At 41.2% G+C, this 51,220-nt stretch carries 49 protein-coding genes, 2 tRNA genes and 1 pseudogene; 7 read left to right on the top strand and 45 right to left on the bottom strand.

From position 1 onward, the window contains the following. Positions 1-96 precede the first annotated feature (96 nt). Positions 97-651: a D-glycero-beta-D-manno-heptose 1,7-bisphosphate 7-phosphatase gene (gene gmhB, locus Q0O89_RS04725; RefSeq protein WP_293730537.1), complete on the bottom strand. Its 555-nt coding sequence runs from the start codon at positions 649-651 to the stop codon at positions 97-99. Positions 652-826: 175 nt separating this feature from the next. Between gmhB and metN the strand changes: the two genes are divergently transcribed. From metN to Q0O89_RS04710, 3 genes are read left to right on the top strand one after another with little or no spacing between them, the layout of a single operon-like run. Then, a complete protein-coding gene (gene metN / locus Q0O89_RS04720; protein ID WP_293730536.1) occupies positions 827-1,864 on the top strand; it encodes a methionine ABC transporter ATP-binding protein MetN in 1,038 nt (345 codons plus the stop codon). Beyond that, entirely contained in the window at positions 1,854-2,543 is a 690-nt protein-coding gene (locus tag Q0O89_RS04715) for a methionine ABC transporter permease (protein WP_293730535.1), read from the top strand. Before metN ends, Q0O89_RS04715 begins: the two co-directional genes overlap by 11 nt. Before the next feature lie 28 nt (positions 2,544-2,571). Further along, positions 2,572-3,399: a MetQ/NlpA family lipoprotein gene (locus tag Q0O89_RS04710; RefSeq protein WP_293730534.1), complete on the top strand. Its 828-nt coding sequence runs from the start codon at positions 2,572-2,574 to the stop codon at positions 3,397-3,399. A gap of 78 nt (positions 3,400-3,477) precedes the next feature. Here Q0O89_RS04710 and Q0O89_RS04705 read toward each other — a convergent pair whose 3' ends face one another. The 17 genes from Q0O89_RS04705 to Q0O89_RS04625 all read right to left on the bottom strand — a co-directional run bounded on the left by Q0O89_RS04705 (position 3,478) and on the right by Q0O89_RS04625 (position 18,298). Continuing rightward, on the bottom strand, positions 3,478-4,200 hold the full coding sequence (locus Q0O89_RS04705) for an ABC transporter ATP-binding protein (protein WP_293730533.1): 723 nt from the start codon (positions 4,198-4,200) through the stop codon (positions 3,478-3,480). Continuing rightward, positions 4,201-4,878: a DUF4276 family protein gene (locus Q0O89_RS04700; RefSeq protein WP_293730532.1), complete on the bottom strand. Its 678-nt coding sequence runs from the start codon at positions 4,876-4,878 to the stop codon at positions 4,201-4,203. It abuts the gene before it with no gap. Then, positions 4,878-5,954: an AAA family ATPase gene (locus tag Q0O89_RS04695; protein ID WP_293730531.1), complete on the bottom strand. Its 1,077-nt coding sequence runs from the start codon at positions 5,952-5,954 to the stop codon at positions 4,878-4,880. Before Q0O89_RS04695 ends, Q0O89_RS04700 begins: the two co-directional genes overlap by 1 nt. A gap of 45 nt (positions 5,955-5,999) precedes the next feature. Next, positions 6,000-6,989 carry a BtrH N-terminal domain-containing protein gene (locus tag Q0O89_RS04690; protein WP_293730530.1) on the bottom strand — a complete coding sequence of 330 codons (990 nt, stop codon included), beginning with the start codon at positions 6,987-6,989 and terminating at the stop codon, positions 6,000-6,002. 113 nt (positions 6,990-7,102) lie between these two features. Continuing rightward, positions 7,103-7,528 (bottom strand): hypothetical protein, encoded by a 426-nt coding sequence (locus Q0O89_RS04685; protein ID WP_293730529.1) that lies wholly within the window; start codon positions 7,526-7,528, stop codon positions 7,103-7,105. 26 nt (positions 7,529-7,554) lie between these two features. After that, positions 7,555-7,938 (bottom strand): hypothetical protein, encoded by a 384-nt coding sequence (locus Q0O89_RS04680; RefSeq protein ID WP_293730528.1) that lies wholly within the window; start codon positions 7,936-7,938, stop codon positions 7,555-7,557. 81 nt (positions 7,939-8,019) lie between these two features. Further along, complete coding sequence (locus Q0O89_RS04675) at positions 8,020-9,159, bottom strand: beta-ketoacyl-ACP synthase III (RefSeq protein WP_293730527.1); 1,140 nt, start codon at positions 9,157-9,159, stop codon at positions 8,020-8,022. Positions 9,160-9,220: 61 nt separating this feature from the next. Then, on the bottom strand, positions 9,221-10,132 hold the full coding sequence (locus Q0O89_RS04670; protein ID WP_293730526.1) for a dialkylrecorsinol condensing enzyme: 912 nt from the start codon (positions 10,130-10,132) through the stop codon (positions 9,221-9,223). After that, positions 10,132-11,379, bottom strand: coding sequence for a beta-ketoacyl-ACP synthase (locus Q0O89_RS04665; protein ID WP_293730525.1), 1,248 nt, complete (start codon positions 11,377-11,379; stop codon positions 10,132-10,134). The genes Q0O89_RS04670 and Q0O89_RS04665 overlap by 1 nt, the downstream gene beginning before the upstream one ends. A 62-nt stretch (positions 11,380-11,441) precedes the next feature. Next, positions 11,442-12,176: a 3-oxoacyl-ACP reductase FabG gene (gene fabG / locus Q0O89_RS04660; RefSeq protein WP_293730524.1), complete on the bottom strand. Its 735-nt coding sequence runs from the start codon at positions 12,174-12,176 to the stop codon at positions 11,442-11,444. Between the two features lie 153 nt (positions 12,177-12,329). Continuing rightward, positions 12,330-12,791, bottom strand: coding sequence for a dehydratase (locus Q0O89_RS04655; RefSeq protein ID WP_293730523.1), 462 nt, complete (start codon positions 12,789-12,791; stop codon positions 12,330-12,332). After that, positions 12,791-14,008 carry a beta-ketoacyl-ACP synthase gene (locus tag Q0O89_RS04650; RefSeq protein ID WP_293730522.1) on the bottom strand — a complete coding sequence of 406 codons (1,218 nt, stop codon included), beginning with the start codon at positions 14,006-14,008 and terminating at the stop codon, positions 12,791-12,793. Before Q0O89_RS04650 ends, Q0O89_RS04655 begins: the two co-directional genes overlap by 1 nt. Then, a complete protein-coding gene (locus tag Q0O89_RS04645; protein ID WP_293730521.1) occupies positions 14,009-14,428 on the bottom strand; it encodes a hypothetical protein in 420 nt (139 codons plus the stop codon). A 34-nt stretch (positions 14,429-14,462) separates the two neighbouring features. Next, complete coding sequence (locus Q0O89_RS04640) at positions 14,463-16,721, bottom strand: hypothetical protein (RefSeq protein ID WP_293730520.1); 2,259 nt, start codon at positions 16,719-16,721, stop codon at positions 14,463-14,465. Continuing rightward, positions 16,721-17,308: an outer membrane lipoprotein carrier protein LolA gene (locus tag Q0O89_RS04635; protein ID WP_293730519.1), complete on the bottom strand. Its 588-nt coding sequence runs from the start codon at positions 17,306-17,308 to the stop codon at positions 16,721-16,723. The genes Q0O89_RS04640 and Q0O89_RS04635 overlap by 1 nt, the downstream gene beginning before the upstream one ends. A 76-nt stretch (positions 17,309-17,384) precedes the next feature. Beyond that, positions 17,385-17,822, bottom strand: a complete 438-nt coding sequence (locus Q0O89_RS04630; protein ID WP_293730518.1) for an acyl-CoA thioesterase — start codon at positions 17,820-17,822, stop codon at positions 17,385-17,387. A 50-nt stretch (positions 17,823-17,872) separates the two neighbouring features. Further along, positions 17,873-18,298 (bottom strand): excinuclease ABC subunit A, encoded by a 426-nt coding sequence (locus tag Q0O89_RS04625; RefSeq protein ID WP_293730517.1) that lies wholly within the window; start codon positions 18,296-18,298, stop codon positions 17,873-17,875. A 100-nt stretch (positions 18,299-18,398) separates the two neighbouring features. Between Q0O89_RS04625 and Q0O89_RS04620 the strand changes: the two genes are divergently transcribed. Further along, positions 18,399-18,737, top strand: coding sequence for a hypothetical protein (locus tag Q0O89_RS04620; protein WP_293730516.1), 339 nt, complete (start codon positions 18,399-18,401; stop codon positions 18,735-18,737). 34 nt (positions 18,738-18,771) lie between these two features. Here the strand turns inward: Q0O89_RS04620 and Q0O89_RS04615 are convergent, their stop codons facing one another. From Q0O89_RS04615 to rho, 11 genes are all read right to left on the bottom strand, one after another. Continuing rightward, positions 18,772-19,713 (bottom strand): glycosyl transferase family 2, encoded by a 942-nt coding sequence (locus Q0O89_RS04615; RefSeq protein WP_293730515.1) that lies wholly within the window; start codon positions 19,711-19,713, stop codon positions 18,772-18,774. Next, on the bottom strand, positions 19,710-20,435 hold the full coding sequence (locus Q0O89_RS04610; RefSeq protein ID WP_293730514.1) for a glycosyltransferase family 2 protein: 726 nt from the start codon (positions 20,433-20,435) through the stop codon (positions 19,710-19,712). Before Q0O89_RS04610 ends, Q0O89_RS04615 begins: the two co-directional genes overlap by 4 nt. A gap of 57 nt (positions 20,436-20,492) precedes the next feature. After that, on the bottom strand, positions 20,493-22,148 hold the full coding sequence (locus Q0O89_RS04605) for an AMP-binding protein (RefSeq protein WP_293730513.1): 1,656 nt from the start codon (positions 22,146-22,148) through the stop codon (positions 20,493-20,495). A 5-nt stretch (positions 22,149-22,153) separates the two neighbouring features. After that, positions 22,154-22,687, bottom strand: coding sequence for a hypothetical protein (locus Q0O89_RS04600; protein WP_293730512.1), 534 nt, complete (start codon positions 22,685-22,687; stop codon positions 22,154-22,156). Next, a complete protein-coding gene (locus Q0O89_RS04595; protein ID WP_293730511.1) occupies positions 22,684-24,000 on the bottom strand; it encodes a class I adenylate-forming enzyme family protein in 1,317 nt (438 codons plus the stop codon). Before Q0O89_RS04595 ends, Q0O89_RS04600 begins: the two co-directional genes overlap by 4 nt. A 3-nt stretch (positions 24,001-24,003) precedes the next feature. Next, the gene (locus Q0O89_RS04590; protein WP_293730510.1) at positions 24,004-24,249 is read right to left on the bottom strand and encodes an acyl carrier protein; all 246 of its coding nucleotides are present in this window, start codon (positions 24,247-24,249) and stop codon (positions 24,004-24,006) included. 9 nt (positions 24,250-24,258) lie between these two features. Beyond that, on the bottom strand, positions 24,259-24,516 hold the full coding sequence (locus tag Q0O89_RS04585; protein WP_293730509.1) for a phosphopantetheine-binding protein: 258 nt from the start codon (positions 24,514-24,516) through the stop codon (positions 24,259-24,261). Positions 24,517-24,525: 9 nt separating this feature from the next. Further along, positions 24,526-25,290: a lysophospholipid acyltransferase family protein gene (locus Q0O89_RS04580; protein WP_293730508.1), complete on the bottom strand. Its 765-nt coding sequence runs from the start codon at positions 25,288-25,290 to the stop codon at positions 24,526-24,528. Beyond that, a complete protein-coding gene (locus Q0O89_RS04575; RefSeq protein WP_293730507.1) occupies positions 25,275-26,024 on the bottom strand; it encodes a beta-ketoacyl synthase chain length factor in 750 nt (249 codons plus the stop codon). Before Q0O89_RS04575 ends, Q0O89_RS04580 begins: the two co-directional genes overlap by 16 nt. Positions 26,025-26,030: 6 nt before the next feature. Beyond that, the gene (locus Q0O89_RS04570) at positions 26,031-26,465 is read right to left on the bottom strand and encodes a hypothetical protein (protein ID WP_293730506.1); all 435 of its coding nucleotides are present in this window, start codon (positions 26,463-26,465) and stop codon (positions 26,031-26,033) included. A gap of 161 nt (positions 26,466-26,626) precedes the next feature. Further along, positions 26,627-27,889: a transcription termination factor Rho gene (rho, locus tag Q0O89_RS04565; RefSeq protein WP_115636640.1), complete on the bottom strand. Its 1,263-nt coding sequence runs from the start codon at positions 27,887-27,889 to the stop codon at positions 26,627-26,629. A gap of 203 nt (positions 27,890-28,092) precedes the next feature. Here rho and rhlB point away from each other — a divergent pair. After that, positions 28,093-29,295, top strand: a pseudogene (rhlB, locus tag Q0O89_RS04560) (ATP-dependent RNA helicase RhlB); the annotation flags it as partial. A 52-nt stretch (positions 29,296-29,347) separates the two neighbouring features. Here rhlB and Q0O89_RS04555 read toward each other — a convergent pair. The 4 genes from Q0O89_RS04555 to rpsU all read right to left on the bottom strand — a co-directional run bounded on the left by Q0O89_RS04555 (position 29,348) and on the right by rpsU (position 33,622). Continuing rightward, positions 29,348-29,423: transfer RNA gene (locus tag Q0O89_RS04555), tRNA-Ile, on the bottom strand. 141 nt (positions 29,424-29,564) lie between these two features. Then, positions 29,565-31,430: an RNA polymerase sigma factor RpoD gene (gene rpoD / locus Q0O89_RS04550; RefSeq protein WP_293730504.1), complete on the bottom strand. Its 1,866-nt coding sequence runs from the start codon at positions 31,428-31,430 to the stop codon at positions 29,565-29,567. An 81-nt stretch (positions 31,431-31,511) separates the two neighbouring features. Further along, positions 31,512-33,296, bottom strand: a complete 1,785-nt coding sequence (gene dnaG, locus Q0O89_RS04545) for a DNA primase (RefSeq protein WP_293730503.1) — start codon at positions 33,294-33,296, stop codon at positions 31,512-31,514. Between the two features lie 110 nt (positions 33,297-33,406). After that, positions 33,407-33,622, bottom strand: a complete 216-nt coding sequence (gene rpsU, locus Q0O89_RS04540) for a 30S ribosomal protein S21 (RefSeq protein WP_005701713.1) — start codon at positions 33,620-33,622, stop codon at positions 33,407-33,409. Between the two features lie 282 nt (positions 33,623-33,904). Between rpsU and tsaD the strand changes: the two genes are divergently transcribed. Further along, complete coding sequence (tsaD, locus tag Q0O89_RS04535) at positions 33,905-34,939, top strand: tRNA (adenosine(37)-N6)-threonylcarbamoyltransferase complex transferase subunit TsaD (RefSeq protein ID WP_293730501.1); 1,035 nt, start codon at positions 33,905-33,907, stop codon at positions 34,937-34,939. Between the two features lie 94 nt (positions 34,940-35,033). Here the strand turns inward: tsaD and Q0O89_RS04530 are convergent, their stop codons facing one another. The 8 genes from Q0O89_RS04530 to Q0O89_RS04495 are packed head-to-tail and all read right to left on the bottom strand — an operon-like array spanning position 35,034 to position 43,491. Further along, positions 35,034-35,672: a bifunctional 4-hydroxy-2-oxoglutarate aldolase/2-dehydro-3-deoxy-phosphogluconate aldolase gene (locus Q0O89_RS04530; protein ID WP_293730500.1), complete on the bottom strand. Its 639-nt coding sequence runs from the start codon at positions 35,670-35,672 to the stop codon at positions 35,034-35,036. A 17-nt stretch (positions 35,673-35,689) separates the two neighbouring features. Continuing rightward, complete coding sequence (locus Q0O89_RS04525; RefSeq protein ID WP_293730499.1) at positions 35,690-36,634, bottom strand: sugar kinase; 945 nt, start codon at positions 36,632-36,634, stop codon at positions 35,690-35,692. Positions 36,635-36,643: 9 nt separating this feature from the next. Then, complete coding sequence (locus tag Q0O89_RS04520; protein WP_366516017.1) at positions 36,644-38,131, bottom strand: altronate dehydratase family protein; 1,488 nt, start codon at positions 38,129-38,131, stop codon at positions 36,644-36,646. A 14-nt stretch (positions 38,132-38,145) separates the two neighbouring features. Then, the gene (locus Q0O89_RS04515) at positions 38,146-39,603 is read right to left on the bottom strand and encodes a tagaturonate reductase (RefSeq protein WP_293730497.1); all 1,458 of its coding nucleotides are present in this window, start codon (positions 39,601-39,603) and stop codon (positions 38,146-38,148) included. Positions 39,604-39,617: 14 nt separating this feature from the next. Beyond that, positions 39,618-40,910, bottom strand: coding sequence for a TRAP transporter large permease (locus tag Q0O89_RS04510; protein WP_293730496.1), 1,293 nt, complete (start codon positions 40,908-40,910; stop codon positions 39,618-39,620). Positions 40,911-40,913: 3 nt separating this feature from the next. Beyond that, the gene (locus Q0O89_RS04505) at positions 40,914-41,402 is read right to left on the bottom strand and encodes a TRAP transporter small permease (RefSeq protein WP_273392708.1); all 489 of its coding nucleotides are present in this window, start codon (positions 41,400-41,402) and stop codon (positions 40,914-40,916) included. A gap of 60 nt (positions 41,403-41,462) precedes the next feature. Next, a complete protein-coding gene (locus Q0O89_RS04500) occupies positions 41,463-42,449 on the bottom strand; it encodes a C4-dicarboxylate TRAP transporter substrate-binding protein (protein WP_293730495.1) in 987 nt (328 codons plus the stop codon). A 34-nt stretch (positions 42,450-42,483) separates the two neighbouring features. Further along, on the bottom strand, positions 42,484-43,491 hold the full coding sequence (locus Q0O89_RS04495; protein WP_293730494.1) for a zinc-binding alcohol dehydrogenase family protein: 1,008 nt from the start codon (positions 43,489-43,491) through the stop codon (positions 42,484-42,486). Between the two features lie 143 nt (positions 43,492-43,634). Here Q0O89_RS04495 and Q0O89_RS04490 point away from each other — a divergent pair, with 143 nt between their 5' ends. After that, on the top strand, positions 43,635-44,540 hold the full coding sequence (locus tag Q0O89_RS04490; RefSeq protein WP_273392698.1) for a GntR family transcriptional regulator: 906 nt from the start codon (positions 43,635-43,637) through the stop codon (positions 44,538-44,540). Positions 44,541-44,598: 58 nt separating this feature from the next. Here Q0O89_RS04490 and lpcA read toward each other — a convergent pair whose 3' ends face one another. From lpcA to Q0O89_RS04470, 4 genes are all read right to left on the bottom strand, one after another. Beyond that, positions 44,599-45,183, bottom strand: coding sequence for a D-sedoheptulose 7-phosphate isomerase (gene lpcA, locus Q0O89_RS04485; RefSeq protein WP_135708927.1), 585 nt, complete (start codon positions 45,181-45,183; stop codon positions 44,599-44,601). A 310-nt stretch (positions 45,184-45,493) separates the two neighbouring features. Then, positions 45,494-48,943: a transcription-repair coupling factor gene (gene mfd, locus Q0O89_RS04480; RefSeq protein ID WP_293730493.1), complete on the bottom strand. Its 3,450-nt coding sequence runs from the start codon at positions 48,941-48,943 to the stop codon at positions 45,494-45,496. Beyond that, positions 48,944-50,932 (bottom strand): LTA synthase family protein, encoded by a 1,989-nt coding sequence (locus Q0O89_RS04475; RefSeq protein WP_293730492.1) that lies wholly within the window; start codon positions 50,930-50,932, stop codon positions 48,944-48,946. It abuts the gene before it with no gap. An 83-nt stretch (positions 50,933-51,015) separates the two neighbouring features. Then, positions 51,016-51,091, bottom strand: a tRNA-Val gene (locus Q0O89_RS04470). Positions 51,092-51,220 lie beyond the last annotated feature (129 nt).

Raw genomic sequence — 51,220 nt, 5'->3', positions numbered from 1 at the left:
GTCGTTGTGTGGGGCGTATTATAGGGATTTAAAAATCCTTTGCAAGTACTTTTTTGAAAATTTTTAAAAAAAGATCTTATTTGCCGATCTTTTAAACTATTTTGCTACTTTACATACAATTCTGGGCAGTTCTGCTATGCTTTCAAGGACAAAATCAGCTAATTCTTCCCCTTCTTGTGTGATAGTTTTACCTGTTTTCACTAAAACTTTTGACCGCACTTTTGCGGCAAAACCTGCTTGCAAATCTTCAATTTTGTCACCAACCATAAATGATCGTTCGGGATCAATATTTAATTCTTTTATCGCTTGTAACAGCATGCCCGCTTTGGGCTTGCGACAGTCACAGTCTTGTTTAAATTCCCCCTGACCCTCGGGATGATGTGGACAATAATAGATACCATCTAAATCCACACCGCGATCTGCTAAAGACCAATCCATCCATTCAGTCAAACTTAAAAATTGCTCTTCTGAAAAATAACCACGAGCAATTCCCGATTGATTCGTCACCAATACCAATAAATACCCCATATTTTTCAATTCTTGCAGTGCCTCAATACTTCCTTCTATAAATTGAAAATCATCAATTTGATGCACATACCCATGATCCACATTTAATGTGCCATCACGATCTAAAAAAATTGCTTTATTCACTTTATTTATCCTTTCAAAAACAAACTGTACTATTATCACTTTTCTGCTACTTATACGCAAATTGCTTCTATGAAATAACTAAGAGATCTAAAAATAGACGGAATAAAGGTTGACACTACCGCGCTGCTGTCTAAAATACGACAGAATTATAACTATATATAAAGAAAGGGCTTATATGATTAAGCTAACGAATATTAGCAAAATTTTTGATGTTTCAGGACAAAAACTAACCGCACTTGATAACGTCACTCTACACGTACCACAAGGACAAATTTGTGGTGTTATTGGTGCCTCTGGTGCAGGCAAAAGCACACTTATTCGTTGTGTGAATTTACTCGAAAAACCGACCATTGGTAGCGTTTTTGTTGACAACGAAGAACTAACCGAATTAGAGGATTCGCGCCTTTTATTAGCTCGTCGCAAAATCGGTATGATTTTCCAACATTTCAACCTACTTAGTTCGCGTACCGTATTTGGCAATATAGCTTTACCTTTAGAATTAGAACATTTGCCTAAAGAACAAATCCAAAAACGTGTAACTGAATTATTGGCTCTCGTAGGCTTATCAGATAAAAAAGATGCTTATCCAGCCAACTTATCTGGTGGACAAAAGCAACGTGTCGCCATAGCTCGTGCCTTAGCGACAGAACCTAAGGTCTTACTTTGTGATGAGGCGACCAGCGCACTTGATCCTGCTACTACGCAGTCTATCTTAAAATTATTAAAAGAAATTAACCGCACTTTAGGCATTACTATCTTGCTTATTACACATGAAATGGAAGTCGTAAAACGCATTTGCGATCAAGTGGCAGTGATAGATAAAGGTCGCTTAGTGGAACAGGGGACAGTCAGTGAAATCTTTTCTAATCCCAAAACTGAATTAGCACAAGAATTCATTAGCTCAACTTTCCATTATCAATTACCGGATGAATATCTTGAATTACTTTCAGATACGCCACGTTCAGAACATTCTCGTCCTGTGATTCGTTTTGAGTTTACAGGAAGAACAGTCGATGCGCCTGTATTATCTCAAGCCTCACGTAAATTTGATGTCAGTTTAAGTATTCTCATGTCACAAATTGACTACGCTGGCGGAACAAAATTCGGTTTCACCATTGCAGAAATGGAAGGCAATGAAGATGCTATTACACAAGCAAAAGTCTATTTAATGGAAAATAACGTCCGCGTGGAGGTATTAGGTTATGTGGGATAATTTAATAACAGAATTTAATCGCCAACTTACACCACAAGTATGGGAATTACTCGGTTCAAGCACAATTGAAACTATTTATATGACGCTTGCTGCAACGATTTTTGCTATCCTGTTCGGGTCACCATTAGGGATATTAACTTTCTTAACGCGGCAAGGTGAAGTTCTTGAAAACCCGAAATTAAACCGACTATTAGAATTACTCATTAATATTGGTCGTTCTGTACCCTTTATTATTTTATTACTTGTGTTAATGCCCATAACACGTATTTTAACAGGTAGCACCTTAGGAACCACCGCGTCTATTATCCCATTGGGGATGGCTGCGATGCCTTTCTTTGCACGCTTAACTGCTAACGCACTCGGCGATATCCCAAGCGGATTAACAGAAACAGCAAAAGCCATGGGAACAACCGTTTGGCAATTAGTGACCAAATTCTATTTGCCTGAAGCAATGCCAATGTTAATCAAAGCGGCTACCCTAACCTTTGTCACATTAATTGGTTACTCTGCAATGGCTGGGGCCGTTGGCGGTGGCGGTTTGGGCAATACGGCAATTTCTTATGGCTTACACCGTAATATGCCTTTTGTTCTTTGGATTGCAACGATTATCATCGTATTAATCGTTATGATCTGTGAACGATACGGCAACAAATTGGCTGATCATTTTGATCGCCGTTAATTTCAATCATCTCATATAGGAAGTTTCTATGAACTTAAAAAAACTCTTAACTGTCACCGCACTTGCTTCTGTTTTTGCATTAACCGCTTGTAAAGAAGACAAAAAAGCTGAAACCGCTGCACCACAAGCGGCGCAAACCATTACCGTTGGCGTAATGTCTGGACCTGAACACCAAGTCGCTGAAATTGCAGCCAAAGTAGCAAAAGAAAAATATAACTTAGATGTTAAATTCGTAGAATTTAACGACTATGCCTTACCAAACACAGCGGTAAGCAAAGGCGACCTTGATATTAATGCAATGCAGCATAAACCATATTTAGATTCAGACAGCAAAGCCAATAATCTCACTAACTTAGTGATTGTAGGCAACACCTTTGTTTACCCACTAGCTGGTTATTCAAAAACTATCAAAAAATTAGATGAATTAAAAAATGGTGCCAAAGTTGCCGTGCCTAACGATCCGTCTAACCAAGGTCGCGCATTAATCTTGCTAGAGAAACAAGGCTTAATCAAATTAAAAGACAACACAAACTTAAATGCAACACCGCTGGATATCGTTGAAAATCCAAAAAATCTCCAAATTACACCTGTAGATACCGCTGTTGCAGCACGCGCTTTAGATGATGTGGATTTAGCTGTTGTTAACAATACTTACGCAGGCCAAGTTGGCTTAAATGCTGCTGAACACGGCGTATTCGTAGAAGACAAAGACAGCCCATATGTCAACATTATCGTGGCTCGCCAAGATAACAAAGACAGCGAAGCCGTGAAAAACTTTGTGAAAGCATACCAAACTGAAGAAGTGTATCAAGAAGCAGTAAAACACTTTAAAGATGGTGTGGTGAAAGGTTGGTAAAATAAGCGATTCCCAAATAGTTAGATAATAACCAACTCATTAAACTGGTGTAATAGCTCAATTTGCTCTATTACACCTTTATTTTATCCTATGCTCACTATTCAAAAAATCCAAATAAAACCGTTCAAGGCTCTGTCCTTCTGACAAAATCCCTTGCACCGAACCTTGATAAATCAGTCTGCCTTCATTCAATAACACCAATTTATCGCACAACTGCTCAATTTCCTGCAAATAATGGGAGGTATAAATCACCGTGACACCTTGCTTGGTTAAATCCGCGACCGAATCCAAAATAAACTGGCGAGATTGTGGGTCAATGCCCACAGTAATCTCATCAAGAAAAATCACTTTCGGGCGATTAATCAGCCCAATCGCAAAATTCAAACGGCGTTTCAAACCGCCCGATAAATGTTTAGCAAGTTTGGATTGATGTGCCGTTAGCCCTGTTTTTTCCAGCAATGCCACCAACCATTTTTTATCACTGACATCATAAAGTGCGGCGAAAAATTTTAGATTTTCCCACACCGTCAAAAGCGGATAAAACGCAAAATCTTGCGGCACAAGAGAAATTTGATGCCGTTGAGCCTTAGTCAGTTTCTCAAACGGCACACCATCAAACAAAATCTGCCCCGATTGCACCGCTTGTAACCCCGTTAGCAAGGACATCAAAGTCGTTTTCCCAGCCCCGTTCGGGCCAAGCAAACCAACCGCCGAGCCTTGTTCAATATGCAGATTAATGTTTTGCAAGGCAGGGATTGAGGCGTTGGGGTAGTGGTGGTTTAATTGATAGATAGTTAGCATTTATAAATCCTTTAATGCTCGTAATTTATCCATCCATTCTTTAAAATGTGGACATTCTCGCTCAATAACTTCTAAAGTAATTTCTTGAGCAAGTAACGGACCATGCCTGGTTTTACGATATTTAGGGACTAATAAACTTTCTAACCGCTTAGATGGTGCTGTTTCAAAACTATTATTAATATACTCAGGGTTTTCATATTGCCCACGCACTTTCTCTAATTCAGAAACACAATTTATCCAATCAGGCTCTACATCAGAAAATTTGGAAACATCAGAGAATACTAGAGCCTCAAATTCATGTGGCTGAATATGTGGAATAAAACGCTCAGGACGACAACCTATTTCTTGAGTTAATTGAGCATGCAATGATGTTTCTAAATGGGCTATTTTATTATAAATACCATTTTTCGTTTTAAGTTGATCAAATCCAGGAAAAGAACTATCTAATTGGTAATAATCCAAAAAAGTTGTGACATACGTATTATTTTGTTGTGCTAATAAATTTTTTGCGTTTCTTACCAATCTTTGATGAGAAATTGCACCGCCTTTTCCTGAGCTGGAAGTAGACATAAGTTTTGGCGTTAAATATATTTCCGAATATGAGAGTGATGGAGCAACAACATTTTTAATAAAACTTTCTTCTGTTTGCCCTTCAGCAAGTACATAAACAATTACCATTATGGACGTCCTCCAAAGACATTATTTTTCCATAATTCTCCTAATGTATATTCCTCTAACCAATTTGATAAATTGTCACTATCCAAACGCTCAAAAATAGATTCATCATTTTTTTGATTCACCACAATAACATCTTCTGGTTCTAATTCATTAACTAATTCAACAGATTGAGTAGAAACTATAATTTGTTTTTTTTCCGATACTTGCTTAAGAATATCCGCTAACACCGTTATTGCATAAGGGTGTAAACCTAATTCAGGCTCATCAATAAGAACTGTATCAGGTAATAGGTGTATTGGTTGCAATAATAGAGTACTTAAACAAATAAAACGCAAACTACCATCAGATAACATATGAGCTTTTAATGGTGTATCTGATTTTCCTTTTTGAACCCATTCCAGTTCAATATTTTCAACATTCTTGCGATGAACAAAATCATCAAAGAATGGCAAGACTAAACGGATAGTCGCAACAATTCTATTGTATTCTTTTTCATAAGAATCTTTTAACATTCGTAAGTATGCTGCTAAATTGGCTGCATCAGATTTCAAATTTAAATTATCATTTATAGAGTGAATTTGTTTTACTTTTGCAGAATCACTCGTGTCATGAAAATGATATACTTTCCAGTTGCGGATACCATCACGGACATATTCAGAAATAGCGGTTCTATCATCTTTCAATTTAGCCTCTGCATGACCATGTCCTAGAATAGTTTTCTTATTAGCAACATATTGCCCATGGAAAATAGTTTCTTCTAGTTCAAAAATCATTCTATTATCATTTGTTGGTACTAAATGGAATAAATACCCATTAACACCAAACTCCACATGAATTTTGATATTATCAGTTTCTTTTCTACCAAACCTTAATAAAGAATCAGGACCACCTTGTTTCTGAACATATAACTGTAATCGTTGCTCATAGATCTCATTTAATAATCGAAATAAATTAATAAAATTACTTTTACCTGCACCATTAGCACCAATAAGAACATTAAGATTATTGAGTTCAAAATTCTTTAACTCTCGGATAGACTTAAATCCCTCAACACTGAGCGAACTTACTTTTGACATACAATTTCCCCAATAATTATGAATTTACTTTCATTATTGTATCAATCAAACTAGATTTTTCCACAACCTCTCTTCCCTCTCCGCAATCCCTCGCAAAAACTCTGCTATTTCCCGATACCCTTCTGTATTCGGCTTACGACACTGTTTTACACAAAGGCTGGCGAATTGTCGCCATTGGTCGCCGATTTCGGTCATTTGCTCTGATGCCTGTTTAAACTTCGGTTCTTGGCAAATATTGGCGGCTTGTTCAAGGAAATAGGCATAAAGGTAGCGGAAACCTGCACCACCTGTACCGATTTCTTCTTGCATACGCACAATATGCCCGAGATACAAGCGGTTATATTTTTCGCCTTTTTTGCCAGTTGCCAGCTTTTCAATGCTGTTCGCCACAGTATGAATGCCTTTTACCCCCACAAAAAACAGTGGTGCAAGCATCTGTTTTGCCTGCTTGCGAATGGCTTTACGGATTAACTTCGGCAAATCAATCTGCGACATATCGGGTTGATTGTCGAAATAGTACATCAACCCTTTTGCCGCCAATGCCCCTTTGGCAAACCTTGCCCGTTGCAAATCGTCCGCCTTGCAACGTTGCACCGTTTCAAAAACAGGGTCGCTAATCAAATAGTCGTTGCCTTCTTTGCCATACACCAACAAATTATGTGCATTAAAATGAAACCGCATTTCAGGCGGAAAATAGGGCAACCAAAACACCGAAGTTTGCAAGCCTACCAATTTATTTTGTGCCAACGCCTCATCAAGTGCCGTCTGCCCCTGTTCAGCCGAGCGAAACTTCTGCATTTTTAACCGCACTTTAAGCGATTTAGCCAAAGATTGAATAATCGAACGCGGTGGCATACGATAAGAAATCAAAGGCATTCCGCTCACTTTAATCAGCGGAATATAAACAAAGGTCAAAGCTGACGACAGCCCGAAAACCATCGCTTCGTTAAAATCAACACCCTGCGATTTCAACAAGGTAGACATCACGCCACTTTCACAATGGGCGGTGTGTTGGTGTTGGAAGTTGTTGTTCATTGGCAAAATTTTTATAAAAAATGACCGCTTGTAAAATTGTTCCAGTTGTCAATTTTAAGTTTACAACTGGAACAGCATAACAATTATTTTTGACAATTGGATATTATATCAACTTACATAGGTAATAAGCGGGGTCTTCTCCAAGCTCCCAAACTAATTCTAAATAAGTTTTCCTGATTTTTTCTAATATGTTGAGTTTCAAAGACAGGGTTAAGATCATCTGCTCCACATAAAAGATTGCCATCAGGATCGCGAGTAACAGCAAATTTCCAATCTCCTTCTGGCAAATAGAAAATACCTTTTTCAGATGTATCAAATCTAGCTAATATAGTTTGTCGATACATTACAGCAAAATAGCAACCAGAGCCTAAAGCACCAGAGTCTCGAATAATTTGAACTTTGGCATAATCAGGATTTGGTTCTGTAAATGCAAGCATTCGTTCTTTCGGAACAGGTGTTGCACGCTCTGATGATACAGGACTTGTTGTACATCCAACAGCTCCTAAAGCAGCTAAAGCTATAATCAATAGTTTTTTCATATTAATCCTCCTCAGTAATAAAAAACTCAAATTAAATCTTTTATGTCCACCCCAAACACCCCCGCATATTTCTCCAACTTCTTCTCCGACAATTTTGCCCAAACTTCGGGCTTGCAATGCCGTCTGATTTGCCATTGCCAAAATCCTGTGGCTTGGGCGAGGGATTGTTCATCGAAACGGTATTTGTACATCAAATAATAAAGTGGGGATTTTTCGCCGTTTTTGACCGCTTGTAAGGCTTGTTCGGTTTGTTGCTTGAGTTCTTCTACGGCTTGTTGCGTAGCAAATTCTTCATCGTCCCAACCCGATGTGGTGCCGCTTTCGTAGTTCCCGTTACGGGTGGCGTAGATGACTTTTTTCTGTCCACGAAAGATTTTGCTGTTGTCTTGGGGAATATCGTTGATGTCCATAATACATTCTTGTAGGGGTGGGTCCTGTGCCCACCCGTAAACCTATTGATATTCGGGCAGGCACAGGACCTGCCCCTACGGTTATGGTTTTACAACCTCTAACAACATAAAACAAGACGAGAACCGTCCGCTTTCGGGAATGTAGCACAAGACTTTTTGCCCCGATTTAAGATCAAACGTACGGCTAAATTCGTCCAAAATAATGTAAATCGATGCCGAGCCAGTGTTGCCTTTGCTGGTTAGGTTGGTGAACCATTTTTCCTGCGGAATATCGAAATTGATATTGCGTAAACCTTCCGATAGCTTATCACGGAAGAAACCCGAAGAATAATGGGGCAATAAATAGTCAATCTCGTCCGCTTGCAAATGATGTTTTTCAATCAATCGAGCTAAGGCTTTTTCCACCGTGTATTTGACGATATTTTCGTTAAGCAATTTCACATCTTGCTTGATTGCCATAAAACTTTTGGCGTCTCGTTCCGCCTGCGAAACCGATTTCCAACTGATAAATTTGCCCTCTTGCACTTCGCCACCTGCGTACATACAAACAGGCATTTCATTGGCATAGGAAATCAGCTCAATCCAGTGAATTTGAAAGCTGATACCGTCTGCATTAGGTTGATGGGAAAGCTGCACGGCCCCTGCCCCATCGGACAACATCCAACGCAAGAAATCTTTTTCAAAACCGATTTCAGGCTTGGCATTATCAAGCTGTTTCTGTGCTACTTCGCTTTTGAAATTTTCGCTACGCATAATGGCTGAGGCACATTCCGATGCCACGGCGACTGCACTTTGATGTTCGCCCGTGCGTACCGCATTGTAAGCGTGTTTCATTGCCGCCATTCCAGCCACGCACACGCCCGACATCGACATCACTTCCATTGGTAGTGCATTGTCGAGCAAGCCGTGCACCATCACCCCTTGCCCCGGCATAATTTGGTCAGGATAAGAGGTGCCAACCGCAAGGCTGGTAAATTCGTTGGCAGAAATGCCCAAATTTTTCACCGCTTGCACGGCAAGTTCCGTGCTACTGTGTGTGGCTTGACGAGTGGTAGGGTCAATGGCGTAATAACGTTGCTCAATGGCATTTGAACGCAAAATCATTTTACGCACACGAGAAGGCACATCGCCCACCATTCCCAATATCGTTTCCATTTGGTCGTTGGAAACAGGGGCGTTAGGTAAGAAAGCGGAAATTTTATTGATATAGACGTTTTGCATTTTTTATTATTTCGTTGTTGTTCATTGATATTCGGGCGAGCACTGGACTTGCCCCTACATATTATTCCCCACTCGGCTCGGCAAAATACCTTTTTTGCTCATCTAGTTTTTTCTGTAACACAGGCTTTAACGCCCATTTTATCAGAGCTGAAATCGGTACAACCGTTAAAATCATTGCAATTAAAAAAGCGATATAGACACAGAGCATGACTTTTCTAAATTGTGGTGAAATCTGACCGCACTTGATAAGCAATTTGCCCCAAATATAAAAACTTCGGCTACCTACTTTTTCGCTCATCATCAGCTTTTCATCAATCTTTACCGCATTCATATTGCGGAAAATGCTTGTATCAAGCGGTCGGTTTTCGCTAAAAATTTGCAACAGTTTTTCACCAAATCGGCTGGCATCTTGAATTTCACTTTCTGCAATGCCTGCACTAGGCAAGTTGCCGACTTTTTTCTTGCCTGTTAGCATCCAAAGCGGTGTGGTGATAAAACTCGCCCAGTCGTTTGACTGATCAACCTTAACCACGTTGCCAATCAGCTTTGCACCACAATCCGCCAGCAATTTTTTCATTTTCTCTTGGGCTTGTAGCCACATATTGCGACAGCCGATAAGGGTAATCACGGGCGTATCTTTTAAAATCTGTTTGGCTTGTTCACTTTGCAAAAAAGCAGTAATCGGCTGTGATGGTGATAAGAACCAAACGGTGTAGGCAATAATCACCAAGTCGTATTTTCCCCTGTTTAATTCGGGTTGCTTAATCGGGGCTGGTTGTAAATGCACGCTTTCAGGAAAAGCGTTAAAAAACGGCAAAAACCGCCACGGAAATTCATAGGCGGTTTGCGGTTGAAGTTGGCAATGTTCGACCATAATGTCCGATTGCGTCTTCAATGGCGCAACAAAACTTTCGGCAAGTCGAGTGAGCTGCCCAGTTTGAGAATAGGAAACAATCAAAATATGTTTTGTCATTATTGCCCAGTCCAACGCTTAAAAATCAACGAGGTATTCACACCGCCAAAGGCGAAATTGTTGTTCATCACATAATCCGTTTGGATTTCTCGCCCATCGCCTTGGATATAATCGACTTTACCACAACGTTCATCAACATTTTCAAGGTTAATTGTCGGGGCAAACCAACCATCACGCATCATTTCAATGCTGAACCAACTTTCTAGCGCACCACAAGCACCGAGAGTGTGTCCGAGATAGCTTTTTTGTGAACTGAGCGGAACATAACCAAAAACGGCTTCTGTGGCTTGGGTTTCGGCAATATCGCCTTTTTCCGTTGCGGTGCCGTGTCCGTTTACATAGCCGATTTGGGTTGGTGAAATACCTGCATCTTTTAAAGCCAATTCCATACAGCGTTGCATTGTGCTTGCTTGCGGTTGGGTAACGTGACTGCCATCACTGTTCGCCCCATAACCCACCACTTCAGCAATAATATTCGCACCACGAGCAAGGGCGTGTTCTAACTCTTCTAACACAAACATTCCGGCCCCTTCACCAATCACCAAACCATCACGGTTTTGATCGTAAGGACGTGGAGTTTTATGCGGATTATCATTGTTACGGCTTGCCGCATAAAGGCTGTCAAACACATAGACTTCAGATGGACAAAATTCCTCGCCACCACCAGCCAACATCATTGGAATCATTCCGTATTTAATCGCTTCATAGGCATATCCGATACCTTGTGAGCCTGATGAACAAGCACTAGATGTCGGGATAATTCGCCCTTGTAAGCCAAAGAAAATGCCCACATTAGCTGCGGTGGTATGCGGCATTGCACGCACATAGGTTGAAGCGTTGAACGTGTCGGATTTGCCTGTCATCAACAGCTCCGCCATATCACGCACATCAGCGGTCGAACCGGTGCTAGAACCACTCGCCACGCCCATTTTGCCCTCTTTGACAAGCGGCGATAATTCGCCATCAACTAGCAAACCCGCATTCGTCAAAGCCTGTTCTGCGGCATCCACACAAAGCTGAGAAACTCGTCCCATACTGCGTAACTGCTTACGGCTCCAATGGCTTGGCGGTGCATAATTGGGTAATGGCGCACCAAGTTGAGCCTCTAACTCTGGGTATTTATCTTGCCAGCCCATATTTTTCACGGCATTTTGTTTACGTTGGAAGGCAGCTTTTACTTCCGCCCATTCACGCCCAAAAGCAGTAATTGCGCCAATGCCTGTGATGACTACTCGTTTTGTTTGCATAGTTTATCTCGTTTCTTTCGGTCGGGCACAGGACCCGTCCCTACAATTTATATTCGTGTGTTCTAACACAATCCACCATTTACGCCAATCACTTGACGTGTGATGTAATTCGCTTTTTCATCCATCAGAAAATCTACGGCGTGTGCAACATCTTCAGGGTTGCCCATTCGCTCCATTGGAATAGCTTTTAAGATCTGATCAAGCGGTAGATTTTCGTCTAAAATTTCCGTATCAATCAAACCTGGTGCCACGCAGTTTACGGTAATTTTACGTTTAGCCAGCTCTACGGCTAATGCTTTCGCTGCACCGATTAAGCCTGCTTTTGACGCACTGTAATTCACTTGTCCACGATTGCCGATGATGCCTGAAACAGAGGTAATACAGACAATTCGCCCTGCTTTACGGCGGCGGATCATTGGCATCATAATCGGGTGTAATACGTTATAAAAACCGTCTAAATTGGTGCGAAGTACGCTATCCCAATCGTCATCGGTTAAGGCTGGGAAAGCATTATCACGGGTTAAACCTGCGTTTAATACTATGCCGTAATAAGCACCATTTGCTTCTACGTCCGCTTCAAGAATGCTTTTCACTTGTTCACGGTGGCTTACGTCAAATTGCAATACTCTTGCATTTTGCCCTAGATTTCTTACCGCTTGTGCGACTTCTTCTGCTTCTTCAATCCGGCTGCGGCAATGCACCACAATATCAAAGCCTGATTGTGCAAGTTTCAATGCAATGGCTTTACCGATACCACGGCTAGAGCCTGTAATAAGAACCGTTTTACTGTCTGACATTTCTATTTCCGTAGGGGTGGGTCCTGTGCCCACCCGTCAAATATCGTTTCTATTCGGGCAGGCACAGGACCCACCCCTACAATAAATACTTAAATTTTATGCAACTATCACATAATATTGATTTTTTAGCAGTGCGTTTACACGCTCCTACCATTATTTTTGGATTTTGCCATCTTTCGGGCTAAAAACATTCAATGCCCCTTCAAGCAATACTTTTTGAGACTGTTTATCAATGAGTTGGCAATCAAACACACCAAATCCAGTGGCATCTTGAATCGACATTTTTACCCGAATTTCAAGCGCTGTGCCTACCGCAATATCTGGTTGATGAATATAGAGTTTACGAGTGCCAAGTAAATAACCTAAACGGATTGGCTCATTGCGCTGCTTTGCCATAATGCCAGCCCAAGCCGCAATGCCTTGTGCCATAATTTCGACACCTGAATAAGTCGCCAATTTGCCATTTTGTAGCAAAATATGTTGCTGTCCAATACTTGCTTCGGCAACTAAAAAGTCTTCGCCAAAATCCGTAATACGATCAAGCAGTGCCATTTCACTACTTTGTGGGATAAAGGGCGAAGCAGGTTCAATGGGTAAAGTCACAGAGAATGCCATTATGCCGCTTCTCCGATAACCAAAACTGCATTGTTACCGCCAAAGGCAAAAGAGCTGCTTGCGCCAATACGCTGACCTTCAGGCCAACAGCTATTTTTATTGGTAATCGCAATTGGTGGCAAGGTTTCATCACGTACCCCATCCCATAATTGAGGTGGTAAAATACCTTCAGGGTTGTAAGTACGGTGCGTAATAATCCATAAAATAGCCGCCTCCAATGCACCGGCTGCTCCAAGCGTGTGTCCTGTATAGGCTTTTGTTGTTGTGCAAGCGGTCGCATTTCCAAACACTTTTGCCACGGCAAGGCTTTCCATTTGATCATTATGCACCGTACCTGTGCCGTGCAAGTTGATCCAGCCAATTTGGGCTGCTGAAAGTGCGGTAGATTTTAACGCTGTTTCAAATGCGGCAATCGCCCCCAAACCTTCAGGGTGGGGTGAGGACATATGATAAGCATCGGAACTTGCACCATAACCAAAAAGTTGCAAATCCCCCTCTGCCATTGGTTCTTTGGTCATCACAAAGACAGCCGCAGCTTCGCCAATATTGATACCGTTACGATTTGCTGAAAGGGGATTGGTGCGCGCTTGCGAAAGCACAGAAAGAGAATTGAAACCACAAATAGTTAAAGGCGATAGAGTATCCACTCCGCCACAGATCACGGCATCCGCTAATCCGGCTTTCAAAATACGAGCGGCGGACATCAACGCTCTTGCGCCTGAGGTACAAGCTGTTGAAATACCATAGCTCACATTATTCACACCATATTGATAAGCGACAAAATCTGCCGGTGCAGAAAAATATTGTTGTTGCTGATGAAACGGCTTTCCCGACCAATCATTATGTTCTGCTGCATATTTAAACACAGGAATATTTTCGTCCACACCCGTGGTTGAAGTCCCCATAACTACCGCAACACGAGCCGCACCAAAACGTGAAATCGCCTGTTCAATTTGAGGCTCAATTTGCGCCAAAGCGTGCCATAAAAGTTGATTATTACGGCTACGATGTTCTTCAGGTAAATCCGCCGGAAACGGGCGTAATTCTGACCGCACTTCACCAAGCATTCGAGCCTCGCCTGCAATACCGTGAGCAGAAAAAGGAATATCTGTTAATGCTAACGGCGAGGCTTTCGCATTTAATAAAACATCAAGATGCGCTGAAATGCCCTCTCCAATTGGACTAATCATTGCAGGTTGCGACAAAAATAAATGCATTTATTGCTCCAGTTCATCAATTTGCCATTGGGTTTTATCTGGCAAGGTTATCGTAAAGTGCGGTGGATTTTGGCTTATTTTCCAGTCATCAGTTAATTTAAATGGCGGATTTTTTGGATTTAACGCCACTGCCAACGCTGTAAAAAGTTGGCGAGCTTGGCCATTCGGCATCACAAATCCATCATTCGCCCAACCTTTTTTACTCAACACAACCCGAGCAATCGGCGCACCCAAAGGATCAGTTTGTACCCAACGCCATTGTTCTTTTTCAAATTGGATAGAGAGCAAACTTGCTTGCCCTGCTTGTTCCACCTTAAATAAACGGTTTGTCTGTGCTTGCTCAGGCAGCTGCTCAACTTTTGGTAAAGTCGTACAGGCGGTTAGAAAAAAAGCAAAAATAATTAAGCCGAATTTTAGCATTTTTAGTACCAGAAAACAAAAGAGATAACTAATGCTAGTTTACTCCATAACGATAAGTCAAAACCACCGCAATCGCTACACCAACCATAACACTCAGTCCAAAGCTAGCAACGGCCGGGGTTGAACTAAGCGCCAATAAGCCGAAAGAAATCATTGTGGTGAGTGCAGCGAGGCTAATTGCGGTGCGTTTGGCGGAAAGGGGTTCTTGCACGGAATACATATAAGCCGTGTAATCAATGCCAATAGCAGAAACGAGCAATAAACCAAACATAGCAAAAAGAGTAATCGGCAAACCAAACCAGCCAAATAACGCAATCGTGGTGATAATGGCAACAAGTGGAATGGCTAAAATTTTAGTGGTCTGTTTTAGCCCGAACAACCGCCATAGCAAAATGCCTGCGAGGGCAAAAGATAGCACTTTCAGCCACGCTGCTTGGTTGCGAGTTTGCTCAAAAGCAGCATTTAAATAAGCACGTTTATCTTGCCAGAAAATGCTCTGATTATCCGCTAACTGCTGCAAACTTGCGGTATTTTTTACCTGAGACACTTTAGTAATCGCAGCCACATCGCCATTGTGTATTTTGCCAAGATACAAACTTCGCCAGCCTTTACCCAGCAACGTTTGCGTTGCGGTAGCTAATGAAATCGGTGTTATTTTCGCTTGTAACGCCTGTGTAATCTGCTCTATTGGCACGCCAATTTCTGCCAATACGGCATAATCTTGTGGCGTAATCCTTTGCAACTGTTTCATCAAGGATTGCTGCTCAGCTTCCGACATTATCCATTGGCTCAAGGCTTGATGAGGCTGTGAAAGAGCGGTCAATTTTTCTGATAAATTTTCTGTTTTAGCCAACAACTCATCATCATTCTTAGCTGTAACTAAAAAATACTGACTACCTAAATCAATGCCCGTAAGTTCGCCGATTTGTTGTGCTTCACGGAGCATTTCTTTTGGCATTGCAACCCATTGACGAATATCATCTTTCCATTGCGAACGATAAATCCCCACCGCAATAAACACCAACAAAGGCAATAGCCACCAACGTGAAATTTTCATCTCAACCAAGCGGTCAAATTTGCGCTTTTCTTTGCTTATCGCTGAACGTAAATTTGCGCCTTTAAATAGTAAGGGTAAAAATAACATTGTGCATAAAATTGCTGACACCAGCGCAACAGCAGAGAAAAGTGCGGTCTGTTTAAGAATGGGTAAATCTGTAAACCAAAGTAATCCATAGCCCAATAAGGTAATGCCTAACGTCAATAAAAAAGTAGATTGATGCGCTGTCATTGCCTTTTCTGCCTGCCAATTTGGGTTAGCCAAGGACGAAGCCAGCCAATGCAACGGAAAATCAATTAACACCCCAACTAAACTTGTGCCAATCACTAAGGTTAGAATATGAATTTGCCCAAGTAACGCCACCGTCACGGTTACACCGCACAACATTCCCAGCGCAATCGGCAAAAATAGCCACAAAACCCGAAGGCGACGAAATACCGATAACAACAAAGCTAAAGTCAAAATAATGCCTAATACACTCATTAGCGTGCTTTCGCTTTCCGCCTGTGTTTTCGCAACTGCGGCAAACAGTGCTGCACCCGTGCTTAAAAAATGCGTTTTAGTCTCTGCTGCCAACGATTTACTCTCCGCCATTAAAGCTAAAAGCCCTTGCTGAGCATTCATCATATCCCCTTGTTTCAACTGCCCATTCAACAATACCCAAGTTACGCCATCTTGCTCCGTATAAACAAAACCACTTTCAGCATTCCAATGCATTTTGCTTAATTGCTGAGATTGAGGCAAAGTAAAACGCCCCAAGCCGAGCCAGTCTTGCTCTAGCGAAAGCAAATTTGCCTGCAAAAAAGGATTAGCGATTTGTTCTGCATAATGCTGAAAATAACCTTTCGGGTTTTCTAAGAGTTGTGAGCGAATATTTTTAGGTAAGGTCGCCCATTTTAATTGCTGGATTTCGGCAGAAAGTGCGGTCAAATCGGGCTGAATTTTGCTATTTATTTGCGAAAAAAGACCACTTGTTTGCCAGCGAGAGGCTATTTTTTCTGCGCTGTCAAAGGCAATTTGTGGGTTTTCATTGCCAATTAAGGCAACCACTTGCTGATTAAGCTGATTTTCAAGTTGGCGATCGGCTTCAATTTGCACCGCACGCCAACGGGTTTCTTGGGGCAAAAGCGCACGTAAATCCGTTTCCAGCCATTGCCCTTGCTTAACAAAAAAGCCAAATAAAAGGGCTATGCCCACCAACAAAACCGCATAGCCAAGACGAAAGAGGTTGCTCATTAGTTTTCCAATGCCTGTTGCACAAATTCTGCCAATGCCTGATCGGTTTTCAACCCTGAAAATTGAATTTGGGTACGGTCGCCTTGGGTTTCCGATAATTCAATTTCCTGCACAAGCGCATTACCTTTCAGCTGAATTTGCGTAAAAATTTGCTTCATCAGCAGAGTTTTAGGCGTTAAAGTCAATTGCCATTGCGTTTTCACACCCGATACGGCAATGTCAAACTGCTCCGAAAGTGCGGAAATATCGCCACTCAACAATCCTAAAAAAAGTCTAATTTGATCTGATTGCCCGAATTTTTGGCTACTTACCCACGTTGAACCATTCCATTGTTGAATACCTGAAGGGGTAACTTTGAGCTGGGTCGCAAAAGGTTTCTCCATTTGCCACAATAACCCTTTGCTTTTTACCAATGCAAATTGACCGCTTGTCGTAATCGGCTTCGCCAAAGATTTTAAGTAGCGAAGCTGAGTAAAATGACCTTGCACGTTTTGCGGCTGCTGAAGCTGGTTCATTAATTCCTGTTGGGAAAAGGCGAAGGTTTGGGTTGAGAATAAAGTTAAAAATAAAAAGAGGATTTTTTTCATTATTCGTAGGGTGCGTGTAAACGCACCATTCTCCAAGTAATTTAAAACAAAATGGTGCGTTTACACGCACCCTACATTATAAAGGCTTAAAACTTAAATGCGCTTCCACTGCTTTGCGTAAACTTTCGGGGAGCATAAATTGGGTTTCACGGCTTTTGACTTCTACTGCCATTTGTGTGGTAGAACCTTGTGTCAGTTTCTCGCCGGTGGCTAAATCTGTAATGCTGTAATCAAAACGCAAGCAAGTCTCATATTCCACCAACTTTAAGTGCACCCGAATTTTTTGGCGAAACAGAGCAGGTTTGACGTATTTTAAATTCAGTTGCACAATCGGGTAAGCAAAACCTGACTGCTTCATTACATCATAAGTATAAGCAATCTCTTCTAAAAATGCACAACGTGCCAATTCTAAATATTTCACATAATGCCCATGCCACATAATATTCATTGAGTCCACATCAAAAAATGGGATTTCATAATCGGAAAAATGTTCGCAATAGACGTGTTTTTTCATTTTCATCATAAAAAAAGCGGTAAACTCAGTTACCGCTTATTCTACAAAATTTATTTCACAATGTCGCCTTTTAACGCGACACCACTCATTAAGTTGCCGGCATGGCATTCATATTGGGTGGCACTTTTGAATTCATTTTTCTTATAGTAACTCACAATGTTACCCACTTTTTTCGCGCCCATTGAAACCGCTCGCTCTTGGAATTGTTTCACAGCAGATAAAAACGCCCATTGGCAAGAAGCCTGATCGCTCTTATTCGCTGCGTTGGTTTTCTTATTGCTCACCAAGCCGGCTTTCACTGTTTTACCCGGTGCAGGTTTCGCAAAATAAAGTTTTACGGTTGGATCAAGCACTTCTTTCGCTTCAGGCGAATTTAACGCTTCTTGAATAGAAAAATGATGGGTGGTATCACGTGGTGCACAAGCTGAAATCACGATTGCCGCAGCAGTAATGCCTAAGATTTTAGATAATTTCATAGGGAATTTCCTTATTTGTTAAGAATTACATTTTAGGGCTTGACAATACCATTTTTTTTTTACAATTAGCAAGTTTATTTTGAGAAAACAGGAGTTCCCGATGAAGAAATTTTTAATTGCATTAATGGCTGTTGTTTTTGTGGCAGGCTGTTCAAACAGTGGCGATAGACAACAAAAACGCATTGCAAAACGTGAAGCTCGCTTAGCACAAGAAGCGGCATTTACATTAGGCGTAGATCCAAGTGCGGTGAGTATTTCTAATGTTTCAGGTAATGCTTACGGCTATCGTTGGCAAGCCACTACAGGTGGTCGCTCTTACAACTGTTCTATGATGGGCGGCAACTTTTTCAGTATGGGAATGTCTCTTGGCAGTGCACAATGCCACGCTATTGCAGGCGGAGCTTCAGCAACCAAATCTAAAAAATCAAAAAGAAAATAACATTAGCTTTATGCCCCTCTCAAAAACGGCGACCCTAATCGCCGTTTTTTTGTTGCCAAAAATCATAAAAATTGAACCATTGATATGGGTTTTCAGCACATTCTCTGGCGAGCAGATCGGCGTAATCTTGCATTGCTTGTTGGATATTTTGTTGGCGTTGTGTGCCTCGTCCGTTGATGCCGTCAGAAAAATGGCGGAGTTTGAAGCGGTATCTGCCTTGTTCTTTCACGCAAAAAATGGTGTTGATTTTGGTTTTGAGCAAACTTGCCAAAAACCACGCTCCTTCGGGAAATTCTGCAGATTTTCCTAAAAAATTGACCGCTTGTGTTTTATCGCCACGCACAGGTATGCGATCGGCAGCAATGGCAATCCATTCACCTCGTTCAATACATTCACTCAATTCCAGCATTTTCGCCACATCAAGTTGTTCCACTTGAATAATCGGCATCGCCGCAGCACCGGCTTGCTCTAAGGCTTGGTTAAAGGCTTCGGCGTGTTTGCTATGCACTAAAGCGTTCAATTTGAAATTCGGGTGATGACCACTGTTTGACAACGCACGACAAATTTCAATATTGCCAAAATGCGAGCAAACTAAAATCTGCCCCCGTCCGCCGCCATCAATGGCACCATAAACATCATCGGGGTCATCGTGAATTAAATCATCATAATGAATTTGTTGTTGCCACACGGCAAAGCGATCCGTGATGGCTTCGCCGAAGGCAAGAAATTGGCGGAAAATAGCGCCTTTTTTTAACCGCACTTGAGGGAAAGTTGCCTGCAAATTGCGTTGATATTCGGCAATATAACCGCGAACTTTCCGAGATGTGAGATAAAAATAGCCGACTACCCAAAAGGTAACAAAACGAATTAACCACAAAGGGCAATATTTTACCAGCCAACGGGTGAGCGTCAGAAAAAACAGCGTGCCACGCTCCTGTTGCGCCGCCCAATGTTTGTTTTCGCCTTGCTTGCTCATCGCATTTTCCCTGTTAATAAACGCCCAAGCATCGTAAAAAATAGCCGAGCGTGCATTTTGCTAATCAGCCAATTATCTGCCCAACCTCGAAAATGCGATACGCCGTTTGGTTCATAACGCACCGGGGTTTCTACCCAGATCATCGGGATTTTTCGCCAATGGCAATGCACTAAAAGTTCAATGTCGAAATCCATTCGATCGCCCAAGTTTTCACGTTGCAAAATCGGCACAACGCTCTTTAGCGGATACAAGCGAAAGCCACACATTCCATCATCAATATCCAGCGAAAGCGTGTTAATCGCAATCCAAAAGTTGGTAATTTTGCGCCCATAAAGACGTGATTTGGGTGCATCATCGCTGTAAATTGGCTTACCACAAATAAGCGCGGTCGGATTTTGACGAGATTTTGCCAACATCGTCTCAATGTCGGCAAGGTTGTGCTGCCCATCGGCATCCACCTGTACGGCGTGGCTAAATCCTTGCTCTAAGGCAAGTTGCAATCCTGTTTTTACCGCCGCACCTTTACCGCCGTTTTCGGCTCGATAATGCAAAATCACATTCGCTTTCTGCTCAAGGTAACGTAATCTTTGTTGTTGCGCCGGTGTTGAACCATCGTCCACCACCAACACAGGCAACCCCAACGCCAGCAAGTCTTCAACCACCTTGCCAACCGTTTCAGCGTGATTGTAATGAGGAATTAAAGCGATAGGATTGTAGTTCATTATTGACTCACTTTTCGATATTTTGTGGGTGGACACAGGATCCGCCCCTACGGAACATTATTGCGTAAAAATAACCAAACCGCTTGCACAAGGTTCGTTGTTGCTTTTGAGTTGAAATTTAACTCGTTTTTTAGCTTCATCCCAAGTTAAAGTCAGTTCCACTTCATCATTCGGGCGCAAAAATTGCTGATATTTCAAATTATCAATACGTTCAATTTCAATACTCCGACCTAATAATTCTGGTATTTTGGCGATTGCCCATTGTAATTCTACTACCCCCGGAACCAGCGGGAAATTGGTAAAATGTCCTTTAAAATAGATCAAATCTAACGGCACAATGCCTTTAAAAACCAGTGTATTTTTGACCGCACTATCTGTTGAGCTTTGTAAATGCCACTGCGGTTCACAAATGTCGTTGTGGAATACTGCCTCAAAATCGCTACGTAAAATTTTTGATTGCGCATTACGTGGTAAAGCGGTGGCTAAACGCCAATAACGAGGGTGAGCAAAAGCTTCGTGTAAAGGCAGTAAATATTTTTTCAACGCCTCAATTAAGGCTTTCCGCCCATTTTCACGCAAAAATTCAATCCCCGCGTCATTTAATGCCAACCACGCTGCCACACGCTGTTTTTTAGAATGGAGAGCCACGTAAGCATCCGCCACCCAATGATGACGTTGCAAATCCTGCTCTATTGCCACCAGCGAAATACGCTTATCACCCAATTTGACAATGCGGTCGATACGCCCGAGCAACTCAAAACCATCATCAAACAATTCCACCGCATCGGCAGTTTGCTCTCGTCCATTGGTACGGCTTGATTGCACCCAAAGTGCTCCCTGTTCATTGACACCAAGCTCAATATCTAATAATGGTCGCCAATGTTCTGTCGGTTGGCGAAAAGCAATGCAACCTGTTTCTGTGCTGCCATAACCTTCCAACACAGGGGCATTAGCTACCTCTTGCAACGCTAAGCCAAGACGCTGATCAAGTGCGCCCCCCGAAGAAATAATCCCGGCTAATTGACAATTTGGTAGTTGCGGATCGGCCAACTGCAAGCGACTTAATAACGCAGGACTGGTAATCCAAAGGCTTGGCTTAACTTGTAAACTTTCCGCCACCAAATAATCCGGATAGGTTTGTTGTATACGCCCAATCGTCCAATGTCGTCCGAGACTACGATGCCAAAGGGGAATTAACACACGATAAGTCAGCCCATAAAAATGCTGCACACTCACCGTACCGGCAACATGTAATTTCGCCATTTGAAGGGGTAAAAATTTGCCCACCTCCATTGCTTCACGCCATAATTGTTCGGCGGTTTTAATCAAGATTTTGGCGTTACCACTGCTCCCCGAGGTTTTCATCCAAACTTGGGATTGCCCTTGATATTGGCTAATCAGCTCTGCAAGCGGTTGAATTTGGGTAATTTTTTGCACTAAACCGTAAGTTGCAAAATGGTCATCATCTAGCAATAAATCCGCATTTTCTGCAATCCATTGGCGGTTTTCTTCCAATAAATTCGGGGGCAACAAGACGTTTACCCCTGCTCGGAAACAAGCGAGTAAAACACAAGCAAATTGCGCCGCATCTTCAAACCACAGCCCAACAGCACGGACTTGTTCTTGTTCAAATTGTTGCGTAATTTGCTGCACTCGCTGTGCAAATTCTTCCGCCGACCACGCTGGCGACAAAGCAATCAGATTTTCTTTCATTTTCATCATTTATGTTTAGGGCGCACAAGCCATTCCCCCGCCATTACCACGCCGATAATGACATAGGCAATCACGCCGGTATAAAGTGCCCAAAGATCAATTTCATTCAACCAAACCAACGTGCTTGAAATCACAATATTCAAAATAAATACGCCGCACCAAAGTTGCGTAACTTTGCGTGTATAAGCAACGGCTTCGGGCGGCAAATTAGGATCTTGCAAACGGGCTAAACGCTCTACAGCACTTTGCTTTGCCCAAAGGGAACTGCCAAATAACGCCAACAACATTCCGTTAATTAACACAGGATACCAATACATCACGTTAAATGCCGTGCGAGAAATACCGCTGAGAAGCAAAAGTGCGGTCATAAAAATAGCAAAATAGCGGTGAAATCTCACCGCTTGCCAAGCTTTCAACGCCCATAACAACGCCAACCCAAAAGGAAATACGCCCAGCCATTGCCAATGCCAATCCAGCAAAATGCCGACTGGATAAGCAACCGAAAGCAGCGTAAGCAGAGCGTTAATCAAGGCTTTCATAGATGATCTCGCTGTGCGCTACGGCAAATTTGTTCAAAATCCGCTTTACTGATTTTCGATTGCGGATTACGCGGTAAGCTGTGGCTAAATCGCCAAAAACGAGGTAATGCAATGCGATCTTGGCTTAAGGCTAAATGTTGTTTGAGCTTGCCGACTAAATTCTTGCGGTCTTCTTGATAATGGATTTTACCTAAATCAGACAACGCAACCCACGCCACTAACCGCCCAAAATCGGGGTGTTTGCCAATGTAACAATCGGCGACACAATCGTGTTGCAGCAAGGCGTGTTCAATACTGACCAGCGAAATACGTTTATCGCCCAACTTCAAAATACGATCCGCTCGCCCGTGCATTTCAAAACGGTTGCCGCTTAGCGTAACCATATCTTCGGTCTGCTCTCGCCCTTTAAACCAAGGGGCTTCAATCCAAAGTGCACCACGCTCGTCTGTCCCGATCTGTGCTTGCGGCATTGCCGTCCATTCTTTTTCGCCACGGCGCATTGCGATGGCACCGGCTTCGGTTGTGCCGTAAAAATCCGTTACCGGCAATTGAAGTGCGGTAAAAATTTGCTGAGAAATGTCCGGTGCAAGCATTCCACCTGCGGAAACAATGCCTTGTAAATTCGGGAATTGTAACCGCTGCCAATCAATACTCGCCAACATTGTCGGGCTGCTGATCAACACCGCTTTTTGTGCCCGCTTACAGGCTTGTTCCACATATTCAGGATAAAATTGCTGCTTACGTTCAACTTGCCAGCCTAACACCAACGGCATCATCACTTGGCAAATTAAACCGTAGAGATGTTGAATACTCACCGTGCAAATCGCCGTTGTCTCGTTGCCTTGCTCAAAACCAAAGGCGTTGGCACACACCTGTGCATTCAGCCAAAGTTGCCCTGAAGTTTGTGTGATCGTTTTCGGCGTGCCTGTGCTGCCGGAAGTTTTCAGTAAAAATTCCACATTCGGATCAAAGGCAAAGAGCGGTGGATTTTGAACGACTTTTTGCAATGTTTGCGTTTGGGCGAACCGGTCAAATTGCTTAGCGGAAACACCTTCAAGTGCCGTATCCGCCAGCCAAATATCCGCCAGGGAATTTGCCCAGTTAATGCTTTCTTGAGTGGCGTTGGGAAGAAAAAGAGTACGAACTTGAGCGTGCCAGCAGGCAAGCAAAGTGCAAGCCAATTTAGCACTGTCTTCAAACCAAAGCGCAACGGTATGAATGCGTTGCGCTTTTAGCTCTTCGGCAATTTGCCAAACTCGCTGTTCGAAATCAGCGTAAGTCCACGCTGGAGATTGGGCGATAAAGGTCTGCATCGGTTATTTCTGGCTAATTTTCATTACCGCTTGTACCACATCAGCAACGGTACGCACATTACGGAAATCTTCTGCTTGAAGTTTATGCCCTGTTTCACGCTTGATATGATCGATTAAATCAATGGCATCAATGCTGTCAATTTCCAAATCTTCGTACAGATTGGTTTCCGGCGTAATCGTTGCCGGATCTACTTCAAACAATGTCTCCAACGCATTTACCAATAATGTTTGAATTTCTTGTTCAGTCATCATCAATCCTTACGCTTTTTGCGAACGAATGAAAGCGGCAAGGGTTGCCACGCTTTCAAAGTGATCACGAATGCTTTGTTTTTCGCTATCTAACTGCAAACCAAAGGTTTTTTGTACGGCTAAACCAAGCTCAAGGGCATCTACGGAGTCTAAGCCTAAACCGTCATCACCAAACAATGCCGCATCGGTATCGATGTCTTCGACACTCATATCTTCAAGACCAAGACTGTCAATAATCAATTGTTTTAATTGTTGTTCTAATTCCATTGTGTATCCTTAATTTGATGATTGAGGTTGATTAAATAATTCTTCTAATTGCTTTTTCAAACGGCGTGAGGCTATCGGCAACGGTTTTTCCGCCAATAACGCTTGCGGATCAATATCTTCACAAACGGTTAATTCATAACGGATTTTTTGGCTTGGGATTTTATACCAAGGTTGCCCTTTTTTCAGGCTCGGCGGTGTCATTTTGATTATCACCGGCGTAATCACTTCCGCACTACGCAAGCCAATAGAAAGTGCACCACGATGCAAATTTACCACGCCGTCCCAGCCTGTTCTTGTTCCTTCCGGGAAGAGCAACAACGCCTCTTTTTGCAACGCTGCGTGGCATTTTTCCAACACTTCTTCACTTTCCGTATTGGGAATAAAGCCACAAGCAATAATCGAACTCGACATTGCCGGATTGTTCAATAAATCTTGCTTACAAATGCAATTCATACTTGGCTCACGGCTGAACATCAGCACAACATCAAGTAATGAAGGGTGGTTGGCAACAATAAGCTGACCTTTGCGCCCCAAGCGTTCAAAACCGTGATATTTCACTTCAATTGCACCCACAAACACGAGGTAACGTACAAAAAGCCGCCAAATCTGCCCGATAAGCCGTCTTGCCTGCATTTGTTGAGAACTGTCGCCCTGCTTTGCTCGCTTAACATAAGGGAACAAAATGACCTTATAAATTATTCCCAACACGCCAAACAGCATAAAGCCGGACATCGTGCCAAGCAATCGGCGTAAATAATCTAATTTTTCTGCCATTGCCAAATACCCCCGGCACTACTTGCGGTTTGCCATTGCGTTTCGCCTGTGTGCTGATGTTGTACCCAAGTTAAAGCGTTATCCTGCGGTAAAAGAGCGGTCAAATTTTCAGGATTTTTTGCAGATAAACTCAAATGATACTGCTCGCCTTTTTCCACCACCATTGCCAACGCATAAGCGAAAGGTTGGCGTTTAACCGGCTCAACATTATAGTTTGCCAACAACGGACTTTCCGCCACCACCACCAACACCTTGTCATAACCATCATTAAGCAATAAATAGGCTTCAAATAAAGCTGCTTCTAAATTATCTTGACGAGCGGTAATCGCAATAGTCTCCGTAGTAACTTGGCGGAATTCTGACCACTGCCCCACCAACGCATTATGCACTGACAAACTAAAGGAGGTTGGCGACACATCGCCTTCTGTCAAAAGCTGATGCCACAAGCCAAAACTGCGGTTAATCTCGCTATTGTTTGAAGCATAAACAACCGGCACATTACTTTCGCTTTCAGGTAGCAATTCCCACGCTGCTTCAAAAAACAAACGTGCAGGCTCACTTAAACGGCGGCGTTTCATCGCCGGTAAAAAGGCTAATTTGGGTGCAAAATCTGCCCAATTTGCACTATTCTCCGCCCAATACTGCTCACCTGCCTTCCAATCATCAACAGAAAGCGTCTTATTAGTGACCACATTCCAAGCGGAAATATTTAAAGAAAATTCACAAGCGTTCATTATAAATTAGTAATTCTTAAATAGCTCTGCCACAATACGATCAGTTTGGCCTTGAACACCTTGAGATTTAGATGCAGCTTGTTCATCTTGCGAACGTTGTTTATAAACCACTTCGCCGATTTCATCATAACTAGAACCATCAAGTTTATGCACACGAACTGTTGCTCGTAATACCAAATCATTGCGTGCATTTATCGCATAAGTCAGCATATATGGACAAGTTTCCGGTACTTTTTCGATATGCACTTCGCCCGTAATACCTTTCGCTTTTAAACTGTTCACTAAACTCGGCACAAAAGTTGCCAAACGTGGCGTTTTTGCTTCTTTAATACAAATACGCGTAAGATCTGCCTGTTTTTCCACAGGATCATTGGTAGGAAAGTTATTTGTACAAGCGGCTAAACCTAATGCAGCAAAAGAAATTAGTGCAAAACGTTTCATCAGTCATCCTTTTGTTTATAAACATAATTGTTGGTAGTTTACATGAAATTTGCTTTTGCTCCAACTCAAGAACCCAGAGAAAAATCAAAAAAATAACCGCACTTTAAACCCATTTCTCTCAAAGTGCGGTTATTTCCAACGTAATTTTGGCATTAAACGTTTTATGAGCGTTTCATTATTTCAAAAAACTCTTCGTTAGTTTTCGCGACCATTAATTTATCAATCAAGAATTCCATCGCTTCCACTTCACCCATAGGATTAAGAATTTTTCGTAAAATCCACATTTTTTGTAATTCATCTGGTGTGGTGAGTAAGTCTTCTTTACGCGTACCTGAACGGTTGAAATCAATGGCTGGGAATACACGTTTTTCTGCAATTTTGCGTGATAAGTGTAATTCCATATTCCCCGTTCCCTTGAACTCTTCGAAAATTACTTCATCCATTTTCGAACCTGTATCCACAAGTGCGGTCGCAATAATGGTTAAACTGCCGCCTTCTTCTACATTACGTGCTGCACCAAAGAAACGTTTTGGACGATGTAATGCATTGGCGTCCACACCACCAGAAAGAATTTTGCCTGAAGCCGGCGTAACGGTATTGTAAGCGCGAGCTAAACGTGTAATAGAGTCTAGCAAGATGACAACGTCTTTTTTATGTTCAACAGAACGTTTCGCTTTTTCGATAACCATTTCTGCCACTTGAACATGACGCGCAGCAGGCTCATCAAAGGTTGATGCAATCACTTCACCACGTACCGTGCGTTGCATTTCTGTTACTTCTTCCGGACGTTCATCAATTAATAGCACAATCAACTCACATTCAGGGTAGTTATGGGTAATGCTTTGCGCAATATTTTGCAGTAAAACCGTTTTACCCGCTTTTGGCGGAGCAACAATCAGACCACGCTGACCTTTACCGATTGGTGAAGCTAAATCTAAAATACGTGCAGTTAAATCTTCTGTGGAGCCATTACCACGTTCCATACGTAAACGTGAATTGGCGTGTAATGGGGTTAAGTTCTCAAATAAAATTTTACTACGTGAGACTTCAGGTTTGTCATCATTAACTTGATCCACTTTCAACAAGGCAAAATAACGTTCGCCTTCTTTCGGTGGACGAATTTTTCCTTCGACTTTATCCCCTGTTTGCAAGTTAAAGCGGCGGATTTGACTTGGACTAACATAAATATCATCAGGACCGGCTAAATATGAGCTATCTGCTGAACGCAAAAAACCAAAGCCATCGGGTAAAATTTCTAAAACACCGCCGCCAAAAATATCTTCACCGCTTTTCGCGTGTTGTTTTAAAATAGCAAAAACAATGTCTTGTTTACGTAAACGAGCTAAATTTTCTAAGCCCATTTGCCCCTCGCCAAGTTCAACCAAAGTTGATACAGGCGTATTTTTCAGTTCTGTTAAATGCATAATTGAAATGTTGAATTAATTTGATTGGACACTTTGACCAGCATTTTTCTTTAATATGCTGTTTTAGAATAGGCGTAAAGGTATCACTAAATAAGTGTCCTGTCTAGCTTTTCCACGTATTTTCAGCAAAAAGTGCGGTTAAATTTAGGGATATTTTGCATATCATGCTATGCTAGCAGTAATTTTTATTCATACTGAACATTATGACAACAGAACATCTCTCTCAACAACGTTTTGCAGATTTACCTTTAAACTCTCAAGTTCTTTCTGCACTAAAAAATAATGGCTTTGAATATTGCACGCCAATTCAAGCTTTATCCTTACCGATCACCCTACAAGGTAAAGATGTCGCCGGACAAGCTCAAACAGGTACAGGTAAAACGATGGCATTCTTAACGGCCACGTTCCACCACTTACTTGAACACCAGCCCGAATTTATTTCAAACCAACCACGCGCATTAATTCTTGCGCCAACACGTGAACTGGCTGTACAAATTGCTAAGGATGCCGACTTGTTGGTTAAAACAACGCAATTACGCACCGCACTTGCTTATGGCGGTGAGGGTTATGATAAACAACTCAAAGCTATTGAACGAGGTGTAGATATCTTAATCGGTACGACAGGTCGCATCATTGATTACGTGAAGCAAGGAATTATTAGCCTGAACCACATTCAAGTGGTGGTGTTGGATGAAGCTGACCGCATGTTTGACCTAGGATTTATCAAAGATATCCGTTACTTATTACGTAAATGCCCAAGTCCACAACATCGTTTAACCATGCTTTTTTCTGCCACGCTCTCTTACAAAGTACGTGAATTGGCATTTGAAGATATGAATAACCCTGAATATGTGGAAATTGAGCCACTGCAACGCACCGGACACCGTATCAAGGAAGAACTCTTCTACCCATCCAATGAAGATAAAATACCATTGTTGATGACCCTGCTTGAAGAAGAATGGCCGGAACGCTGCATTATTTTCGCCAATACCAAACATGAGTGCGAAAAAATTTGGGGCTATCTTGCAGCAGATGGACACCGTGTGGGGTTGCTAACCGGCGATATTGTCCAGAAAAAACGGTTAAGCTTACTCAAACAATTTACAGAAGGGGAACTCGATATTCTCGTAGCGACAGACGTAGCCGCGCGAGGACTGCATATTCCCGATGTCACCCACGTTTTTAACTACGATCTACCTGATGACCGTGAAGACTATGTTCATCGCATTGGACGAACGGGGCGCGCGGGTGAAAGTGGCGTTTCAATTAGCTTTGCCTGTGAGCAATATGCCATGAACTTGCCGGCGATTGAAGATTACATTGGACATCATATTCCTGTGAGCCAATATGATCCTGATTCATTGATCGAGGATTTACCAAAACCATTACGGATTCCGCGTGGTGAGCAAATAAATACGGGAAGTTTGAAACGCTTTAAGAATAAATAAGAAGTCAATTTGGTGCCCCCAACTGGGATTGAACCAGTGACCAAGCGATTATGAGTCGCCTGCTCTGACCGCTGAGCTATGGGGGCGGAAGAGATTTCGCGAATGCGAAGTGCGGTCGATTATATTGAAATATTGACGTAAAGTCTAGGACAGCGCATAAAATATCAAGAAAAAAGGTCTAGTTTTTGCTAGACCTTTGTTTTATCTGAATGTTATTTGTTCAATTACTATTCATCCAAGAAGCTACGCAAGGTTTCTGAACGACTTGGATGACGTAATTTACGCAATGCTTTGGCTTCAATTTGACGGATACGTTCACGCGTTACATCAAATTGTTTACCCACTTCTTCAAGCGTGTGGTCTGTATTCATATCAATACCAAAACGCATACGTAATACTTTCGCTTCTCTTGGGGTTAAGCCTTCAAGCACTTCGTGAGTTGCGGCGCGTAAACTTTGTGCTGTTGCACTATCCAATGGTAATTCGAGCGTGTTATCCTCGATAAAATCACCTAAATGTGAATCATCGTCATCACCAATTGGTGTTTCCATGGAAATCGGCTCTTTTGCAATCTTCAATACTTTGCGGATTTTATCTTCCGGCATCCCCATGCGTTCAGCCAATTCTTCTGGTGTTGCCTCACGTCCCATTTCTTGTAAACATTGACGTGAAATACGATTTAATTTATTAATCGTTTCAATCATATGCACCGGAATACGAATTGTGCGCGCTTGATCTGCGATTGAACGCGTAATCGCTTGACGAATCCACCAGGTCGCATAGGTTGAGAATTTATAACCACGGCGGTATTCAAATTTATCTACCGCTTTCATCAAACCAATGTTACCTTCTTGAATTAAATCAAGGAATTGTAAACCACGGTTGGTATATTTCTTCGCAATCGAGATCACAAGACGCAAGTTTGCTTCCACCATCTCTTTTTTCGCACGGCGAGCTTTTAATTCCCCTTGTGCCACGCGATCACCAATATCGCGGATTTGCGCAATCGTTAAATTAGTTTCAGTTTCAATATGTTGCAATTTCGCAATGGCTACACGAATATCCTCAGCGTATTTTTCCAGTTTCTCCGCATAAGGTTTATTGCTGTCTAATGCTTTCACTAACCAAGCATCATCTGTTTCTTTTGTCGCATTAAATGCTTTCGAGAAATCCTCTTTTGGCATTTTTGCATAATCCACAACCCAACGCTGAATTTGACGCTCTTCTGCACGAATACGTTTCATGAGGTCACGCATTGGGATCACTAAACTATCGAATTGGCGCGGAACTAAACGGAATTGTGTGAAGATATCCGATAATAACTTCATTTCATCTTTTGCCTTTTTACTTGAACGACCATGTTTTTCGATCATTGCAAGCGTTCTCGCATGTTGCTCTTTAAGTGCAGTAAATTTCTCATGAGCCACTTCAGGATCAATAGAGTTATCACTATCATCACTAGAGCTATCGTTATCATCGCCCTCTTCTTCATCATCAGTATCCGATGAAGCAAGATCGCTGCTTTCTTCCTCATCCCCCAGTTCATCATCTAATTCCGGAGCCACTTCGTCAGTCACTTCATTCGGGTCAACAAACCCCGTAATCAAATCCCCCAAACGTACCGAACCTTCTTCAACTAAAGCATATTGCTCTAGCAAGAAAGACAAGGCTTCCGGGTATTCAGCAACAGTGCTTTGTACTTCATTGATACCATCTTCAATTCGTTTAGCAATATCAATTTCACCTTCACGGTCCAATAACTCAACACTCCCCATTTCACGCATATACATACGCACGGGATCGGTCGTACGACCAAGTTCTGCTTCCACACTAGAAAGCACTTGTGTCGCTTCTTCCACTGCATCATCATCTGTGTCAGTGATATTTTCATTTAAAATTAAATCATCGGCATCAGGTGCAGTTTCTAGCACTTGAATACCCATATCATTAATCATCTGAATAATGTCTTCAATTTGATCGGTATCTACCAATTCTTCAGGAAGATGATCGTTCACTTCTGCAAAGGTTAAATACCCCTGCTCCTTCCCTTGGGCGATTAACAATTTCAGTTGTGATTGTGGATTTTGATCCATAAGAATCCGCCTTTGATTAATTTATGATGTTGACGTTAGAAATAGCAGTAATTTTACCACTAAATCTATGCTTTCTCTAATTTATTTTCTACAGGTCAATAACTGCACAAGTTCTTGTTTTTCTTGGGCGTCTAAACCGCCACTGCGATCCTTGGCAATTAATTCTTCAATTCGTTGCTCTGTTAATTGATTTGCATAGTAAGCCAAAGTATCCACAAAAGTAGTCTCAACTTGTTCATCTTCAATGAGATGATCCCAAATGGCCAGCATTTCAAGAGGCTTTGCAAAATTTGTATCACGATAATGCTCTAAAATCTGCCCCATGGAAATACCCACATTCTCACGGCAAAGCACCGTTAAACTTTCGAGTAAATCTAAACCTGCCACATCGCCTTTTAAGGCTTTAAAAAGACCTAAATCATAAGGTAATTGTGCTAATTGTGGATTTTGTAACAACAATGCCACCATCACTCGCATCGGTGTTCGCTTAATTTCAGTGGGCTTTTTCACCGCACTTTTAGCATAAACTACTGCAGAATGCTCACCTTTAGGGTGCCGTGTAAAAAGTTTCTCCAGTTGACTAGGATTAATAATCCCCAACTTCTGTCCCAAAGCATTTTGCAAATATAAGCGCAAGGTTTCACCAGACACACGATTAATTAAAGGCACAGCCAACGCCGCTAACTTACTTTTTCCCTCTTTCGTTGCCAAATCAATCTGTTGTTTCAACAAATGTTCAAACAAAAATGCTTCCAAACTCTGCGCCTGTTGAATATATTGTTCAAATCCCTCTTTACCGTATTGACGAATATAGGTATCAGGATCCTCCCCATCAGGCAAGAAAATAAATTTCAACTGACGACCATCTTCCAAATAAGGTAACGCATTTTCCAACGCGCGCCACGCCGCATCACGTCCCGCACGGTCACCATCATAACAACAAACAATCTGCTCGGTTGAGCGAAACGCTAATTGAATTTGTTCAGGTGTGGTGGCAGTTCCCAATGAAGCAACAGCATAATTAACCCCAAATTGCGCCAATGCCACCACATCCATGTACCCTTCCACCACCAACAACATGTCAGGACTATCATTCACTTGCAAAGCTTCAAATAAACCATAAAGCTCATTGCCTTTATGATAGGTAAGGGTTTCCGATGAATTCAAATATTTCGGGCGTTCATCCCCCAACACACGTCCACCAAAAGCAATGGTACGCCCACGGCGGTCACGAATAGGAAACATCACACGATGACGGAAAGTATCATAAACCTTACCACGTTCGCTACGCTTTAACATGCCCAAATCAAATAAGCGCGCTTGGTCATCTTTCGTTTGCCCAAACTTATTCAATACAAAATCAAACACATCAGGCACAAAACCGATACCAAAACGTTGAATAACCTCGGCCGACAGACCCCGTTGCTGTAAATAAGCCAATGCACTATCATGTTTAGGCAATTCCGCTTGATAAGTCTGTGCAATCTCTTGCATCAGTTCATAAAGATCTTTTTTCGCTTTGTAGCTAACTTGTGATTTAACAGATTTTTTATCCGCACTTTGCTCGCGAGGAACATCCAATCCAAGCATACTTGCCAATTCTTCTACCGCTTCTACGAATTCTAATTTATCGTAATCCATTAAAAAACCAATGGCATTACCATGGGCACCACACCCAAAACAATGATAGAACTGCTTATTTTTGCTAACGGTAAAAGATGGGGTCTTTTCATGATGGAAAGGACAGCAAGCTTGATAATTGTTCGAACCTGCTTTTTTTAGTTTAACGCGAGAACCCACCACATCAACAATATCCGCCTTCGCAATAATATCATTAATAAAATCGCGTGGAATAAGACCTGCCATAGTGAATCCTCTTGCACCTAAAAAATAAAACTACCTAAAGAAAACAAAACCGCGATCCCACTGGCACCACGGTTTGTTTAACTCGAGTTTTAATTCGTTAACGTGACGAATTAGTATAAACGTGTATTACGTGCATTCTCGCGAGCTACGCGTTTAGCGTGACGTTTTGCACGAGTTGCGTTTTCACGTTTACGAATAGTCGTTGGTTTTTCATAGAATTCACGAGCGCGAACTTCTGCTAAAATACCTGCTTTTTCGCAAGAGCGTTTGAAACGACGTAATGCAACGTCAAATGATTCGTTTTCACGTACTTTAATTACTGGCATATGCCATCACCTCTAATAAAATTTGATAATAAGTTTAAGTTAATTTTGCAAAATTACTGAGCAACTTACTCAATAAGGGTCGCAATTCTACTCTAGTTTAGTAGTAAAAGTAAAGTTTAAATTTAGATCTTAAAGGATCTTTCCTCAAAAATTCACAATCCGGTCACGTTCCATCGCAAGTTAAATGGGATTTTTTTATTTTCTCAAACTTTACCTGATAGAGCGACAATCACACAAAAGTGCGGTAAAATTTCCATTAATTTTGAATACATCGAGAATAAAATGAAAGTCTTAGGCATTGAAACTTCTTGCGATGAAACAGGTGTCGCGATTTATGACACCGAACAAGGCTTAATCGCAAACCAACTTTATACCCAAATTGCATTGCATGCCGATTACGGTGGTGTCGTCCCCGAGTTGGCGTCGCGCGATCATATTCGTAAAACAACGCCATTAATTCAAGCGGCACTTAAAGAAGCGAATCTGGCTGCGGACGAAATTGATGGTATTGCTTACACTGCAGGCCCTGGGCTTGTGGGCGCATTATTAGTGGGTTCTACTATTGCGCGTTCGCTCGCTTATGCTTGGAATATCCCTGCAGTTGGCGTTCATCACATGGAAGGGCATCTACTTGCACCGATGTTAGAACAACCTGAAAATCGACCGCACTTTCCTTTTATTGCCTTACTGGTTTCAGGCGGGCATACTCAATTAGTAAAAGTCGATGGCGTAGGAAAATATGAAGTGATGGGCGAAAGTATTGATGACGCAGCAGGTGAAGCTTTTGATAAAACAGCAAAATTGCTCGGGTTAGATTACCCCGGTGGTGCGGCACTTTCGCGCTTAGCAGAAAAAGGCACAGCAGGGCGTTTTATCTTTCCTAAACCCATGACAGATCGCCCCGGACTAGATTTCAGCTTTTCAGGTTTAAAAACCGCCGCGGCCAATACCATTAATCAAGCCATCAAAGCAGAAGGCGAACTAACTGAACAAACTAAAGCAGACATTGCGCACGCATTCCAAACGGCCGTCGTAGAAACCCTTGCCATAAAATGCAAACGCGCACTCAAAGAAACAGGTTATAAAAGTTTAGTGATTGCAGGCGGCGTCAGTGCCAATAAACAATTACGCCAAGGCTTAGCGGAACTAATGTCAGAACTTGGTGGGCGCGTCTTCTACCCTGCGCCCCAATTTTGCACAGATAATGGTGCAATGATCGCCTATATCGGCGCACTTCGCTTACAAAATGGTGAACACAACGACTTAGCCATTGATGTTAAACCGCGCTGGGCAATGACAGACTTACCGGCAATTTAACGCTCAACAACAAAAAAGCCAGTTTAATTTAAGATAGCATCCTAAATTAAACTGACTTTTAATTTCTTTTTTACTTAGCTATAAGCCCTTTTACTTATCTCACTAGCGCCACAACGTCTCTCACCAAGCGTCCAATTTCATCCCAATTCTTCGCCTTAATCAACGCTTTATCCACAAACCAAGAACCACCACAGGCCACTACATTAGGGATGGCTAAATAGTCTTTGATATTGGCAGGGGAAATGCCGCCTGTCGGCATAATTTGCAAGTGGCTGTAAGGGCCTAGTAAGGCTTTAATCATTTTTACGCCGCCACTGGCTTCCGCCGGGAAAAACTTCACAGCTTGAATCCCTAACTCCAACGCCGCTTCAATCGCCATCGGGTTGTTTACCCCAGGGGTAATAGGCAATTCAAGTTCTTGGCACAGTTTCACAATATTCGGATTAAATCCAGGGGTGACAATACAATCCGCACCGGCATTTTTTGCCGCTACCACTTGCGCCGGGGTTAATACCGTACCGGCAGCAATCAACACATCGGGAAAATGTTGGCGTGTTAAACGGATAGCTTCTTCCCCTGCCGCAGAGCGAAAGGTAATTTCCGCCACAGGCAAGCCATTGTCGGACAAGGTTTTCACAAGGGGTAAAATATCTTGCGCCTCGTCTACCGCAATAACAGGGACGACTTTCAGTTGACGAAGTTTTTCGATAATTTGTTCTGTGCTATAAGCCATAATTTATCCTTTCGTTTTCATCTTTCATTAAATAACGCACGTAAATGCGCGGTGGCGGATTTTTCGATAATTGCGCCTTTGTGTTGAATCACAATACCTGCCAGTTGATTACCTTGTTGACAGCAAATCTTCAGCGGTTTGTTTTGCAAGTAACCCGCTAAAAAACCGGCATTAAAGGAATCCCCTGCGGAGGTGGTATCCACCACCTGTTCTACAGGTATCGTTGGAACAAAATGTTGCACTCCCTTTTCACAAATCGTAGCACCGAGACTGCCTTGTTTCACAATAATCTTCGGAATATGGAATGCGGATAAACGCGTAATTGTTGCTTGTTCATCCACATCGCCCCAAAGCAGACTTTCATCATCAAAGGTGACTAAAGCGACATCCACCAACGGCAACAAGGCTTGATAACATTGCTGAGCTTGCTCAAGGCTTTCCCAAAGTTTCGGACGGAAATTACTATCAAAGGCAATTTCCACCCCTGATTTTTTCCATTCACGTAACTGTTCGAGTAACAAAGTGCGGTCAGTTTCAGGCAAGATAGCAAGACTGATACCACTTAAATAAATCATATCGACATTTTTCAATGCCGATAACACCTTAGGGTAATCCGGATGTTGCAATAAATAACGCGCTGCTGATTGGTTACGCCAATAAAGAAATGTCCGCTCACCTTGTTTGTCGAGCTGAATGAGATACAACCCTGCTGAACGTTCCGCATCTCGCAACACCCAACGAGTATTAATCCCATCCGCCTGCCAATGGGCAATCATCCCTTCACTTAGCTTATCCACGCCTAGTGCAGAGACATAACTGACTTCAATATCATCAGGCGAACTCACCCGAGCCACATAAGTTGCCGTATTAAGCGTATCGCCACCATAGGTTTGACGCATATTCCCAAACGGCTCACCATTCAGCTCGATCATACATTCACCGATTAGGGCGAGTTTTTTCATCATATTCCCCTAAAGCGTTACACCACTTTTAAAAATAGCTAATTCACGAAATTCATTGATTTCATTTTTGGTAGGTTTACCATTCACTGTATCCACTACTAATTCAATGAAATCACGCAGCAACTCGTCCATCGTCATACTATAAACTAATCGACCTGCATCAAAATCAATCCAATGCTTTTTCTTTTGGGCAAGTTCACTATTTGTGGCAATTTTCATGGTTGGTACGAAGCCACCATAAGGCGTACCTCGGCCTGTCGTAAACAATACGATATGGCATCCTGCACCAGCTAATGCACTGGTTGCAACGGCATCATTACCAGGAGCACTCAGTAAATTCAATCCTTTGATTTTTAAACGTTCACCATACTTCAATACATCTACAACCTGGCTATGCCCCGCTTTTTGGGTACAACCAAGGGATTTATCTTCCAGTGTAGTAATACCGCCAGATTTATTTCCAGGGGATGGATTTTCATAAATCGGTTGATGATGTTCAATAAAATATTGTTTGAAATCATTGACCATTTTCACCGTTTTCTGAAAAACATCTTTATTCTTACAATGGCTCATTAAAATTCGTTCGGCACCAAACATTTCAGGCACTTCGGTCAATACGGTTGTACCTCCATGACTAATTAGATAATCCGAAAATTTGCCTAACATTGGATTTGCTGTAATGCCAGAAAAACCATCTGAACCACCACATTCTAAGCCAAATTTCACTTCGCTTAACTTACCTGTTTGACGACGATCTTGGCGCATTATTTCATACAATTGCTGTAATAATTCAACACCCGTGGTGACTTCATCGTCATAATGTTGCGAAATCATAAACTTCACACGGCTATCATCATATTCTCCAAGGCTTTCTTTGAATACATTGACTTGGTTATTTTCACAACCTAAACCAATCACCAATACTGCGCCTGCATTCGGGTGTTTTACCATGTTTTGTAACATCACTTTAGTATTCTCATGATCATCACCCAATTGAGAACAACCATAGCTATGATTAAAAGTAAAGACGCCATCAATATCACTTAAATCATTTTGTTGCATAAACTGTTTTCTGATTTGATTCGCGATCCCCACTACACAACCCACTGTAGGAATAATCCAGAGTTCATTACGAACACCGATATCCCCATTTTTACGACGATAAATTTGTACATTTCTATCAGGTAGTTGTTCAGAAAGTGCGGTCATTTTTGGTAAATATTCATAATCATTAATGTCACTTAGATTTGTTTTTATATTATGAATGTGAATATGTTCACCGGCACGAATATCACATAAGGTATGACCAATAGGATAGCCGTACTTAATGGCATTTTGATTTTGCTTAATATCAACGACTGCAAATTTATGTCCACGTCCGATATTATTTTTTAAAGTGACATTTTGTCCTTCAACATCAAGTAATAGACCTGCAGATAAATCCTGCAAGGCAACTGCTACATTATCTTGATTGTGAATTTTGATAAACTGCTTCATCATCAAATCTCCACTTAATCCATACAATATTGACGTAATGCCTGACGCATACCTTTTTCCAAAATCGTTTCTAATTGCGCACTAACGACATCAACTAATTGTGGAATCTGACTCAAATCTTGTTCCCAATGCGTTTCTTGTTTTAGAACATTTTGTACAAGTTGAACTAATGATAACTCACCGGCCGAAACTTGTTGCCACCATGTTTTAAAATTCATTAACCAATGTTCATCATCTTGCAATGGAATGTCCTGCCCATCTCGTTCGCCACGATAAAAAGCAATTAATGCCGCTAATGCAAAGGTCAAGTGCGGTGGTAATTTCTGATATTTTTCTATATAAGCCAATAGCTGTGGCAAATTACGTGTGCGATATTTCGTCATACTATTTAACGAAATAGAGAGTAATTGATGTTGGATGAATGGATTTTGGAAACGCTTAATGACGGCATTAGCGAATTGTTGCAATTCTTCTTTTGGTAATGACAACACAGGGATAATCTCTTTATCCATTGTATTTTGAACAAATTGACATAATTCTGCATCATTCATTGCTTCACCTACAGTATTGACACCTGAAAGATAAGCAACTGGAACTAAAGCGGTATGCGCGCCATTCAAAATGGCAACTTTACGCTCTTTATAAGGCTTAATGTCATCTACAATTAATACGTTCAAATTAACTTGATCTAAACGTAATAGTTGTTTTAACGATTGTGGACCTTGAATAACGAATAAATAGAAATGTTCTGCTGTATCTAAGAAACTATCTGTGTAACCTAACTCGTTTTCTAACTCTGCTGCCTCATTGCGTGGATAGCCTGTTACAATACGATCAACTAATGTGGAACAAAATGTATTAGCTATTTCTAACCATTCAATAAATTCATTTGAAAGCTGCCACTGTTTTGCATATTTCAAAACGAGTGTTTTTAACTGTTCACCATTGTAATCAATTAATTCACAAGGAATAATCACAAAACCATGTGCCTTATTTCCATTCACTACGGTAAAGCGTTCAAATAATAAACGCGTTAATTTTGCTGGATAACTCGCCGCTGGTTTATCATCAAATTGATCATTTTCGTTATAACTAATTCCAGCTTCTGTCGTATTTGAGAAAATAATTTTGATATCTAAATTATGGGCTAACTGTAAATATTCATCATAATTTTGATAAATATTAATCTCATTATTGACAGAACGAATAATTCGACTTTCTTTTACTTTTTCTCCACGCTCATCTAATCCACGAATAATAGTGGTATAGAGTCCATCTTGAATATTTAATAATGGTGGAAAATCAGTATTAATTGGGCGAACTATAGTAACACCTGCATCTAAATCAGTCTTTTCATTTAATATATCAATTTGCCAATCAATAAATGCCCGTAAAAAGTTTCCTTCGCCAAATTGAATAATTTTAGTTGGATGTTGACGACCTGGGAAGTTGGTGCGGTTTAGTTGTTTCATTTTATTTCTCCTAATTATTGTGCTACGCCATAAACTAAATTCGGTAACCATGTTGAAATTAAAGGAATATAGGTAATCAATAATAATTCAACAATTAACAGCCCCCAGAATGGAATAACATCTTTAATAAATTTCTCAATAGGTACTTCGGTAATAGAACAAGTTGTGAACATCACTGTACCTAACGGTGGGGTAATCGTGCCAATTGCACCATTGAAGATAAACACAATACCAAAATGAATAGGGTCAATACCGTATGAATGAGCAATCGGAGCAAGTAATGGAGCAAGCACAATCATAATTGCATTGCCTTCTAAGAACATTCCTAAAATTAATAATGCTACGTTTACTAACATTAAAAATGCTAATGGACTATCTACAACCGTTGTCATCCATCCAGCCAATGCTTGTGGTACACGCTCCCAAGTTAAAAATTTTGAAAATGCAACCGCAACACAAATAATGAGTAGCACATTGGCAGCACCCAATGCAGATTCCCGAGTTGCTAGCCATAATTTTTTCATATCCATATTTCGGTAAATAAACATACCTAAAATTAACGCATAAATTACCGCAACTGCACCGGCTTCAGTTGGTGTAAATACCCCCATACGAATACCACCGATGATGATAACCGGAAGCAAAAGAGCTAATACTGCATCTTTAGCTGATAAGGCAATCTCTTTACAGCTGGCTCGTTTTTCACGAATCGGCAAATAACCCCGTTTTTTAGAGATAATAGAGACTAAGATCATCATCAAGATACAAAGCATGGTTCCTGGAACAACACCAGCTAAAAATAAACGACCAATTGATACATTATTTACGTAGCCATAAATGATCATTGCAATTCCAGGTGGAATAATTGGTGTGATTAAAGAACCTGCCGCAGTCACTGCTGCTGAAAATGATGCACTGTATCCACGAGCAACCATTTGTGGTACAAGCAATTTAGAGTTCATTGCAGCATCTGCAATATTTGAACCCGATAACCCACCCATTAACGTACTTAATGCAACATTAACTTGAGCTAAACCACCATTCATATGCCCAGTTAAAACCTCACAGAATTTTAGTAGTCGTTCACTAATTCCAGTGTGATTCATAAAAACACCAGCCATAATAAAAAATGGTATCGCAAGTAATGTAACACTTTCTAAACCACCAGCTAATCGTTGGATTAAAATAACCATAGGTTGATGGCTCATTAAGAAATAACTTAAGGTAGAACAGAAAATACAAAATGCAACAGGTGTTCCAATAATAAAAAGAATTAATAATATTGAAATAGGAATAATCACGTCCATAATTTAATCCCCTTTATTTATTTTGAAGTAATACACAATTTTTCTTAACTCATAATAGAGCATAAATAACGCACTAATTGGGATAATGGCGTAAATATAAATATAAGAAAATTGCAATGCAGGCGTAAAACGCATTTTTGACATAGGTAATAATTTAAAACCTAAATAGATCATAAAACCCAAACAAAAAATCATGATTAATGGTTGGATTACACCATCAATAAAATTAGCCACTTTAGCTGGTATTTTTGTTAATAGATAATCAATACGAATAAGTTCATTATTTTTACATAATGCACTCGATGCTAAGAAAGTGAACCAAATAAAGAAAACAACACAAATTTCTTCAACCCAAGCGCTTGGTGTATTCAAGAAATATCTCATAATTACACCGTAGCCAGAAAGAAGTACGATTAATGCTAAGAAAAATGACGCGAGTATTTCATCAATATCACTTAACCAAAATTTCTTTTTATGAATTTTCATATTCATAAATACCACCTTTTTCATAGAAGGTATCTGCACCTACAGATACCTTAATCTCGGAAGCAACTAGAATTGTTCTAGTTTTTCTTGAACATTTTTATATAAATTTGGTGACCACTCAGGGAAACCTGTTGAAATAACTCCCCCTACGGCTTTTTCAAATGCAGGCAAATCGACTTCTGTAATAGTGACTCCAGCCGCTTTTAGCTTGTCTAATGCTTCTTTTTCAGCATCATTTATTAATGTTGCCCCAAAAGCGACCATTTCACGGCTGGTATCAACGATAATTTTCTGTTGCTCTGGTGTTAAGCTATTCCAAAATGTTGTACCAGCAACAAATGGTGACATATGTTTAGTGTGAGCGGTTAAACTTAAATTTTTTGCGACTTCATAGAATTTACCACCAAATAAAACTACAGCAGGATTTTCTAAACCGTCAATAATCCCTTCTGATAAACCGGGGTACACATCAGATAATGACATAGGTGTTGGAACACCCCCCATCGCTTTAATTGTTTCAAGGAATAAACGGGAATGTTGAACACGAACTTTCACACCTTTTAAATCTTCAGGTTTAGTGACTAATTTCTTCGTTAATAGATGACGAGTACCGTAAACTACATCAGGCACAATAATATGCACATCGTGTTTATCTAATTTTGCACTGAGATCTTTAAACCAATCAGAATGTAATAATTTAGATTTTTTCTCAAAAGACTGACTAATATAAGGGGCGTTAATAACACCAAGATCAGGAACAAGATCCATAAGTGCGCCATAGTCACTAATAGTAATAATGTTGGAACCAAATTTTGCTTGCTCCATAATTTCTGTTTCACTGCCTAACTGACTAGATGGAAACAACTTAAATACAATGTCTCCATTCGATTTTTCTTTTACTTTATCAGCCCAAAAATGCATGGCTTTATCAATCGGCTCACCAGGTTGATTACCGTAAGCAATCATAATTTCTGTTTCTGCTAAAGCATTAACAGAAAGCCCTAACAAACTTGCAGAAAGAAGCGTTTTAAATGACTTAGTTAGTAGTTTCATAATGTCCTCTCATAATTTAGGCTAGGTTAAGTTATTAATGAATAATCACGCTTTTAATTAACGCTTTATTCTTCGTAATTTTTTCTTCATAGATATCTGCTAAATCATCATACTTAAAAGTATGAGTTAACATCATATTGGCTGAAATTTTGCCCTCAGCCATTAAACGCTGAACCTTTTCAAAATCTTCTAAAGTCGCGTTACGACTTCCCATAAGAGTGGTTTCTTTTTTATGGAAATCAGGATCGTTAAATTCAATTGTTCCTTTATGTAATCCCACAAAAACAATCCGTCCCCCATGACGAATTAAATATACCGAATTATTCATCGCTTTTTGATTGCCTGTTGCATCAATAACCACTTCAGGTAAACGACCATTAAAATAATCTTCAATTTTTTCATTAATAGGATCTATAGCTGGAACTTCGGGAATATTGGCTTGAATATGGGCTCTACGTTCAACACTAGTATCCGCGATCACAACATTTGCTCCATCAGCATGAGCAATTGCTGCAGCGCCCAACCCTATAGGACCTGCTCCAACAACAAGTACATCAGTCCCTTTAGAAATCTGAGCTCGGCGTACAGCATGCGCACTAATCGCAAATGGTTCAATGAGTGCACCAGTAATATCATCAACATTATCAGCGATTGGGATAACATTAATTGCAGGAGCAGAGACATACTCACTAAATGCACCATCTTCATGAACACCAATAACGGAGATTTTTTCGCAACAATTTGTTTTTCCGCACAGACACGCTCCACATTTCCCACAAGATACATAAGGAATTAATGCCACACGTTGCCCAACTTTGAGATGACTAACATTTTTACCTATTTCAGAAATAATTCCACTTGCTTCATGACCTAGAACACGTGGATATTCAAAAAACGGTTGATTACCACCATAGGCATGAATATCTGTCCCACAAATACCTATCGCGGATATTTTCATTACAATACCGTCATCTTTAGCTACCGGTGTATCCCATTCTTCGTAAACTAATTCATGGGGTTGTTTACAAACTAATGTTCTCATTGTGATACCTCAAAATATAAAGTAAGAATTAATGTCAACGCCATTATTCTAAAGATATTCCAAGAAATCTTATTTTCATTGTAGAATTGTGAGTAAGAAATTGTTTTTCTGCTTTTTATCGGCTTTTTATTTTGTGGTGGGCTATGGCGAAGAATTTAAACGTTCGAATTGATATTATTAATCAGCTTATTGATGCATGTATGACTAAACAATTTGAATACTACCTACCATCGCAAACCAATCTTGCTGCTATTTATAATGTCAGTAGAACAACGATTAAACATGCTATTGATTATCTTGTTGAAAAAGGGATATTTAAAATTGATGATGGTTTAGTGATCATTTTGCGCACACCAACAGATGCGGATAAACAGTCCTATATACAAGTTAATAACTCAAATGGAAATAACTTTCTTCAGTTAGAAAGCTACTTTCAAAGTGCGGTACAAAAAAAGCATATAAAGCCAAGTGATATTTTTACAGAATTACAGCTCGCCAAGGCAGCTAAAGTTGATGTACAAACTGTGAGAGCTTATCTTACGCAATTTTCTCGTTTTCATTTAGTGACTCAATTAGGACATGGACAATGGAAGCTTTTAGAATTTACGCAGCATTATGCGGATAAACTATTCGAATTGAGAGAAATGCTAGAATGTCATGCGCTAAAATGCTTTATAGAGTTGCCTAAAGATGATATTCGCTGGGTTGATATGAAATTTTTATACGAAGAACACAAGGAACTTAGCAAAGATATTGTAAATCGTTATACTGATTTTGCTTTGCTGGATCATCGATTTCATTCCTTACTGTTATCCGCAGCCAATAATCCATTTATTAATGATTTCATTGATCTCATATCACTCATATTTCATTTTCATTATCAATGGGATAATCGAAATTTACAGACACGCAATATTCTTGCTGTATCAGAACATATCACGATCTTAGTCGCTATTTTGTCAAAAGATTATGAAACTGCAAAAAATGAACTTAAACGCCATTTACAAACAGCTAAAAAAACATTAATCGCTGGCATATCAGTAAGTTAATTCAATAATACAAAACCCACGCCTAAACGTGGGTTTCCCTTACCAAACAATCACAAAATCATGCATCTTTCGCCATTTCAAATTCAATTAACATCATCAAAATATGAATAACCTTGATGTGGATTTCTTGGATACGGTCGGCGTAGCGGAAATGTGGGACGCGGATTTCTACATCAGCCAAACCTGCCATTTTTCCACCGTCTTTCCCTGTCATAGCAATGACTTTCATGCCTTTTGCTTTTGCGGCTTCAATGGCGTTAAGTACGTTTTTTGAGTTGCCTGAGGTGGATAAACCAAATAAGACATCGCCTTTTTGACCTACCGCTTCGACATAGCGTGAGAAGACGTAGTCATAACCAAAATCGTTACTCACGCAGCTTAAATGGCTCACATCTGAAATCGCAATAGCTGGGTAGCCCGGGCGGTTTTCACGGTAACGACCTGTTAATTCTTCCGCAAAGTGCATGGCGTCACAATGGGAACCACCGTTACCGCAAGATAATACTTTACCGCCTTGTTTAAAGCTGTCTGAAATTAACAATGCCGCTTCTTGAATGAGCTTGATGTTATTTTCATCAGCAATAAATTTTTGTAATACGTCTTGGGCTTCTAATAATTCTGCTTTTACTTGATCTAGGTACATAAAGTTCTCCTTTTGAATTGAATTTTTTTCTCTCATTTCTCCGTTAATAGAGATCGAATTTCGCCTTTGGCGACCTACTTTTCTTTGCTCGTGCAAAGCAAAGTAGGCAAAAGAAACACGCCCCGGTTTTGCCGCTTTTTCCTTTTTTCCTGCTGATTTTTTTAACGCTAAATTCCAGAACTCGCTTCGCTCAAACATACTGAATTTAGCTAAAAATCAGCAGGAAAAAAGGGCGTCAAAGACGGGGACTAACAGTTCTTTAGTATAACAAAAACTTTGAAAAAATTGACCGCGCTTTTGAGATTTATTATCAATTTAATAAGGTACTCAATAAGTTCAACATAAATTCCAACCGCCCTTTCACTTGCTCCAAATTACAGCTAAATCGGAATTTAGTTGGTCCGTCAAATTTATATACCGCTGGTTTTTCTTTAATGAGCGTTAAGAACTTCATTGGGTCTAAATCTGCAGTTGGGTTGAACTCAATAAATCCGCCATTTGCCGTCGCGTCAATTTTGATGACTTTAAGTTGTTTCGCCAGTAAGCGCAACTCGGCAATCTGCATTAAATTCTTTGTCGCTTCCGGCAATAAACCGAAACGGTCAATAAGTTCGACTTTTAACTCATCTAGTGCCGCTTTATCTTCTGCACCTGCAATACGCTTGTAGAAGGACAAACGCATATTGACATCGCCAAGATAGTCATCAGGTAGCAGGGCCGGCACACGTAAATCAATTTCCACTTGCTGTTGTGTGAGTTCGTCTAAACTTGGTTCGCGTCCTTCTTTCATGGCTTTCACCGCACTTTCCAGCAATTCCATATACAAGCTAAAACCAATGCTTTCAATTTGTCCGCTTTGCTCGGAACCAAGCAGCTCGCCTGCGCCACGAATTTCTAAATCGTGAGTGGCTAAAATAAAGCCCGCACCAAGATTATCTAAACTTTCCAAGGCTTCCAGGCGTTTTACTGCGTCTTTGGTCATTAATTTTTTGTGTGGGGTAAGCAAATAAGCATAGGCTTGATGATGGGAACGCCCGACTCGACCGCGTAATTGGTGCAACTGTGCCAAACCAAAGTTATCCGCACGTTCAATAATGATAGTGTTCGCCGTTGGCACGTCAATACCTGTTTCAATAATGGTTGAACACACCAGCACATTAAAACGTTGATGATAAAAATCGCTCATGACACGTTCTAATTCGCGCTCGCGCATTTGCCCGTGCCCAATGGTGACGCGTGCTTCTGGCACAAGTGCGGTCAATTTTTCTGCACAATTTTCAATACTTGCTACATCATTGTGCAAATAATAAACCTGACCACCACGCAAAATTTCACGCAAAATTGCTTCACGCACCACTAAATCGTCTTTTTCACGCACAAAGGTTTTAATCGTTAAGCGGCGCGCCGGCGGTGTTGAAATAATGGATAAATCACGAATACCGTTCATCGCCATATTTAAGGTACGCGGAATCGGCGTTGCGGTTAGAGTCAAAATATCAATATTGGCACGAAGTTGCTTGATTTTCTCTTTTTGACGCACGCCAAAACGATGTTCTTCATCAATGACTAGCAAACCTAAATCGTGGAATTTCACATCAGACTGAATAAGTTTGTGGGTTCCAATCAAAATATCCACTTTGCCTTCCGCCAACTCCTCCAACACTTTTTTCTGTTCTTTCGCCGTTTTAAAACGAGAAAGCACTTCCACGTTCACCGGCAAATTGGCAAAACGATCACGGAAATTTTCGTAATGCTGTTGAGCTAACAAGGTGGTGGGGACTAAAACTGCGACCTGCTTATGGTTCATCACAGCCAAAAATGCGGCGCGCATGGCCACTTCAGTTTTGCCAAAACCTACATCGCCACACACAAGACGATCCATGGCTTTAGGTTGGCACATATCCGAAATTACAGCGTTGATCGCCATTTCTTGATCTAAGGTTTCTTCAAATGGGAAGGTGGCGGCAAATTGCATAAATTCATCGCGATCATACTTAAAAGTAAAACCTTTTTGTGCTTCCCGTTGGGCATACACATCCAACAACTCGGCGGCAACATCTCGAATTTTTTCCGCGGCACGTTGACGAGCTTTGCTCCAAGCATCTGAACCTAGTTTATGCAATGGTGCGGTTTCATCGTTGCCGCCTACATAACGGCTAATTAAATGCAAACTGGCGACAGGCACATATAATTTAGCGTCATTGGCGTAGGTCAACAACAAATATTCCGCTTTCACGCCACCATTTTCGATAGTCACTAAACCGCCGTAACGCCCTACGCCGTGTTCTAAATGTACCACCGCTTGCCCTATTTTGAGTTCTGCAAGATTGCGAATTAATGTATCGGGGTTAACGGATTTGCGTCTATCACGACTGCGTTGCTGAACGCGTTCGCCCAACAATTCTGTTTCGCAAATCACCGCAATTTTCACCGCACTTTCAGCTTCAATAATAAAGCTATGGGCAAGGCGACTTACCATTAAACTGAAATGTTGTTCTTCGGCGTGAGATAGCGTCTTAATTTGTTTAGGTTTCAGTTTGAGTGGTTTTAATAAATCCAACAAGGTTTCACGGCGACCTTCTGTTTCCACCGAAAACAGAATTTTTCCGTCAAATTGTTCGATAAATTGGCGCAAAGGTTGTAACGGTTCTTTTTGTTGTGCTTGCAGTTGCACTTCAGGCAACGCTGAAACCGTCAGATTTTTTTGTCGCACCGACGCGCGAGCCACTTTTTCTTCTTTAAACGTTAATTTAGGGTATTGTTTTAAATGACGATTAATTTCATCTATTTTGACCCAAAGCTTAGCCGGCTCGAGCAAGGGACGCATGGGATCCACGCGGCGACTTTCGAAACGTTGTTCTGCATCCGCATAAAAACGTTCTGCTTGAATTGGATTGCGTTCAAAATCAATAAATAAGGTATTTTTTGGCAAGTAATCAAACAAGGTGGCCATTTCGGCGAAAAACAAAGGTTGCCAATATTCAATCCCTGATGCTAAGGTACCTTTGGAGATTTGTTGATAAATATGTTCAGGATCGCGGCGAATTTCGCCAAAAGTATCGCGAAATTGGGTGCGGAACAATTCGATCCCTTTTTCATCCGTTGGGAATTCGTGGGCCGGCAATAAATTAATACTTGGAATAGCTTCCAAGGTTCGCTGTGTATCCACATCAAAGGTGCGAATACTATCAATTTCGTCATCAAAAAAATCTAAGCGAAAAGGCACCGCACTTCCCATTGGAAACAGGTCAAGTAACGAACCGCGCACCGCAAATTCCCCGGGTTCAAGCACTTGCTCAACGGCGCGATAACCTGCATTTTCCAGTTGCAAACGTAAACGTTCGATATTTAAACGATCACCATTTTTCACCAACAACACATTATTCTGTAGAAAAGAAGGTGGACAAAGGCGTTGCATGAGCGTGTTAATCGGTAAAATTAAAACCCCCGAATTGGCTTGTTGCAAATAAAACAGCGCGCTTAAACGGGTTGAAACAATTTCTTGCGTAGGCGAAAAGGCATCGTAGGGCAAGGTTTCCCAGTCTGGAAAGAGACGAATTTCGCCTTGATAAAAATCCGCTAAAACGCGCTCTAAACGCACCGCACTTTTGTTGTCAGGCGTTACAACCACGGTCAATCCTTTGTAATTTTGCGCCACTTGGCTAATGGCAAGGCTGTCTGCGCCTTGCAACACGTTGCCAAGAATTTTGTGATCCTTAGGTTCCGTTGGAATATCAAGATTAAAATACTGCGTGATCATTTATTCTTTTACGCCTTTTACTAAGTAATTAATTTGCCAGGTTAAAAGTTGTTTATAGGCTTGAATGCGCGCCCGTTTTTTATCGCTCACCGCTTTCAACTCACCAACCCAGAGATTGTCGGGATAAAGTGCGGTCGGGTTTTGCCAAGAATATTGTTCAAGATGCTCACCATCACTCACCCCTTCGCTATCCGCATAAAGCCCTTCGTTATAAGCAAAAGCATAGTTTTCATTGTCTTGCTCCGCTAACAAATTACGTCCGCCAAGGTTCCAGTATTCCGCATCCGATAGGCTCAAATGGTACAAGGTTGGCATAATATCCTTGTGCGAACCAATACGATTTGGATCAAATTTAAGAGCAAGTTTGCCTTGTAATTCCGTTGGAATATGAATATAAAACGGTACGCCTTTCGCCATAAAATTCTGTTTTGGCGCGTCAAAACGTACACAACGCACGTGATGATCCCCAGTGGCGGCAATAATAGTTCGATTTCCCACCGCACTTTGCGCCACTTGCGTAATAAATTGCCCCAAGGCGTTATTGGCATATTGGTAAGTGGAAAGGGATTTACGATTTTCTTCTTCGTTGCCAAATTTTCCCGCTAACACATTCGGATTAATACGCGCCGCTTGATAATGTTTCGGGACTTCATAGGGCGGATGATTAGTCATACTTAAGATATTGATGAACAAAGGTTCATCGCTTTCTTTCAGTAATTTTTCTGCCAAGGCAAAAGCATATTCATCGGCAATGCCCCAATAAGACATTGTCGATTTTGCTTCGGGAAAGGCTTCGATAATGTCATTTTGGTCATAACATTCATCTACCCCCTGCAACGGCAAATAGTTGCCCAAGTTGCGCCACATTAAACCACCTGACGTGATAAATATCGTACGATAGCCTTGTTGTTTATAGGTTTTAAAAGGGCTGTAAGGTAACGAGATTTGCTGCGCTGCCGATTGACTAATATTTTGAATGGGGCTGTAAAAATACAGCGAAGCCAAGGTTGGTGCGGTGCCGTCATAATCAGAAATAAACCGTTTGAATACAAAATCGCGTTCAAAGTGCGGTCGTAATTCGCCCAATAAATCGTTGGTTTCAGGGTTATCTAAAACCAGATAGTTCGTACCAAAACTTTCCATTAAGGCAAATACAACATGAGGTTTAATCTCTTCCAATGCAGGATTAACAGGCGTACGCTCAAGCAAGCTATCTGTGCCAAAAGCTTGTTGCATTAAGGCTTTGCCTTCGTCTAAATTGACGGCATCAAAATGAATATTGCGTTTACGATCTTTGAACGCCCATTCCATGGCAATTACGCCATTTGGGACTAATTTATTGATAACGGCTAAAGAAGACACTTGGGCGTGATTTTTGCCTAATGGTGTGGAATGAATTGTGCCACGGGCAAAAAAGGCTAAGGCAAGGAATGTGCCTACAAAAAGCAACGTGGACACAGACCAATGGGCATCCAAACCTAAAAACCAGCCGTATAACGCGTGATAAACAAAGCCGGCGGGAAGCACTGCCAATAGCAACACGGCGAGAGAGCCTGAAATAACAGGATAATCGTCATAGATATTTTTTAACACGGCTTTGGTATCGTCTTCTACTAGGCCGAACATAAACATATCGTAATAATTGTTGTAAGTTTTATAGTAATAAAAGTTGCCTGCCACAATACCAATGAGCGCGATAGCAAAAATTAAGATATAAATTGCCCAGAAAAGTGCGGTGGTTTTTAAGCTTAAAAATGAAAAAGTTGCTGCACCAAAAAGAAAAAATGGCGCAAGAATAATGGCGATAACTTTTGCATCAAATTGCGCACCGCGGCGCATCATTCGCGTTAAAGCGGATTGATATTGTTTATTTTGGCGAATATCGGTAGAAATAAATGCTTTTACCATACGGTAACGGTGTAAGAAAAGAATTCCTTGAAAATAAGCAAATAAAATCCAAAGGGTAAAAATTAAAGCAACGAGAGACAAAACGAAATTCCTACGAATAAATATCAATAGTTGCGAAGTATAACGAAATTAAAATTGAAGTTCAAAGGAAGATAAGAAAGAAGTGGTGGGCGATACCGGTCTCGAACCAGTGACCCCCTCCTTGTAAGGGAGGTGCTCTCCCAACTGAGCTAATCGCCCTTCATTTTTATTGCTAGACTGCATCAGTTTTTTGCATACTAGCTTCAAAAAATAATAGGTTTAGATTTTATGGCATTAAGTGGTGGGCGATACCGGTCTCGAACCAGTGACCCCCTCCTTGTAAGGGAG

It is taken from the genome of uncultured Actinobacillus sp. (assembly GCF_945915845.1).
Lineage (GTDB): Bacteria > Pseudomonadota > Gammaproteobacteria > Enterobacterales > Pasteurellaceae > Exercitatus.
The sequence above is the reverse complement of the archived record's forward strand: the minus strand, read 5'-3'. Positions and strand labels throughout refer to the sequence as shown.

Excerpts from the sequence above, each read along its gene's own strand:
- metN (WP_293730536.1), top strand. The coding sequence starts at position 827 with ATGATTAAGCTAACGAATATTAGCAAAATTTTTGATGTTTCAGGACAA.
- Q0O89_RS04715 (WP_293730535.1), top strand. The coding sequence starts at position 1,854 with ATGTGGGATAATTTAATAACAGAATTTAATCGCCAACTTACACCACAA.
- Q0O89_RS04710 (WP_293730534.1), top strand. The coding sequence starts at position 2,572 with ATGAACTTAAAAAAACTCTTAACTGTCACCGCACTTGCTTCTGTTTTT.
- Q0O89_RS04705 (WP_293730533.1), bottom strand. The coding sequence starts at position 4,200 with ATGCTAACTATCTATCAATTAAACCACCACTACCCCAACGCCTCAATC.
- Q0O89_RS04700 (WP_293730532.1), bottom strand. The coding sequence starts at position 4,878 with ATGGTAATTGTTTATGTACTTGCTGAAGGGCAAACAGAAGAAAGTTTT.
- Q0O89_RS04695 (WP_293730531.1), bottom strand. The coding sequence starts at position 5,954 with ATGTCAAAAGTAAGTTCGCTCAGTGTTGAGGGATTTAAGTCTATCCGA.
- Q0O89_RS04690 (WP_293730530.1), bottom strand. The coding sequence starts at position 6,989 with ATGAACAACAACTTCCAACACCAACACACCGCCCATTGTGAAAGTGGC.
- Q0O89_RS04685 (WP_293730529.1), bottom strand. The coding sequence starts at position 7,528 with ATGAAAAAACTATTGATTATAGCTTTAGCTGCTTTAGGAGCTGTTGGA.
- Q0O89_RS04680 (WP_293730528.1), bottom strand. The coding sequence starts at position 7,938 with ATGGACATCAACGATATTCCCCAAGACAACAGCAAAATCTTTCGTGGA.
- Q0O89_RS04675 (WP_293730527.1), bottom strand. The coding sequence starts at position 9,159 with ATGCAAAACGTCTATATCAATAAAATTTCCGCTTTCTTACCTAACGCC.
- Q0O89_RS04670 (WP_293730526.1), bottom strand. The coding sequence starts at position 10,132 with ATGACAAAACATATTTTGATTGTTTCCTATTCTCAAACTGGGCAGCTC.
- Q0O89_RS04665 (WP_293730525.1), bottom strand. The coding sequence starts at position 11,379 with ATGCAAACAAAACGAGTAGTCATCACAGGCATTGGCGCAATTACTGCT.
- fabG (WP_293730524.1), bottom strand. The coding sequence starts at position 12,176 with ATGTCAGACAGTAAAACGGTTCTTATTACAGGCTCTAGCCGTGGTATC.
- Q0O89_RS04655 (WP_293730523.1), bottom strand. The coding sequence starts at position 12,791 with ATGGCATTCTCTGTGACTTTACCCATTGAACCTGCTTCGCCCTTTATC.
- Q0O89_RS04650 (WP_293730522.1), bottom strand. The coding sequence starts at position 14,008 with ATGCATTTATTTTTGTCGCAACCTGCAATGATTAGTCCAATTGGAGAG.
- Q0O89_RS04645 (WP_293730521.1), bottom strand. The coding sequence starts at position 14,428 with ATGCTAAAATTCGGCTTAATTATTTTTGCTTTTTTTCTAACCGCCTGT.
- Q0O89_RS04640 (WP_293730520.1), bottom strand. The coding sequence starts at position 16,721 with ATGAGCAACCTCTTTCGTCTTGGCTATGCGGTTTTGTTGGTGGGCATA.
- Q0O89_RS04635 (WP_293730519.1), bottom strand. The coding sequence starts at position 17,308 with ATGAAAAAAATCCTCTTTTTATTTTTAACTTTATTCTCAACCCAAACC.
- Q0O89_RS04630 (WP_293730518.1), bottom strand. The coding sequence starts at position 17,822 with ATGAAAAAACACGTCTATTGCGAACATTTTTCCGATTATGAAATCCCA.
- Q0O89_RS04625 (WP_293730517.1), bottom strand. The coding sequence starts at position 18,298 with ATGAAATTATCTAAAATCTTAGGCATTACTGCTGCGGCAATCGTGATT.
- Q0O89_RS04620 (WP_293730516.1), top strand. The coding sequence starts at position 18,399 with ATGAAGAAATTTTTAATTGCATTAATGGCTGTTGTTTTTGTGGCAGGC.
- Q0O89_RS04615 (WP_293730515.1), bottom strand. The coding sequence starts at position 19,713 with ATGAGCAAGCAAGGCGAAAACAAACATTGGGCGGCGCAACAGGAGCGT.
- Q0O89_RS04610 (WP_293730514.1), bottom strand. The coding sequence starts at position 20,435 with ATGAACTACAATCCTATCGCTTTAATTCCTCATTACAATCACGCTGAA.
- Q0O89_RS04605 (WP_293730513.1), bottom strand. The coding sequence starts at position 22,148 with ATGAAAGAAAATCTGATTGCTTTGTCGCCAGCGTGGTCGGCGGAAGAA.
- Q0O89_RS04600 (WP_293730512.1), bottom strand. The coding sequence starts at position 22,687 with ATGAAAGCCTTGATTAACGCTCTGCTTACGCTGCTTTCGGTTGCTTAT.
- Q0O89_RS04595 (WP_293730511.1), bottom strand. The coding sequence starts at position 24,000 with ATGCAGACCTTTATCGCCCAATCTCCAGCGTGGACTTACGCTGATTTC.
- Q0O89_RS04590 (WP_293730510.1), bottom strand. The coding sequence starts at position 24,249 with ATGACTGAACAAGAAATTCAAACATTATTGGTAAATGCGTTGGAGACA.
- Q0O89_RS04585 (WP_293730509.1), bottom strand. The coding sequence starts at position 24,516 with ATGGAATTAGAACAACAATTAAAACAATTGATTATTGACAGTCTTGGT.
- Q0O89_RS04580 (WP_293730508.1), bottom strand. The coding sequence starts at position 25,290 with ATGGCAGAAAAATTAGATTATTTACGCCGATTGCTTGGCACGATGTCC.
- Q0O89_RS04575 (WP_293730507.1), bottom strand. The coding sequence starts at position 26,024 with ATGAACGCTTGTGAATTTTCTTTAAATATTTCCGCTTGGAATGTGGTC.
- Q0O89_RS04570 (WP_293730506.1), bottom strand. The coding sequence starts at position 26,465 with ATGAAACGTTTTGCACTAATTTCTTTTGCTGCATTAGGTTTAGCCGCT.
- rho (WP_115636640.1), bottom strand. The coding sequence starts at position 27,889 with ATGCATTTAACAGAACTGAAAAATACGCCTGTATCAACTTTGGTTGAA.
- rpoD (WP_293730504.1), bottom strand. The coding sequence starts at position 31,430 with ATGGATCAAAATCCACAATCACAACTGAAATTGTTAATCGCCCAAGGG.
- dnaG (WP_293730503.1), bottom strand. The coding sequence starts at position 33,296 with ATGGCAGGTCTTATTCCACGCGATTTTATTAATGATATTATTGCGAAG.
- rpsU (WP_005701713.1), bottom strand. The coding sequence starts at position 33,622 with ATGCCAGTAATTAAAGTACGTGAAAACGAATCATTTGACGTTGCATTA.
- tsaD (WP_293730501.1), top strand. The coding sequence starts at position 33,905 with ATGAAAGTCTTAGGCATTGAAACTTCTTGCGATGAAACAGGTGTCGCG.
- Q0O89_RS04530 (WP_293730500.1), bottom strand. The coding sequence starts at position 35,672 with ATGGCTTATAGCACAGAACAAATTATCGAAAAACTTCGTCAACTGAAA.
- Q0O89_RS04525 (WP_293730499.1), bottom strand. The coding sequence starts at position 36,634 with ATGAAAAAACTCGCCCTAATCGGTGAATGTATGATCGAGCTGAATGGT.
- Q0O89_RS04520 (WP_366516017.1), bottom strand. The coding sequence starts at position 38,131 with ATGAAGCAGTTTATCAAAATTCACAATCAAGATAATGTAGCAGTTGCC.
- Q0O89_RS04515 (WP_293730497.1), bottom strand. The coding sequence starts at position 39,603 with ATGAAACAACTAAACCGCACCAACTTCCCAGGTCGTCAACATCCAACT.
- Q0O89_RS04510 (WP_293730496.1), bottom strand. The coding sequence starts at position 40,910 with ATGGACGTGATTATTCCTATTTCAATATTATTAATTCTTTTTATTATT.
- Q0O89_RS04505 (WP_273392708.1), bottom strand. The coding sequence starts at position 41,402 with ATGAATATGAAAATTCATAAAAAGAAATTTTGGTTAAGTGATATTGAT.
- Q0O89_RS04500 (WP_293730495.1), bottom strand. The coding sequence starts at position 42,449 with ATGAAACTACTAACTAAGTCATTTAAAACGCTTCTTTCTGCAAGTTTG.
- Q0O89_RS04495 (WP_293730494.1), bottom strand. The coding sequence starts at position 43,491 with ATGAGAACATTAGTTTGTAAACAACCCCATGAATTAGTTTACGAAGAA.
- Q0O89_RS04490 (WP_273392698.1), top strand. The coding sequence starts at position 43,635 with ATGGCGAAGAATTTAAACGTTCGAATTGATATTATTAATCAGCTTATT.
- lpcA (WP_135708927.1), bottom strand. The coding sequence starts at position 45,183 with ATGTACCTAGATCAAGTAAAAGCAGAATTATTAGAAGCCCAAGACGTA.
- mfd (WP_293730493.1), bottom strand. The coding sequence starts at position 48,943 with ATGATCACGCAGTATTTTAATCTTGATATTCCAACGGAACCTAAGGAT.